Here is a 57,671-nt window from a genome sequence, read left to right on the forward strand (position 1 = left end):
TGTGCGGTGCGGCAGAAGACAGAGGCGCAGCTTCCCATGTCATCCGAGAGTGCGATCACCGCGGCGGAAGCGCCGGCGGCAAATGGCCATGGCGAGGCGCATTCCACCGCCACCTTCAAGGCGCTGATGCTCGGCAGCATCGGTGTCGTCTACGGCGACATCGGCACCAGCCCGCTCTACGCGCTGCGCGAAGCCATTGTCGCGGCCAGCGGCGGTGAGGGCGGCGTGACGGCGCATGCGGTGCTCGGCGTGCTCTCGCTGATCCTGTGGGCGCTGGTCGTGGTCGTGACGCTGAAATACGTCGTGATCCTGCTCCGCGCCGACAACAATGGCGAGGGCGGGACGCTGGCGCTAATGGCGCTGGCGCAGCGCGCCGTGACCAAGGGCGCCGGCGCGATCGTACTGCTCGGCATCATCAGCGGCGCGCTGTTCTATGGCGACGCCGTCATCACGCCGGCGCTGACGGTGCTGTCGGCGATCGAAGGCATCAAGCTCGCGACCGCGACGTTCGATCCGTATGTCGTCCCGATCACCGTGGTCATCCTGCTGTTCCTGTTCTCGGTGCAGTCGCGGGGCACCGCGCGCGTCGCCGCTTTCTTCGGACCCGTGATGTGCGTGTGGTTCGCCGTGATCGCGATCGCAGCGCTGCCGCACATCGCGCGGCATCCCGAGGTGCTGTACGCACTCAATCCGCTCCTTGCGGTGTCGTTCATGCTGCATCACGGCGTGATCGGCTTCATCACGCTCGGTGCGGTCTTCCTCGCGGTGACCGGCGCGGAGGCGCTCTATGCCGATCTCGGTCATTTCGGCAAACGCCCGATCCAGGCCGCCTGGCTGTCCATCGTGCTGCCGTCACTGGCGCTGAACTATCTCGGGCAGGGCGCGCTGCTGATCGCCGATCCCAAGGCCGTCGAGAACCCGTTCTTCCTGATGTTCCCGGACTGGGCGCTGATCCCGATGGTCGCGCTTGCCACCGCGGCGAGCGTGATCGCCAGCCAGGCCGTCATCACCGGTGCCTATTCGCTGACCCGGCAGGCGATCCAGCTCGGCCTGATGCCGCGGTTCGAGATCCGCCACACTTCGGAAGCGCATTCCGGGCAGATCTACATGCCGCGCATCAACCGCTTCCTGTTCATTGCGGTGATCGTGCTGGTGCTGATGTTCCGTTCGTCGAGCGCGCTGGCATCGGCCTACGGCATCTCCGTGACCGGCACCATGGTGGTGACGGCGATGATGGGCTTTGTGGTGATCTGGCGGGTCTGGAAATGGTCACCGATCGCCGCCGCCGCGCTGGTTGCGCCGTTCCTGTTCCTCGACATCACCTTCCTTGCCGCCAACCTGCTCAAGGTGTTCGAGGGCGGCTGGGTGCCGCTCGCGCTTGGTGGGGCCATGATCCTGGTGATGTACACCTGGCGGCGCGGCAGCCGGCTGCTGTTCGAGAAATCGCGCAAGCTGGAATTCCCGCTCGACGATCTCGTCAAAATGCTGGAGAAGCGGCCGCCGCAGCGGGTCTCCGGCACCGCGGTGTTCCTGACCAGCGACCCTGTCAGCGCGCCGACCGCGCTGATGCACAGCCTCAAGCACTACAAGGTGCTGCACGAGAAGAACGTCATCCTGACCATCGAGACCGCGCCGACGCCGCGGATCGATCCGTCCGAGCGGGTGCGGATGGAGCAGCTGAGCGAGACCTTCTCCAAGGTGACGCTGAAGTTCGGCTTCATGGAACAGCCGAACGTGCCGAAGACGCTGGCGATCGCCCGCAAGCTCGGCTGGCAGTTCGACATCATGTCGACCTCGTTCTTCCTGTCCCGCCGTGCGCTGAAGCCGGCGGCGCATTCGGGCATGCCGAGCTGGCAGGATCATCTGTTCATTGCACTGAGCCGTTCGTCGAACGACGCCACCGACTATTTCCAGATCCCGACCGGGCGGGTGGTCGAGGTCGGCACACAAGTCACGATCTAGGGTCCACGATCCAGCGTTTCTGCGCAGCATCTAACCCGTTTCGGACGCTTGATTTTCTCCGCGCAAGAGGCGACTTTGCGGCCCGGACCGGCGAGCCGCGCGACGCTCGCCAACTGATGTCGGGAGGATATTTCCGTGGCGGACCACAAGGTGGAAGATTTGTTTCCGGACGAGGTGTCAAAGGGCATAGCGGAAGGCCGCTATCTCCTGGTCGACGTCCGCGAGCCCAATGAGGTTGCTGTCGAGGCCTATCCCGATGGCGTCGTGGTGGCGCTGTCGACCTTCGATCCGGCAGCGATTCCCGATCCGCAGGGCAAGCAGGTGGTGTTCGCCTGCCGCTCCGGCAAGCGCTCGGTGACGGCCTCGCTGGCCGCCCAGGCCGCGGGCTTGCCTTACGACAAGCATCTGGCGGGCGGCATCATCGGCTGGAAGGCGGCGGGACTGCCGACCAAGACGGGCGGCTGATCCCTGACATGACCTCCATGAACAAGGTCTTCGCAGACCTTCCCGTCACGATCTTCGAGGCGATGTCGCAGGCTGCGCGCGACAACAACGCCATCAATCTCGGCCAGGGCTTTCCCGACGATCCCGGACCGGAGGACATCCGCCGCGCCGCCGCGGATGCTTCCGTCAACGGCTACAACCAGTATCCGTCGATGATGGGCATCCCGGAGCTTCGTCAGGCGATCGCATCGCATTACGGTCATTGGCACGGGCTCAAGCTCGATCCGATGACCGAGGTGATGGTCACCTCCGGCGGCACCGAGGCGCTGACATCCTCGATCCTCGCGGTGGTCGAGCCGGGCGACGAAGTGGTCTGCTTCCAGCCGGTCTATGATTCCTATTTGCCGATCATCCGCCAGGCCGGCGGCATTCCGCGGCTGTTGCGGCTCGAGCCGCCGGAATGGCGGCTCAACGAGGAGATGCTGCGCAGCGTCTTCAACCACAAGACCAAGGCGGTGCTGTTCAACAATCCGCTCAACCCGGCCGCCGTGGTCTATCCGCGCGAGGACCTCGAGCTGCTGGCGCGGTTCTGCCAGGAGTTCGACGTGGTCGCGATCTGCGACGAGGTCTGGGAGCATGTCGTGTTCGACGGCCGCGAGCATATCCCGTTGATCACGATCCCGGGCATGCGCGACCGCACCATCAAGGTCGGCAGCGCCGGCAAGATCTTCTCGCTGACCGGATGGAAGATCGGCTTTGTCTGCGCCGCGCCGCCGCTGCTACGGGTTGCCGCCAAGGTGCACCAGTTCCTCACCTTCACGACAGCGCCCAACCTGCAAGCGGCTGTTGCGTATGGCCTCGGCAAGCCGGACGATTACTTCCTCGACATGCGCAAGGACATGGCGCGGAGTCGTGACCGCCTCACCAAGGGGTTGGAGAGCATCGGCTTTCCGGTGCTGAAGTCGCAGGGGACCTACTTCCTCACCGTCGATCTGTCGCCGCTTGGGCTCAACGAGACCGACGCCGAGTTCTGCTGGCGAATTGTGCAGGATTACAAGGTCGCGGCTATTCCAGTGTCGGCGTTTTACGAACAGGATGCGGTGACGTCGGTCGTGCGTTTCTGTTTCGCCAAGAAGGACTCGACGCTCGACACCGCGCTGGAGCGGTTGTCCGACGCGGTGCATCGTCGCAAGAGGTAGACCAGAATGCACAAGCAGAACCGTCGTCTCGTCAGCCTCGTCGGTACGGTCGCCGCGGTTCTGTTGTTCGCTGCCTCTGCAAGTGCGGAGGAGCGCACGGTCAACTTCTACAACTGGTCGAACTACATGGCGCCGGGAGTCCTTGAGGACTTCACCAAGGAAACCGGCATCAAGGTCGTCTACGATACGTTCGACGCCAATGAGACGCTGGAGACGCGGCTGCTCGCCGGCAAGTCGGGCTACGACGTCGTGGTGCCGACCGGGTATTTCCTGCAGCGCCAGATCACCGCAAAAGTGTTCCTGAAGCTCGAGAAGTCGAAGCTGCCGAACCTCGCCAATGCGTGGCCGGTGGTGACCGGTGAGCTCGCCACCTACGATCCCGGCAACAATTACGGTGCCAACTACATGTGGGGCACCACCGGCATCGGCTACAACGTCAAGATGGCGGAGAAGATTCTCGGGCCTGATGCGAAGATCGACAGCTGGGACATGGTGTTCAAGCCGGAGAACCTCGCCAAGTTCAAGGATTGCGGCATCCACATGCTGGATTCCGCCGACGATATCCTGCCGGCGGCGTTGAGCTATCTTGGCCTCGATCCGAACTCGACCAAGCAGGCCGACCTCGACAAGGCCGCCGATCTCGTCATCAAGATCCGGCCCTATGTTCGCAAATTCCATTCGTCCGAATATCTCAGCGCGCTGGCCTCGGGCGAGATCTGCTTCGTGGTTGGATGGTCGGGCGACATCATGCAGGCGCGCAGCCGGGCGGCGGAAGCCAACACCGGCGTCGAGATCGGCTACACGATCCCGAAGGAGGGCGCGCAGATGTTCTTCGACAATCTCGCGATCCCCGCCGATGCCAAGAATGTCACTGAGGCCTATGAGCTGATCAACTACCTCTACCGACCCGAGGTCGCGGCGAAGAACTCGAACTTCCTGTCCTACGCCAACGGCAATCTGGCGAGCCAGAAGCTGATCGATCCGAAGATCTTCAACGACAAGAACATCTATCCCGACGAGGCGATGCAGAAGAAGCTGTTCGTGATCACGGCGCGCGATCCGGCGACGCAGCGGATCATCAACCGGCTGTGGACCCGGGTGAAGACCGGACGCTAGGGCCGGGTGCGCGCGCCAAGGCAATCATGTGCTATGCGCCCGACGTACTGAGATATTTCAGACGTTCACAAGTTAAATCGAGCAGTTACAACAGCTGATTGGACACCAGTGTACGTGTGTGTCCGATAGCCATCGATGTTCGTTGCGATTCCCGCAGAAGCAAAGATGCCCAGTCAGCTGATTCATTTTGTCCGTGACGATCTCGAGTTTATTGCGGGCCGAGCGCTGGAGACTCCGATACGATCTTGCGCCGCGTTGGACGCGGCGACTGGGCGAACAATCTTCATCAAAGACGAGACCGTTCAGTATGGCGGTTCGTTCAAGTTTCGAGGAGCAATTCTCGGAACGAGAAACGCTGCGCGAGGAGTTGTCGCCGCAGGATCTGGAAATTTTCCGATTGCAGTTGGCCTGGCCGCTCAGGCTCTGGACAAGCCTGCTTGTTTGATCATGCCCGCGGACGTAGCGGCCTTCAAAAGGAGCAGGCTCGAGAAACCGGAGCTGAGATAAAAATCGTCGAGCGATCGGAGTTGGTCGATTGTGCGCGAATGGACGCCCGTCAACGCGGTTGGCGTAACCTGCACGCTTTCGAAGACGTCGAGATGATTGCCGGAAGCTATACCGTGGGTTCGGAGATCGCAGCTGCCATTCAAGCAAATGGCCCAGCGTCCGATGCAGTGATCGTTGCCTGTGGCGGTGGCGGGCTGGCCGCCGGTGTTGCCCTTGCTTTGCGTTCTTGGTCCATTCCGGCAGCAATCTATGTTGCCGAACCGGAGACCCACCAACGCTACGCGCGCGCCCGCGAGATTGGAATGCCGGTCCGGATTGATCCTCCCGGAGAGACGCTATGTGACGCCCTGCGCTCCCGCCAGATCGGAGCGCGGGCCTTCGAAATTCTGCAACGATCGAATGTTCAGGTGTGCGCCGTGAACGACGAATCTGTGCAACGCGCTGCCGGGCTGCTTCTTGGAACATGCGGTATCCGGGTCGAGCCCAGCGGCGCCTTGGCGATGGCGGCAGTCTTGGGAGGCGTCGTCGACAGCGAGTTATCGCGTGTATGGGTAGTCGCTTGCGGAGGGAACGTACCGTCGCCTGGACGCGAAGGTCTGTCACGCCAATAGCGGACCGCTACCGCCAGCGCCGGTGCAGCCAGAGCCACTGATCCGGATACTCGCGGACCCAGCCCTCGACGACGTCGGTGATCGCCTGCATCGTGCCCTGGATATCGATCTCGCCGGATGCGTCGAACACCGGCTTCACTTCCTCGGAGACTTCGCCGCGGAAACGGCCGTCGGGCAGGCGAATGATCCGCGTGCCGTGGATCGGGCAGTCGATCTGCCGGCGCAGGCGCGCCAGCAGCGGGTTCGCCGTGGTCTTGCGGCCGAAGAAAGTGACGGGGACGCCGTTGGTCAAATACTGGTCGACCAGCATCGCAACGTGCTGGCCGTCTTGCAGGGCCTTTGCCAGCTTGAGCGGCGCGTCCCGGCCGGCCGGGACCAGCGTGCCCAAATTGACGGCTCGGATCCGTTCGATGGCGCGGTCGGCGGCTTCGATGTTCGGTCGCCGGAACAAGACGACGGCTTCGAGCCCGTGCGCCGCGGCAGCGAGCGGAGACAGCTCCCAGTTGCCGAGATGCGCGGCAAAGAACAGCGCCGGTTTGCCGTCGTCCCGCAGCTGATCGAACAATTGCTTGCTGCGTCCGGAGAATTCGACCCGGCCGGGCTTGTCGGGATGCGCGGGGTCGTGGTCCCAGATGCGATCGAGATGCGCAAATTCGGCACCGATGCGGCCGAGATTGTGCCAGACCCCCGTGAGAATTGTCTCGATCTCTTCCGGTGACTTCTCGGGGAAGGCCGCCTTGAGGTTCTCGCGGCCGATGCGATCCTCGCGCAGCCGGCGGCCGATGAAATGCGCGGCCTGACCGAAGAAATTTGCGGTCTTGTCCGGATCGAAATAGCGGGTGGTTCGCAACAGGCCGGTCGTCAGCGCGCCGATCGCAACGCCGGCCACGGGCTTGGCGGCATCGCGGAGGCGCGCCCTGGTACGAAGGAGCAGGCGTTTCATCTGATGAGGCGAGGGCGCTAAGCCGGCTCGCGCGTCAGGATCAGCGAGGCGTTCTGCCCGCCAAACCCGAACGAGTTCGACATCACGGCGGTCACCTTGGCGTCGCGCGCCTTGTTGCCGACCACGTCGAACGGGATCGCGGGGTCGGGCACCCCGTAATTGATCGTCGGCGGAATCCGCTGATGCTCGAGCGTCAGCAGCGAGAAGATCGCCTCGACCGCGCCGGCGGCCGAGATGGTGTGGCCAACCATGGATTTGTTCGACGACACCGGAATGTTCGGCGTGTGCTCGCCGAACACGGCTGCGGTCGCCAGATATTCCATCTTGTCGTTTTCCGGCGTCGAGGTGCCGTGCGCATTGATGTGGTCGATCTGGTGCGGCTCCATGCCCGCATCAGCAAGCGTCTTGCGCACGCAGCCGATCGCCGGCTTGCCGTCGGGGGCCGAGCGGGTGCGGTGGAAGGAGTCGGTCAGCTCGCCGCAGCCGGCGACGACGCCCAGGATGCGCGCGCCGCGCGCCATCGCGGCCTCATAGCTCTCCAGCACCAGGGCGCCGGCGCCTTCGGCCATCACGAAGCCGTCGCGGTTCTTCGAGAACGGTTTTGAGGCGCCCTGGGGCGGATCGTTCTGGGTCGAGAGCGCCGAGAGCAGCGAGAAACGCACCATGGCTTCCGGATTCACCGAGCCGTCGGTCGCAATGCACAGCGTCGCATCGGCTTCGCCGCGGCGGATCGCCTCGACGCCGAGCTGGATCGCGGTCGCGCCGGACGCGCAAGCCGTCGAGAGCGAGATCGGCGAGCCCTTGGTGCCGAAGGTCTCGGCGAGGTTGAGCGCGACGGAGCCGAAGGTGAACCGGCGATGGAAATGCGCAAACTTGCCGCCGCTGCAGGTCGCCAGATAGTCGATGATTCCAAAGTCTTTGGTCGGGACGGAGCGCGCGACCTCGAGCCGCTGCGGCCACTCGGTCTCGATCGGCGCGACTGCCAGAAACAGCGGGCCGGGGAAGTCGCCCTTGCTGCCGATGCCGGATTGCTCCAGCGCTTCCTCGGTCGCAACCTCGGCCAGACGCTGCGACAGGCTGGTCGAGGAGAACGGGTCGACGGTGACGAAATCGACGGCGCCGGCCATCGTCGTCTTCAGGCTGTCGATCGGGAAGCGCGTCACGGTCCTGATGCCGGACTCGCCCGCGGTGAGACGCTTCCAATTGTCGGTCTTGCCGCCGCCGAGCGACGTCACGATTCCCATGCCGGTCACGACAACGATCGGTCGGCCGAATTTATCGCGTGGTGCTGTCATGGTTTCCCCGTCGGTACTTGCGCCGGACTTAAAGCGCGATGAGCCTCATCGCGCTTTAGCTATTTGTTTGAGCATGATCTCCGCGCAAACGCTACGCGTTTGTCGCGAGGGAAAACCGCTTCACACTTTTCCGGACCATGCCCTAACTGACGGCCTCGACCAGTGCCATGCCTTCGCCCTGCCAGTGGCCGACCCCCAACACGACAATCTGGGTTGGCGCTTCGGTCTTTTCAACCTCCAGCCCGGTCGGATCGTTGGCCGGATAGAGCGCGCCGCGCGAGATCGACAACGCTGCCAGCGCCAGCCCGAGCGGGAACTGCGCCTCCATGGTGTGCCCAAAGGTCGTTCCGGTGGCGCGCACGGCGAGACCGGGGTGCTGACCGAGGAATGCGCGCTCCTCAGTGGTCGCGGGCTCGGCGCCGGTCGCGCCCGTGATCAGCATGGCGTTGTCGTCGCTGACGCCGAGCTTCGGCCACATCGCTTGTAGCGATTTCGTCACGGCGCCGGGCTCCTTGCGCTTGGCAAGATCGGCGACCACCCTGGTCAGCCTGGCGTAGGGCTTGGCGCCGCGGGCCTCGGCGTGCTCGCGCGACTCCATCACCAGGAAAGCGCCGGCAGAGCCGATCGCGAAGCCCGGGTTGTTCCTGCGGGCCCATACCGCGCTATGCCGATCCTTGAGGGCGAAGTCGCCAAACGTGTAGAGCATCAAGAGGTCGCCGCGATCGCCATTATGCGCCGCGCCGACCAGCGCGATGTCGCTCTGTCCGGCGCCGATGCGCGCGACTGCGATCCGCGCAGCGTCGATGCTTGAGGCTTCCTCGCCCATGAAGGTGCGCGATGTCCCGCACACGCCGTGAACGATCGCGATGTTGCCGGCAAGCAGATTGGAGAGCTGCGCAAGGAACAGCGTCGGGCGCAGTTCGTTCATCAGCTTTTCGTTGAGGAGGGCAGGCGGCAGCTTGCCCTGCGCATCGGCGTTCATGATCGCCAGGTCGACATTGAGGTCACGCTCGCCGCCACCGGCTGCGATGATCATGTCCATCCGCGACAGGATTTCCTGATTGCCTTTGACGCCGGCGGAATCGAGCGCCAGCCCGGCGGCATAGGTGCCGATGCGCTGCCACATCTCCATCTGGCGCTGGTCGCCCTTCTTCGGGATCTGGGCGTCGAAGCTGACCGGGGCGATCGGATGGATCACGTAGGGCGCGAGACGCTTCTCGTCGGCATTGACGCGCCGTTCGCCAAGCGCCTGCCAATGCGCGTCCAGCCCTTCGCCGAGCGAGGAGAGCAGGCCGACGCCGGTGATCCAGACTTCCTTCTCAGCCATTGGTCATTGCCTGCATCGGAAAGCCGATCTTGTTGGCCATCGCATCCATGTGCACACGCAAGTCCGGGTGAGGGAAGGGGATGTGGCGGAAGGTCAGCTCGGCATTGCACTTGAGCTCTTTGCCGACGCGAACCTTCGCCGAGGTCACGGCGAAGCCTGAACCTTCGTGTTCGATCTTGGCTTCGATCCTCAGGACCGAGCCGGGGCTGACGAAGCCGCGCATCTTGGCTTCCTTGACCATGGCGAGGAAAGGCATGCGCTCGAACTTGGTCAGACCGAGGATCAGCCAGCCCGAGCTCTGGGCCATTGCCTCGGTCAGCAACACGCCGGGCATGATCGGGTACCCCGGGAAGTGCCCCGCGAACACCGAGTGGCTCTCGGGCGGCACATCCGCCTCGACGACAATGGTTCTTGCGTCGAGGTCGAGGTCGACGATCCGGTCGATCAGCTGAAAAATTTCGAGCTGCATGATGGGCGATTACGAGCCCGTGCCCGTGCCCGCATTCTTGGCCGCAACCAACTCGTCGATGCGGTCGGCGAGATTCTTCAGCACGAAGTACTGCTCCGTCGTTGCCTTGCCGTCGTTGACCTCCTGGGTCCACTTCTCGAGCGGCATCTTGATGCCAAAGGCCTTGTCGATGGCAAAGGCGATGTCGAGGAAGTCGAGGCTGTCGATTCCCAGATCGTCGATCGCGTGGCTCTCCGGCTTGATCGTGTCGCGCGGGATGTCGCAGGTCTCCGCGATAATGTTGGCGATCTGCTCGAATGTGGAGGACATCATTAAGCCTTTGATATATTGAAGGTAATTCCGGGACTCTCGGAGGAGGCGGGCGCGTTGCCCCGGAATGCCCTTATTGCTGCTGCCGGAGTCGTGTGCCCGTATATCGGAGCAGGGCCGTTAGTTCAATGGAGCTTGGCCGGCCTGGCAAGGGCGGTTTTTGGGCAGGGTTCCGGCCAGCCTAGTTGCGCGGCATCACCGTAATCTTCGCGCAATCGCGGCGGCCCATCAGCACGCAGTCCTGGGTCTTGCGCAAATCGGCGATGCTCATGGCCAGCCAGATACCGATTGCGGTGAGCGCCACGGTGAAGGCGAAGGCGGCGATATTGGCGAGCATGCGCTGGCGGAAATCGTCCGGCTCCTCGCGCGGCTTCTCATAGCGAGAGAGATCGTTGGCAACGGAAGCGGGACGGGGCGATCGGATCGGCTGCTCGCGCTTGCCGGGCGGCTGCGCCGAGGTGCGCGGCCGGAATTTGAGCACCACGTGCTCGTCATCCGAGGAAATTGGCCGCTGCGTCTTCACTGTTGTCAGTCCGGTCGCGTCGCCGCTTATCTCTAGCATGTTCGCCGCGCTTCACATCTAAAATCTTGGTGCGCGCAGAGGTGGTATTCATCCTTCGATCGTCTCGTGGAACCGACTGTAATCGATCCTGAGACGGCCGTCGTCGGTCGCGCGCAAAATTTCCGCATAGCGATGGCCGAAGCGGATGTCGGAATGTTCGTACGATTTTCGCGCATGCACAGTTTGCGCTGCAACGTCGTCATAGCCGGATACGATGAGGCCGAGCCCGGCATTGACGGCTTCCAGGTCCGCGGCGCCGAGGCCGTGGAGCGGGCTGTCCTGGTCGATGACATGAAACAGGGTCCAGCTCAGCGCCAGCGCCGGGCTTTCGCTGCGCACCAATGGCAGCTCGTAGAACCGGCGATAGGCCATGCCTTCCTTGCTGACGCCGCTCTTGAACAGCCACAGCCGCGCGGTGGCATTGGCGATGATGTTGTGCCGCTCATTGGCGAGACGGATCATCAGCGTCAGCTGTCCCTCATGGTTTGAGATCACGGGACTGTCGGCGAACAGCAGCCGCGCGCTCGGCCGCGAGAAGCGGGCGAAGATCAGCCCGGTCATCAGCGACATCGAGAAGATGCCGGTGAAGAGTTCGATGGTGGCGATGAAGTGCCCGTAATGCGTCTGCGGGTGCATGTCGCCGTAGCCGGCGGTCGAAAGCGTTTCGATGCTGAAATAGAGGTAGTCGATGTATTGGCCGTTGGGCACGTTAGCGATCGGATGATCGCCGAGCCAATAGAACAAGGCGAACACGGCGTTGAATACGACGAACACCAATGCTGCACCGCCGATAAAGGCGGGCCAGGATGCCGTCATGCAGCGATGACTTATGTCTGCCCAGAAACTGAGCTCCAACCCCTCGGTCACGACCTCGCGGTTGCCGAAGCGGACCGTGCGGGCCTTCACGCGATCGTTTGCTCTCAAAGCCATCCGCCGAACCGGCTCTTTCACCTGTCTGCGACATCATGACATAATGGAACCTATTCCGGAGTGCCGGTCAAACGGGAGCACACATCATGGCCCATACGCGCGAGCCCTACGTCAAACCGGTCCCGATCATGTCGCTGCGACCGACCCAGATGACGGTCGGCATGCATGAGGTAAAGGAGAAGCGGAAGCGCTGGCGCGAGCACAAGTCCGACAAGAAGCGTGCCGAGCTTCTGGGCAAGCACATGATCCCGGTCGTCCATGGTCCCGACGATCGCTATTACGTGGTCGATCACCATCACATGGCGCGGGCGCTGCACGAGGAGGGCGTCAAGGACATCCTGGTCACCGTGATCGGCGATCTCACGATGGTCGAGCGTGACGTGTTCTGGGGCGTGATGGACAACAAGCGCTGGGTCTACCCTTACGACTCCAGGGGCGAGCGCCGGCACTTCAGGGACATTCCGAAATCGATCAAGGATCTCAAGGACGATCCGTTCCGCAGCCTTGCCGGCGAGATGCGCCGGGCCGGCGGTTTCGCCAAGGACACGACGCCGTTCAGCGAATTCCTGTGGGCCGATTTCCTGCGCCGTCACATCCCGCGCAAGACGGTGGAGAACAATTTCGCCAAGGCGCTGGAGAAGGGGCTGGCGCTCGGCCGCAGCGGGGGAGCGGTCTATCTGCCCGGCTGGTGCGGCCCGGCGTCTGACGACTGACCGGGCGCGGCCTCCGGCTTGTGCTGGTCCTCCTTGCCGCCGAGCGCGTGGTGCAGCCAGCGCTCGGTGCGCTTGCCGAAGGTGAGCAGCAGGAATGCCAGCACGAGTGCGGTTGCAACGATCGGCCAATGTCCGGCGCCGCAGACGATCCCGATGCATGCGGCAAAGAATGCACATGCGGCGCTGGTCAGGCCGCGGACCTGAAAGCGGTCGCCCTGCCGCACGATGACGCCGGCGCCGAGAAACCCAATTCCCGTCAGCACGCCCTGGATCACGCGGCTCACCGCATCGGTGAACTGGCCGGGCGCGGCGGCTTGCAAGGCCAGCAGCACGACCGTGGCGGTCGAGAGGCTGACGAGACCCAGCGTCTTCAGGCCGATCGGCTTGCCGCGCAGGTCGCGGTCGAGCCCGATCGCGCTGCCGGCAAGGGTCGCCACGCCGAGGCGCAGGATGATCTCGCTCCAGTCCGTCACCGCGCCCTCTATTTCGGCTGCCGGCCGAGCATGTAGAATTCGGCGTTCGGCCGCATGCCGGTGACGTTCGCGAGCCGGTTCGACAGCGCGAAGAAGGCCGCAACCGCGGCGATGTCCCAGACGTCGTCGTCGCTGAAGCCGTGGGCGGCGAGCGCCGCGAAGTCGGTCTCCGCGACCTCCTCGGCCGTGCGGCTCACCTTCATGGCAAAGTCGAGCATCGCGCGCTGCCGCGGCGTGATGTCGGACTTGCGGTAGTTGACCGCGATCTGGTCGGCGATCTCAGGATTCTTGGCGCGGATGCGCAGGATCGCGCCGTGGGCGATCACGCAATACTGGCACTGGTTGGCGGCGCTGGTCGCCACCACGATCATCTCGCGCTCGGCCTTGGAGAGGCCGGAGTCCTTCTCCATCAGCGCGTCGTGATAAGCAAAGAACGCGCGAAACTCGTCGGGGCGATAGGCCAGGGTGAGGAATACGTTCGGCACGAAGCCGGACTTCTCCTGCACCGCCAGGATGCGGGTGCGGATATCCTCGGGGAGCTTGTCGAGAGCGGGCGTCGGGAAGCGCTTTGCGGTCGGCTGCGTCATGAGATGGTTCCGGCATGCCGCGGGAACGCGGCGTCAGGCGAAACCATAGTGGATGACGGGTCCGGCGCAAGGCGCATCGGCGCCTTGCGCGATCCCGCTAGCGCAGCGGCTTCTTCAGCAGCGAGAAGCGATCCGGATCGAGGCCCAGCGAAGGCTGCAGCATCGGCGCCTCGGCCGGCGCCATCGTGCGCGGCGGCGCAGGCGAGGTGAGGCTGGAGTTGAGGCCGGGGTCGTTCGGCGCGGTATCGCGATGCGAGGTGGCGCCGCGCCAGCGTTCCAGCACGGCGCTGACGAAATGCAAATCATGCCCGGCGGTGACCGACGGCACGGTTGCGATGGTGGCCTCGCCGCGCGGCAGCTGGTGCGGCGGCACCTCCTTGAAGCGCAGCCGGGTCGGCAACGCCACGCCTTCGCCGAACGCCAGCACTTCGCGGGTGCCGAGCGAGGGCACGAACGACAGCAGATTGGCGGCCGCGTCCGAGACCGCGGAGCGCAGCAGCGCCTGGTCGCGGTCGTTGGCAAGGCGCATCGTGAACAGCGTGTTGCACTGGGAGATGATGGTCGCGTCGAGCTCGGCCGGACGCTGCGTGATCAGGCCGAGATAGACGCCGTACTTGCGGCCTTCCTTGGCGATGCGCGACACCGCCTTGCGGGTCGGCCCGAACCCGATATTGCGGTCGGCGGAGGCGTAGCGGTGCGCTTCCTCGCAGACGAACAGCATCGGCGACACGCCGTCGCTCCACAGCCCGAAATCGAACGCCATGCGGCACAACACCGACACCACGGAATCGACGACCTCGGCGGGGAAGCCCGCGAGCTGCATGATGGTCATCGGCTTGCCGTTGGCGGGCAGGCGGAACAGATGGCTGATCACCTCGGCCATGGTGTCGCCGCCGACGTTGGCATTGTCGAACATGAAGGCGTAGCGCGGATCGTTGCGCACCGCGTCGATGCGCGAGATCAGCTTGTGATAGATGATGCGCGAGGAGCGGTTCTCCAGCTTGCCCATGCGCTCGTCGATCAGCGAGATCAGGTCGACCAGGCGATAGGGCACCGGCGTATCGACGGTGTAGCCGACCTGCTTGGGGTCGACGCGCTTCAGCCCGAGACCGACCCGGTCGGAGTTCTGGTACTGGGTGTAGAGGCCCTTCGCCATCGGAATCACTTCGGCGAGGATGTCGAGCTCTTCAGCCACGCCGGGGCGGCCGCCGAACAACACGTCGACGATCTCCTCGAAGTTGAACAGCCAGAACGGCAGCTTGAGGTTTCGCGGGTTCAGCACCTGGGCGCGCTCGCCGAAGCAGCGGCCGTATTCATTGTGCACGTCGAGCAGGAAGATGCGCAGGTTCGGCCGCGATTTCAGGATCTCGTTGAGCAGCAGCGAGACGCCGGTGGATTTGCCGACGCCGGTCGAGCCGAGCACCGCGAAGTGCTTCGAGAGCATTTCCTCGACGTCGACATAGGCGATGACCGAACGATCCTGCTGCAGCGTGCCGACATTGATCTGGTCCGAGCCGCTCGGCGCATAGACCGTGCGCAGCTCCTGGTTCGTGATCAGGTCGGTGCTGTCGCCGATGGTCGGATAGTGGGTGACGCCGCGCTGGTATTTCGGGCGGTCGCCGCCAAGGATTTCGCCGAGCAGGTCGACGGAAGCGGTCGCCATGTACTGGTCGGACGGCGGCAGGTGCTCGCACGACACTTCGGTGATCATGGCGACGATGACCGAGCTCGCGCAGCGGATGCTGACGAACCGGCCGACGGTCGCGCGCATTTCTGAAAGTTGCATCTGGCCGCCGGCCAAAAGCCCAACCCGGGCCTGCGAGCCGCGCACAGAGATCACACGTCCGAAGGATGTCACAGTTCTCGCCTGGCTCGTTCTCGAAATCTAAATGTCCGGACCAATATGCCAGCCCGGGGCTGGAAAAACCGTTAAGTCGCCGGGGGTTCGTATCGGCTAAATCTACACCTTCCCGGTGACGATTTGTTTCTGTCGTGTCGTGAGATCGCGCCCTGTTGCGCGCTCCGGCGGCGAAATCGTCGCTTTCCGGCACAGCCGCGATTGTTTCGCGGTTTTGCCGTTAACGCCGCATTCACCATCTCCGAGGAGTGAGCGGCGGCTCCGTAGGTTTACGGAGACTGCGGTGCGATTGGCCGCGCGCCGTGTCATGGTATCGTGTAACCGATTGCTAACTGCGACTTGTAACGTCCTTTCCATTTGTGCCGCGTAACGATGCCGCGCTCGGGGAGAGATCAGCGTGCGCATCGAACACCGCAATTCATCGTCAGGGAATGTCGACGACGGCTCGACCAAGGGGCTGGCGTTCTGTGCCGGCATGCTCGTGGGCAGCCTGCTCGGAAGCGCGACCGCGCAGTGGAGCGAGCGCGAAGGCCTGTTGATGGCGGCATTTGCGATCATGGCCGTGATCGTCTTCCTGTTGCTGAAGCGGCACCAGGTCTCGGACGACCGGCTCGCCGCGGAACGGCGCAATCTCACGACCGCCGTGAACAACATTCCGCAGGGGCTCGTGCTCTACGATGCGTCGGCGCGCATCATCATCTGCAACCGTCCCTATATCGAGATGTTCGGGCTCTCGCCCGATATCGCGAAGCCGGGCTGCACCATGCAGCGGCTGATCGCGCACCGTCAGGAGACCGGCTCGTTCGATGGCGACGTCGAGGATTTCTGCGATACCATCATCGGCAACGTGAAGCTTGGCCGGGCCACGCGTCAGCTCACGCGCGCGCCGGGCGGGCGCGCGATCGAGATCGTCAACAAGCCGCTGCCGGAAGGCGGTTGGGTGGCGACCATCGAGGATGTCACGGAGCGCACGCGCACCGAGAACAGGATCGCCTACATGGCGCATTATGATGCGCTGACCGATCTGCCGAACCGTGTGCTGTTCCGCGAGCGCCTGGAGCGGGCGCTGAAAGCGCTCCGGCCCGACGAGCAGCTCGCGGTCATGTACATCGACGTCGACGAGTTCAAGAGCGTCAACGACGCGCTCGGCCATCAGATCGGCGACGAACTGCTCAGGGCGATCGCCGATCGCCTGCGTTCCTGTCTCGCGGAGGGCGATGTCGCGGCGCGGCTCGGCGGCGACGAGTTTGCCGTCATCCAGACCGCCATCCGCGACCAGACCCAGACCATGCAGCTGCTGGCCGCCATCTATCAGGCGATCCGCCAGCCGGTCGACTGCAGCGGGCATCTGATCACCACCGATGCGAGCATCGGCATCGCGGTCGCGCCCGCCGATGGCCTCGACCTCGATCAATTGCTGCGCAACGCCGACCTCGCGCTCTATGGCGCGAAGAGCGACGGCCGCCGCACCTACCGGTTCTTCGAGACCGGCATGGATGCGCGCGCCAAGGCGCGGCGCAGTCTTGAGCTCGAGCTGCGCCAGGCGATCGCCGACGGCAACTTCGAGCTGCATTATCAGCCGCTGCTCCATCTCGAGGACAGCCGGGTCAGCTGCTGCGAGGCGCTGCTGCGCTGGCGTCATCCCGAACGCGGCATGATCTCGCCGGCGGATTTCATCCCGGTCGCCGAGGATACCGGTCTGATCAACGACATTGGCCACTGGGTGCTCAACACCGCGTGCCGGGAAGCGGTGAACTGGCCGGAACATATCCACGTCGCCGTCAACGTGTCTCCGATCCAGTTCAAGAGCCAGACGCTGGCGCTGAACGTCGCCGCCGCGCTGGCGGCGTCCGGGCTCGCGCCCTCGCGGCTCGAACTCGAAATCACCGAGGCCGTGCTGATCCGCGACGACGAGGCCGCGCTCGATATCCTGCATCAGCTGCGTGAGCTCGGCGTCCGCATCGCGCTCGACGATTTCGGCACCGGCTATTCGTCGCTGAGCTACCTGCAGCGCTTCCCCTTCGACAAGATCAAGATCGATCGTGCGTTCATCAAGGATCTCGCCGGGGCCGGCGCGTCGTCCACGATCGTCCAGGCCGTCGTGAACATTGCCGCCGCCAGCGACATGACCACGACCGCGGAGGGCGTCGAGACCGAGCAGCAGCGCAACATGCTGCGCATCCTCGGCTGCACCGAGATGCAGGGCTATCTGTTCAGCCGGCCGGTGCCGGCCGCTGACGTCCGCAAGCTGCTGTCGTCGCATCGCGAGAAGGCCGTTTCGGTCGCCTGACCGCCGGCCTCGATCGCTTTCACTGGTGTGATTCCGGCCGCGGACTGCCGCGCGGGCGCCGGCCATCGCGTCGATATGCACGCCGAATAATTTGTTGACGAGACCTAATCCTTTGTACACTAGTACAAATCGACGCGCCGCCGCCCGCCCGAGCGAAAAGACGTCGATCCGGCCGTCGCGGAAGGAGACCGCCCCATGCAGCCGGAACCGATCTTCGATCTCGCTCATCTCGGGCACATGGAGCTGCTGACGCCGAAGCCAGACGAGAGCCTGAAATTCTTCGTCGACGTGATGGGCATGACGGTCAGCGGCCGCAACGGCGAGTCGGTCTATCTGCGCGGCTGGGATGACTATGAGCGCTATTCGCTGAAGCTCACCGCGTCGAACAATTCGGGGATGGAGCACATGGCGCTGCGGGCCCGCAGTCCGCAGGCGTTGGAGCGCCGCGTCGCCGCGCTGAAAGGCTCGGGCTTCGATATCGGCTGGATCGATGGCGACATGGGGCAGGGACCGGCGTTCCGCTGCCGCGATCCCGACGGCCACGTCATCGAGATCTATTACGAGACCGAGTGGTACGAGGCGCCGGCCGAGCTGAAGCCCGCGTTGAAGAACCAGGCGCAGCGCTTTCCGGCGCGCGGCGTCAATGTCCGACGGCTCGACCATCTCAATTGTCTTGCGGTCGATATCAAGGCCAACCGCCTGTTCTTCGAGAACTACCTGGGATGCCGCACCACCGAGCAGATCGTGCTCAACGACGGCACCGAAGCCGCGATGTGGATGACGATGTCGAACAAGAGCTACGACTTCGCCTACACGCGCGACCACTACGGCAAGCGCGGCCGGTTCCACCATGTCACCTACGCGCTCGACAGCCGCGAGGAGATCCTGCGCGCTGCCGACATCTTCCTCGAACACGGCGTGCATATCGAGACCGGGCCGCACAAGCACGCGATCCAGCAGACCTTCTTCCTCTATGTCTATGAACCCGGCGGCAACCGCGTCGAAGTCGCCAACGCCGGAGCGCGCCTGATCCTCGCGCCGGACTGGAAGCCGATCGTGTGGACCGAGGAGGAGCGCAAGAAGGGACAGGCGTGGGGGTTGAAGACGATCGAGTCGTTCCACACCCACGGCACACCACCGGTGAAAGATTAGAGCGCGCGTTCGCCCGGCCGCCGCGCAATCGGCACGCTTGGCACAGTGCATCTCATTGCGGAATGCAGCACTGCGCATTGCAGCCTTGCCTCGCCTCGGCCGTTTGGTGTTAGGCTGCACCTCGTAACGTCAGAGGAAAACGTCGATGAGCGAACACACGACGGACAAGCGCGCGCGAGAGGCGTCTCGCAGGCAATTCCTTCAGGCGGGTGCAGCACTGGCCGGTGGCTCCGCGATGGCGGGAGTTGCCGGTTCTACCGCGCTTGCCGAACAGGGGAATAATCTTCCGCCCAATGTGCCGGAATGGATGAAAGCGCCCGGCGAGGCGATGGGAAGCCAGCCCTATGGCACGCCGTCGGTTCACGAGAAGGGCGTCGTCAAGAACATCTCGAAGACGCTGCCGCAATATATCTCCGCCTCGGGCCGCACGCCGTTGCAGGAGCTCGACGGCATCATCACGCCGAACGGCCTGTTCTACGAACGCCACCATGGCGGCGTGCCGACGATCGATCCGGCCGAGCACCGGCTGATGCTGCACGGTATGGTCGACCGCCCGCTGCTGTTCACGATGGAGGACATCCGCCGCTTTCCGTCGCAGTCGCGCATCCACTTCATCGAATGCTCCGGCAATCCGGTCTACACCAAGCCCTACGGCAAGACGGCCTCTGACCTTGTCGGCCTCGTGAGCTGCGCGGAATGGACCGGCGTGCCGCTCAAGACGGTGCTCGACGAAGCGGGGCTGCAGGCCGGCGCCAAATGGATCGTGGCTGAAGGCGCCGACGCGGCCGCATTGACGCGCTCGATCCCGATCGAGAAATGCCTCGACGACGCCATGCTGGTCTACAGCCAGAACGGCGAGCGACTGCGCCCGCAGCAGGGCTATCCGTTGCGGCTGTTGCTGCCCGGCTTCGAAGGCAACATGAACGTGAAATGGTTGCGCCGGCTCAAGGTGGTCGCCGAGCCGGCTTATTCGCGTGAGGAGACCTCGAAATACACCGACCCGATGCCGGACGGCACGTCGCGCGAATTCACCTTCTATATGGAAGCCAAATCGATCATCACGCGGCCGTCCGGCGGCCAGAAGCTGACCACGCAAGGCTTTCACGAGATCACCGGGCTTGCCTGGAGCGGTCACGGCAAGATCAAAAGCGTGGAGGTCTCGCTCGACGAGGGCAAGAGTTGGCAGCAGGCCGAACTCCAGGAGCCGGTGCTGACGCGCGCGCTCACGCGCTTCCGGCTGCCCTGGCACTGGGACGGCAGCCCCGCGGTGATCCAAAGCCGCGCCATCGATGAGACCGGCTACGCGCAGCCGACGTTGGCCGAATTGGTTGCGGTGCGTGGTCTCAACTCCTTCTACCACAACAACGCGATCTGGCCCTGGCGCATCGCTGCAAATGGCGAGGTGAGCAATGGCCAGGCGTAATGTAAAGGTCGCCGCTTGGGTGAGCGCGATCGCGATGTTCGGCATCGCCGCGCATGCCGAGGAGCGCTACGGCATCGGCCGGGCGGCGACGCCGGCGGAGATCGCCGGCTGGAACATCGATATCGGCCGCGACGGCGCGGCGTTGCCGCCAGGCAGCGGCAGCGTCGAGCGCGGCCGCATCGTGTTCAGCGAGCAATGCGCGGCCTGCCATGGCGACAACGGGCAGGGCGGCGTCGGCGATCGCCTGGTCGGCGGGCAGGGCACGCTGGCGAGCCCCAAGCCGATCCGCACGGTCGGCAGCTATTGGCCCTATGCCTCGACCTTGTTCGACTACATCCGCCGCGCGATGCCGCAGAACGCGCCGCAGTCGCTGAGCAATGAGGACGTCTACGCGGTGTCCGCCTACATCCTCAGCCTCAACGGCGTCGTCCCCGCTAACGCCGTGCTCGACGCGAAATCGCTCGCCGCCGTCAAGATGCCGAACCGCGACGGGTTCGTCTCCGACCCGCGGCCTGACGTGCATAACCGCTGAAGCGCGGGGCGGACGTCCCTCGCGAACCGCGGTTGGCGTGCCGCGCAGACGGCTGCCTCGCGGCATCGTGACTTGCTGGTCCCTGTGCCCGGACGGTGGTCGTCACCACATCGATCGCGGGCACAGGGACGGCGCTGCCGTCCTTGCACAGTCTCTTGGACTATTTTCAATCGATGCATCGGAGAGATCGTATGGCCGGACTCAAGGCCGTTGCAGCCGCTGTGCTGCTGGTGGGAATGACGTTCACGCCGGTCTTGGCCCAGATGTCGGAGCCGGCACTTTTCGACGCGCAGAATCCTGGGCGTAGCGCGATCAACGGCGGCGCCCTGACGCCGTGGGGCGAGGCTCAGCTGGCGGCGCAACAGGGCGGCAACCCGGCCAACGCCTATGGAGCGATACCGGCGGCGCCGTCCGCCTCCTGCGCCCGCTACCGTTCGTTCGACCCTGCGTCCGGCACCTTCCTTGGCCGGGACGGCCGCCGCCATCCCTGCCAATAAGGCCCCGCACACGCTTGGCGTAGTTCTTGGCCGTCGTTCTTGGCGGTGGATAAGCGCGCCGGCTGTCGCCTGGCGCCCGAACGACTGCGGGTCGGGCGCGTTATAGTCTGCCGATCGTGTCGGGTCCGCCGGACCCGAGCGGCGGAGGCACCTGACGTGACCGACACCCTGGCCGGTTTCTGGGACCGAAAGTCGACCTCGGACCTGTTGCGCGAGGCGGCGCGCGCGGACGGCGACGCCGAGACGCCGATCTTCAAGCGCTCGCTCTCGGCGCTGCAGCTGGTCACGCTCGGCATCGGCGGCATCATCGGCGCCGGCATCTTCGTGCTGACGGGCCACGCGGCCGCCGCCAATGCCGGTCCCGCGGTCACGCTCTCCTTCATGCTTGGCGCCGTCGCCTGCGCGTTCGCCGGCCTGTGCTATGCGGAGATGTCGTCGACCGTGCCGATCTGCGGCAGCGCGTACACCTATGCTTACGCGACGCTCGGCGAACTGATCGCCTGGATCATCGGCTGGGACCTGATCCTCGAATACGCGGTCGGTGCGATCGCGGTCTCGGTCGGATGGTCCGGCTATTTCGTCAGCTTCATGCGCGATTTCGGCATCAACCTGCCGCAGCAATTCACCTCGGCGCCGCTCGCCTACGACGTCAACAGCGGTGCGTGGTCGGCGACCGGCGCGGTCATCAACATCCCGGCGATGGCGATCATCGCCTTCGTCACCGCGCTGCTGGTGGTCGGCATTCGCGAGTCCGCGCGCTTCACCGGCTTCGTCGTGGTGGTGAAGCTCGTCGTGATCGCGTTGTTTCTCGCGACCGCCGCATCCTCGGTGTCGCTGGCGAACTGGGTGACGGCGGGCAATCCGGACGGCGCGCTGATCCCGCCGAATGCCGGCCCTGGCGCATTCGGCTGGTCCGGTGTGATCCGCGGCGCGGCGGTGGTGTTCTTCGCCTATATCGGCTTCGACGCGGTCTCGACTGCGGCGCAGGAGGCGAAGACGCCGGAGCGCGACATGCCGATTGGCATTCTCGGCTCGCTTGTGATCTGCGCCGCGCTCTATGTCGCGGTCGGCTTCGTGCTGACCGGCATCGGCTGGCTCGGTCCGTTCATCAAGCTCGGCATCCTGTTCGGGCTGACATCGGTGATCCTGATCATGCTGCTGGCGCAGCCGCGGATCTTTCGTGCCATGGCGCATGACGGGTTGCTGCCGGGCTTTGCCGCCAAGATCCATCCGCGCTTCCGGACCCCCTATGTCTCGACCATCTTCTCCGGCACCGTCGCCGCTGTTCTCGGTGGGCTGCTGCCGATCGGGCTGGTCGGCGAACTCGTCTCGATCGGCACGCTGTTCGCATTCACCGTGGTTTCGATCGGCACGCTGGTGCTGCGGCTGCGCGATCCGGAATTGCCACGCCCATTCAGGGCGCCGGCGATCTGGCTGGTGGCCCCGGCTGCCGCTGGGACGTCGCTGTTCCTGATGTTCGGCCTGCCGCTCGACACCTGGATCAGGCTCGCAGTGTGGCTCGTGATCGGGCTGCTGATCTATGCCGCCTATGGTCGTCGCCATAGCCGGCTGCGGGCGAGGGGTGGGGTGTAGATTGGCCGCAGCGAGGATTCGCTTTGTTCGCGACTTTGCGAGCCCGTTTCCGCGAAGAGATAGTCGTCCCTGCGAAAGCACTTGCCCCGTCATCCTGAGGTGCGAGCCTCTTCGGCGAGCCTCGAAGGATCGACGGCCACCAGCCGGGCCGTGCATCCTTCGAGGCTCGCTCCGCTCGCACCTCAGGATGACGGGTAAGTCTCGCGCACTGTCAAAGAGCATTGAGGACGTGGATCCGCATTCTCGCGACACGATCTGCCCGAGCTTTGCATCGCTTCGCCGACTGCCCGAACTGGCCACGCGAGCGAGGCGCAAGTTGCGTCCGATCCGTGGCCGGTCGAGTTCGGCCGGGGCTCAGCCGATCGCGTGCAGCGCGCGGCGGATCGCTGCGAAGATCGCCTCGATCTGGTCCTCGGTGATGATCAGGGGCGGTGAGATCATCAATGTATCGGCGGCGGCGCGGATCAAGATGCCGTCGTCATCGTAGCATCGCCTAGCGCATTCGGTGCCGCGCGCGCCGGCCGCGCCGTCGCGCGGCTTCAGATCGATCGCAGCCAGCAGGCCGATGTTCCTGACATCGATGACGTGGGGCACATCCTGCAATGCGTGCGCCGCCGCCTCCCAGGCCGGCGCGATGCGCCTGGCGCGGTCGAACAGGCCGAGGTCCTGATAGACGTCGAGCGCGGCCAACCCTGCCGCGCAGGCAAGCGGATGCGCCGAGTAGGTGTAGCCGTGGAACAGCTCGACGGTATTTTCCGGTCCGTTCATCAAAGCGGAATAGACTTTGTCGCTGACGATGACGCCGCCCATCGGCACGGCGGCATTGGTCATGCCCTTGGCGCAGGTGATGAGGTCAGGCGTCACGCCGAGCGCGTTGGCCGCGAACGGCGCGCCGAGCCGCCCGAAGCCGGTGATCACCTCGTCGAAGATCAGCAGGATGCCGTGCTGGTCGCAGATCTTGCGTAGCCGCTCGAGATAGCCTGATGGAGGCGGGTAGACGCCGCCCGAACCGGTCACGGGTTCGACGATCACGGCCGCGACGGTCGAGGGATCGTGGATCAGCAAGAGCTTGTCCAGCTCATCGGCGAAATGCGCGCCCCATGCCGGTTGCCCGCGCGAGAATGCGGTGTGCTCGGGATCATGGGGGAGCGACAGATGGTCGACCTCGGGCAGCAGCGGGCCGAAATCGCGACGGTGACGGTAGAGGCCGCTCACCGACAATCCGCCCCAGCCCATGCCGTGATAGGCCTTGGCGCGCGAGATGAAGCGGATGCGGCTGGCTTCGCCGCGGGCGCGGTGATAGCCGCGGGCGATCTTGAGCGCGGTATCGACCGACTCTGAGCCCGAATTGGTGAAGAATACGTGGTCGAGGCCTTCAGGCGTGATCTCGGTGATGCGTCCGGCGAGCTCGAATGCGGCCGGGTGGCTCATCTGGAACGAGGACACGAAATCGAGCTTCGCGGCCTGCGCCTGGATCGCCTCGACGATCCGCTTCTGGCCGTGCCCGGCGTTGACGCACCAGAGCCCCGCCATGCCGTCGAGAATGCGCCGGCCGTCCTGCGTGATGTAGTGCATGCCCTCGGCGCCGGTGAACAGCCGCGGGTTGGATTTGAACTGGCGATTGGGCGTCATCGGCATCCAGAACGGCTCCATCGCCTCGCGGGTGAGGGGCGTGTTCGTTGCCGCGGCGTGCGGTGAATGCATGGAGGCCTCCTGTTACTTGCTGTTGTTGATGCGGCGGCCGTTGGCCGGATCGTCGGTGACGCGTTTGACCTTTGAGGCGCCTTCGAGATGGCTGCGCATCAGCGCGGCCGCGGCCTCGCGCTCGCCGGCCTCGAGCCGGTCGAGGATCGCAAGATGCTCGCGGCAGTTCACCAGCACGCGCTGATAGCCAAAGGTCCAGTCGTAGTTCGCGAAGCTGCGCAGCCGGTTCTGCTGCTGCACGGCGACCAGCAGGAAGCGGTTGTCGGACGCGGCCGCCAGTCCTTCGTGGAAGGCTGCGTTCATCTCGAAGAAGGCGATGCTCGCGGTCTCATTCCAGGTTTGCCTGGTCGCGTCCTGATGACGCCGGCGCATCTCGGCGGCCCAGCCTGGGTCGAGCTGAAAGCCCGGCTCCAGCAGGGCGGCCGGCTCGATCAGCATCCGGTAGCGATAGCTTTCGGCGCGCGCCTGCGCGTCGGCGATGATCGGCTGAAATCGCCAGCCATGCCCGGGCTTGCGCTGCACCGCCGCGACCTCTGCAAGCTTGGCCAGCACCCGCTGCACCACCGGACGCGACGCGCCGTAGCGCTGCATCAGGTCGCGCTCGGAGACGTCGACCGGAAGACGGCCGCTGCGCCGGTCGCGCGCGATCGCAACGAACAGCCGGTCGGTATCTGCTGGCGCGGGCTTGCCTGGTGTCTTCGGCGCTGGCGGTGCCGTGTCCGTCACGAAGTAGCCGCGGCTTGCACCGACCCGTACGAGGCGGCGGCCTGCCAATAATTTCAGCGCCGCGCGCACCGGCGTGCGTGAAACCTGCAGCCGCTCCGCCAGCGCCACCTCGGCAAGTCGCGTGCCGGGCGCGAGTTTTTCCGCCCGGATCAGCTCCAGGATGCCCGCGGACAGTTCGCGCTGCAGGCGGCTCGGGGCTGCCTTCGCAATAGGCGCAGATTTTTGTTTCATGTACTCACAAAATACATTAGCCTTTGTGGAAACGCAAAAGGAAGTTGGCGCAAACGATGGTCGAACCCTTTCCCCTGATCGAGATTTCCGGTCCGCCTCATGAGCGTGGCAAGCAGTACGGCCGCCAGGCGGCCGATCGCATCCGCAAGGGCACCTCGCACTACTTCTCCCAACTCAAGGAGCTTTCGCTCGACGCCGCCGGCGTGGCCGAGCTGGTGCGCGACTATCTTCCGGTGATCGAGGCGTTCGAGCCTGATTATATCGAGGAGATGCACGGCATCGCCGAGGGCGTCGGCGTTCCGTTCGAGGATATCGTGCTGCTCAATGCCCGCACCGAGATCCTCAAGCTCGCCGAGCCCTCGGTTCGGGCGCGGCTGAAGACGCCCGACGAGCCCGACGGCTGCACCGGCGTCGTCGTGCTGCCGCAGGCGAGCGCGTCGGGGCGGCTGATCCACGCCCAGAACTGGGACTGGAAGCGCGAATGCGCAGAGACCGCCGTCGTGCTGAAGGTGCGCCGCGACGATGGTCCTGATCTGATGACCTTCACCGAGGCCGGCGCGCTCGGCCGCTGCGGCTTCAACGCGGTTGGTATCGCCATCACCGCGAATTATCTGCAGTGCGACCGCGACTATCGTCAAATCGGCGCGCCGCTGGCGCTGATCCGGCGCAAGGTGCTGGAGAGCGAGCATGTCGCGCTGTCGATGCGCACGGTCTATTGCACCAAGAAATCCGCCGCCAACAACATGATTGTCAGTCACCGCGACGGTGTTGCGATCGACTTCGAATGTGCGCCGGACGAGACCTTCCAGGTGCATCCCGATCGCGGGCTGCTGGTGCATGCCAACCATTTCGTCAGCCCGGTCGCGCTCGGCAAGCTCAAGGACACCGGCATCGCCAGCACGCCGGACAGCCTCTATCGCGACATCCGGGTCCGCGATTTGTTGCAGCCGCATCTCGGCGCCATCAGCTTCGAGACCGTGAAGTCGGCGCTGTTCGACGATTTCGCCTATCCATGGTCGGTGTGCCGGCCGCCGCGCCGCAACCTCGGCAACAATCTCAGCGCCACGGTCGCGATGATCCTGATGGAGCCGGCCAGCGGGCTGATGGAGGTCGCGCCGCTGCCGGCGCTGAACCGGCAGTTCACCAGCTACCGGCTCGAGGTGGCGGCCAGCCCGCGCAATGAGGCGGAGCCATCAGCGATCGCGAGGGCGTCCTGATGAACCTGTGTCGGCCATCGCGTGCGATGATGGTCGGCCTGATGGCGCTCGCCGCGGTGGTCGCGGCGCAGCCGTCGCGCGCCGGCGCCGAGACCCTGTTGCGGGCGCGGCTCAACGCCGACATCCGCTCCACCGATCCCGGCACCAACCGCGACGCCAACACCGACGGCGTGATGGCGCATATCGTCGAGGGCCTGGTCGCGTTTCGCGACGATACCTCGATCGGTCCGATGCTGGCGGATAGCTGGACCACCTCGAACGACGGCAAGACCTACACGTTCCATCTGCGCCAGGGCGTCAAATTCCAAAACGGCGCGATCATGACGGCCGCCGACGTGGTGTGGTCGTTGAAACGCTGGCTCGATCCCGCCACGCAATGGCGCTGCCTGTCCGAGTTCAGCGCAACCGGCATCGCCCGGATCGAGGCCATCGAGACGCCTGATACGCAGACCGTCGCGATCAACCTCGACCGTCCGACGGCGCTGTTCCTGTCGACATTGGCGCGGCCCGATTGCGGGCAGACCGCCATCATCCATCGCGACTCGGTCGGGGCGGACGGCAAGTGGATCGCGCCTGTCGGCACCGGGCCGTTCAAGCTCGGCGAATGGAAGCGCGGCCAGTACGTCGATCTGGTGCGCTTCGACGGCTACGCCGCGCGCAGCGAGCCGCGCACCGGCTATACCGGCGCCAAGATCGCGGAAGTCGACCGGATCAGGTTCAACGTCGTTCCCGACGGCTCGGCGGCCAAGGCGGGCCTGTTGTCCGGCTCGCTCGATGCAATCGGCAATCTTGCGATCCCTGATGTCGAGGACCTCAAGGGGCGGCCGGACGTGCAGCTCAGCATCACGCCCGCGCTCGGTCTCACCGGCATCCTGTTCCAGACCCGCGATCCGCTGCTCAAGGACGTGCGGATCCGGCGGGCGATCGCGCTCAGTCTCGACACGCCGCAGATCATCGACGCGGTGATGGAGGGCATCGCGCGCGCCAACAATTCGGCGCTGCCGATCGGAAGCCCGTTCTACGGCGAGGTGGAGACCCACGGCTACACCCAGGACATCGCCGAGGCCAAGAAGCTGCTGGCGCAGGCCGGCTATCACGGCCAGCCGATCAGGATGATCGCCAACAAGCGCTACAGCTATGTGTTCGATTCCGCCGTGCTGGTGCAGGCGATGGCGCAGGCCGCCGGCATCAATATCGAGATCGAGGTGCTGGATTGGGCCGCGCAGCTCGACCGCTACAACCGCGGCGATTATCAGTCGATGGCCTTCGTCTACTCGCCGCGGCTCGACCCGTCGCTCTCTTTCGAGATGCTGATGGGTCCGAAGGCGACCCAGCCGCGCAAGGTCTGGGACAATCCGGAGGCGCAGCGGATGCTGCAGGAGTCGATGATGATCGACGACAAGGCGAAACGCCAGCTTCTGTTCGACGAGCTGCACCGCCGCTTCATCGACGATGTGCCGATGATCGTCCTGTTCAACGGCGCCGAGATCGCCGCCCTGCGCAACAACGTCAAGGGATTTTCCGGCTGGCTGTTCGGGCAACCGCGCTTCTGGGGCGTGAGCGTGCAGTAGGGGGGATCGCGGCGATGCTGGGCTACCTCGCACGACGGCTGGCCATGACGATCCCGACGCTGCTCCTGGTGGCGGTCGCGGTGTTCACGCTGGTGCGTCTGATCCCGGGTGATCCGGTTCAGGTGATGCTCGGCGACAACGCCGATCCGGCGCAGGCCGCGCAATTGCGCGCGCAGCTCGGCCTCGATCAGCCGGTGCCGCTGCAATTCCTGTACTGGCTCGGCAAGCTTGCGACCGGCGACCTCGGTCATTCCATCACCAACAATCTTCCGGTGCTGCCGCTGATCCTGGAGCGCTTCCAGGTCTCGGCCGTGATCGTGCTGGTGGCGGTCGGCCTTGCCGCCTGCATCGCGGTGGTGGCGGGCCTGATCGCGGCCTGGAAGCAGAACAGCGCACTTGATCTTGCGATCGTCGGCGGTGCCACGCTGTTGCTGTCGATCCCGAGCTTCTGGCTCGGCCTTCTGCTGCTTTTGCTGTTCGGTTTGAAGCTGAAATGGCTGCCGGTGATCGGCTACGTGCCGTTCTCGGAGAATGTCTGGCAGGCGACGATGTTCATGGTGCTGCCGATCGTGACGCTGACCGCCGTCGAGATCGGCGTGCTGACGCGGATGGCGCGTGCGGCCTCGATCGAGGTGCTGCGGCTCGAATATGTCACGCATGCGCGCGCCAAGGGCGTTCCGGAATGGCTGGTGCTCGGCCGCCATGTGCTGCCGAACGCCTTCGCGCCGACCTGGACGCTGATCGGGCTGGTGCTCGGCCATCTGCTCGGCGGCATCGCCGTGATCGAAACCGTGTTCACGCTGCCGGGGCTTGGTCGGCTGCTGGTCGATTCGATCTTCGCGCGCGACTATCCGGTGGTGCAGGGCTGCTTGCTGTTCACGGCGGTGATCTATGTCGTCGTCAATTTGATCGTCGATCTCTGTTATCCGCTGTTCGACCCAAGGGTGGCGGTGGCATGAAATGGGTGGCCGTGGCATGAAATGGCGCGTCAACACCATGATCGGCGGCATGCTGATCGCGCTGCTGCTTGGCACCGCCGTAACAGCCGCAATCTGGACGCCGTTCGATCCGCTGCGGATCAATTTGAAGGCGCGGCTGCAGGCGCCCTCCGCGCTGCACTGGTTCGGCACCGATGAATTCGGCCGCGACGTGCTGAGCCGGCTGATGACGGGAGCCGCCGCCAGCGTGGTGGTGGCGCTCGCCACCGTCCTGATCGCCGTCAGCATCGGCGTGCTGGTCGGCGGCGTCGCGGGCTATCTGCGCGGCTGGACCGACCGCGTCATCATGGCGGTCAACGACGCGCTGCTGGCGTTTCCCGGCATCCTGCTGGCGCTTGCGGTGATGATCGTGATCGGCGCCAACAAGTCCGGCCTCGTGCTGGCGCTGGGGCTTGCCTATATCCCCTCGGTCGCGCGCGTGGTCCGCGGCACCGTGCTGTCGATCCGCGAGAAGGAATACATCGAGGCCTCGCGCGTGATCGGCAACTCCGAACTCTATTCGATGCTCCGCCACGTCTTGCCCAATGCGATCGCGCCGGTGGCGGTGCTCGCGACCAGCATGTTCGGCTGGGTGCTGCTGGCCGAGAGCGCGTTGAGCTTCCTCGGTCTCGGCGTACCGCCGCCGGCGCCGACCTGGGGCAACATGCTGGCGGCGAGCCGTCCCTATATGGAAACCGCGGCCTGGCTCAGCGTTGCACCGGGGCTGTGCATCGCGCTGACGCTGCTCGGGATAATCTGCTCGGCGATTCCCTGCGCGATCGCCTCGATCCCCGGATGGCGCACGGATGACCGCGCCGCTGCTCACCGTCGATCATCTGCGCATCGAAGCCGCCAGGACCGGCGCTGTCGTCGTCGATGATGTGTCGTTTGCGATCGAGCGCGGCGAATTCCTCGCCGTGGTCGGCGAGTCCGGCAGCGGCAAGACCGCGGCGGCGCGTGCCATTCTCGGCCTGCTGCCGCCGGGCCTGCGGCGGGTCGGCGGCGCGATCCGGCTCGATGGCGAGGATCTCGCTGATATCGCGCCACAGCGCATGCGCGCCCTGCGCGGCCGCTCGGTCGGCATGGTGTTCCAGGAGCCGATGGTGTCGCTCAATCCGGCGATCAGCGTCGGCGCGCAGATGGCCGAGGGCCTCGCCCTGCATGAGAAGCTCACGCGGGGCGAGATCAGGCAGCGCTGTCTTGACATGCTGGCGCGGGTGCAGATCCGCGATCCCGAGCGGACCTTCGATGCCTATCCGCATGAATTCTCCGGCGGGATGCGGCAGCGGATCATGCTGGCCTCGGTGATGCTGTTGAAGCCGAAGCTGCTGTTGGCCGACGAACCGACCACCGCGCTCGACACGCTGAGCCAGCGCGAGGTGCTCGACCTGATGGTCGAACTGGCGCGCGATCACGGCACCTCGGTGATGCTGATCACCCACAATCTCGGCCTGGTGTCGCGCTATGCGCAGCGCGCGGTCGTGCTGCGGCAGGGCAAGCTGGTGGAGACCGGCAGCGTCCGGCAGATCCTCTCTGCGCCGCGCGAGGCCTACACACGTCAACTGGTCGATGCGCTGCCGCGGCGGCGCGCCGCGACCGGGCGCCGCGCGGCCGGCGAGCCGCTGATCAGCGTGCGCGGCTTGAAGGTCTCGTTCGGCGGGCGGCAGCGCCTGTTCCGCAGGGATGCCGATGTTGCGGCGGTCAATGGTGTCGATCTCGAGATCGGCGCCGGCGAAACCGTCGCCGTGGTCGGCGGCAGCGGCTCGGGCAAGACCACGCTTGGCCGCGCCATGCTGCGGCTGATCCCGGCCGCAGGCGGCGAGATCCGCTTTCAGGGCAGGGACGTGATCGCGACGCGCGACCGCACGTTTCGCCTGGCCTCGCAGCTCGTGTTCCAGGATCCGTATTCGTCGCTCGACCCGCGCATGCGGGTCGGCGAGATTGTCGCCGAGCCGCTGCGGCATGTCCCGGCGCTTTCGTCCGCCGAGCGCGATCGGCGCGTCGCTGATATGCTCGACGAGGTCGGGCTTGCCGGCTTCGCGCAGCGCTGGCCGCATGAACTCTCAGGCGGTCAGCGCCAGCGCATCGCGATCGCACGCGCAATCGTGCGACATCCGTCCTTCGTGGTCGCCGACGAGCCCGTCTCCGCGCTCGACATGACGATCCAGGCCCAGGTGCTGAAGCTGTTCGAACGGCTGCAGGCGCAATACGGCTTTGCCTGTCTCTTCATCAGCCATGACCTCGCCGCAGTCGAGCAGGTCGCCGACCGCGTGGTGGTGATGCAGGGCGGCCGTATCGTCGAGCAGGGTTCGCGCGACGACGTGTTCGACCGTCCGCAGCATGCGTACACAAAGGCGCTGCTCGCCGCGACGCCGGTGTTGGATTTTTCCGGGCAAGCCGCGGCGCGCGCGTCGGGCTGATGGAACTCCAACGCTGACGCTGCGCGCGACGACCCCATAGTCCGCGGGCGCGCGGCCTGCTACACTTGCTCGCTCCGATAGAAGGAACACACGCCGCACCCAGACGGCGGCAATCGGGGGAACTCCCAATGCGGAATCCACGAACGGGCACGCGATGGATGATCGCGGCCATTGTCGCGATCGGCCTCACAGCTTCAGTCCCTGGCCGCGCCGCGTCGGTTGCGCCGGTCGCTGCCGAGAACGGCATGGTGGTCTCGGCGCAGCATCTCGCGACCCAGGTCGGCATCGAGGTGCTGAAGCGGGGCGGCAATGCGGTCGATGCCGCGGTCGCGGTCGGCTACGCGCTTGCGGTGGTCTATCCCGCCGCCGGCAATCTTGGCGGCGGCGGCTTCATGACCATCCAGTTCGCCGACGGCCGCAAGACCTTCCTGGATTTCCGCGAGACCGCGCCGAAGGGCGCCACCGCCAACATGTATCGCGACAAGGACGGCAAGGTCGTCAACGGCCTCTCCACCAAGGGGCATCTTGCCGTCGGCGTGCCGGGCTCGGTGTCAGGCATGGAATATGCGCGCGAGAAATACGGCACCATGAAGCGCGCGGACGTGATCGCGCCGGCGCTGCAACTCGCCGAGGACGGGTTTGTGCTCGACCGTGGCGACATCGATATGTTGAACTCCGCGGTCGACGATCTTCTCGAGGATCCGGCTTCGGCCGCGATCTTTCTCAACAACGGAAAGCCGTTCCAGGTCGGTGAGCGGCTGGCGCAGCACGAACTCGCCGAGACGCTGCGTGAGATCAGCAAGCGCGGCACCGACGGCTTCTACAAGGGCTGGGTCGGGGCCGCGATCGTGGCCGCGAGCCAGGCCGGCAAGGGCCTGCTCACGCAGGAGGATCTCGACAATTACAGGGTTCGTGAGCTCGCGCCGGTCGAATGCGACTATCGCGGTTACCACGTGGTCTCCGCGCCGCCGCCAAGCTCGGGTGGCGTGGTGATCTGCGAGATCCTGAACATTCTGGAAGGCTATCCGCTCAAGGAGCTGGGCTACCATTCCGCGCAGGCGGTGCACTACCAGATCGAGGCGATGCGTCACGCCTATGTCGATCGCAACAGCTATCTCGGCGACCCCGACTTCGTGAAGAATCCGCTCGCGCGTCTGCTCGACAAGGATTACGCGGCGAAGATCCGCGCCGTGATCGATTCGGCCAGGGCGGGCGTGTCCAAGGACATCAAGCCTGGCGTTCCGCCGCATGAGGGCAGCAACACCACGCATTATTCGATCGCCGACAAGGACGGCAACGCAGTGTCGGTCACCTATACGCTGAACGATTGGTTCGGCGCCAAGGTGACGGCGGCCAAGACCGGCGTGCTGCTGAACGACGAGATGGACGACTTCACGGCCAAGGTCGGCGTGCCGAACCTCTATGGCCTAGTGCAGGGGGAGGCCAATGCGATCGCCCCCGGCAAGCGTCCGCTATCATCGATGAGCCCGACCATCGTTTCCAAGGACGGCAAGCCGGTCATGGTGGTGGGCACGCCGGGTGGCAGCCGCATCATCACGGCCGTGCTGCTGACGATGATCAACGCCATCGACTATGACATGAACGCGCAGGAGGCCGTGGACATGCCGCGCTTCCACCAGCAATGGCTACCGGAGGCGACCAATGTCGAGGATTTTGCGCTGTCGCCGGACACGCGGAAAATCCTGGAAGGCATGGGCCACAAATTCGGCCCGCCGCAGCCGGCCAACCATCTCGCGGTCATCATCGTCGGCGCGCCGTCGCTCGGCGGCAAGCCGGTCGGCAACAACCGCTTCTATGGCGCGAACGATCCGCGCCGCAATTCGGGGCTCGCCGCCGGCTATTGATTGTCGCTGTGCGATTGCGTGGTGGCGGCCGGGCAGGGCCCCGGCGCTTGCGAGATGGATCTCGCGTCAGGCGACCGCCGTCGACCTGCCGTCGCCGTCCTGGCCGCCGATAAGCAGCAAGCGCCGGCGGATCGCGTCCTCGACCAGCGCCAGCGATTGCCGGGCTTCACGCGCCTCGGCCTCGGCGGCCTGAGCGCGGAATTCGGCGGCGTCGATCTGCTCCTGCTGGGACTCGATGCGCCGTCGGGCCTCCTCGAGCGCCCGGGAGGCGTCCCCCAGCTTGCGCTCTGTGGCAGCGATGATTTCGAGCTGCGCCTGTTCGGCGGCCTCGGCGCGCGCCTCGCCGGCGCGGGCCCGGTCCTCGATGCTGCGGAACAAATCCGCCGCCTGATAGACGAGGTCCAGGGCTTCCGTGCCCACAGCCGATGTGGGTGGTCTTGGAAATCCAAGAACGGTTGAATCGGTTGTAAAAGGCCGTCTAAGTCCGCGCAGTGCCATCGGAAATCAGCCCGCCGCGAGTAACGTGAATGGCAGCAGCTTGCGGTAGTTATAGTTAACAAATCTTTAATCCAGCCGACCCGGCGGTACTGTCCACCGATTTCTGATATCGCACCACCCTCAACGGCAGCGGGGTAGTGCAAGCGATGGGGCGGGCCCGCGTTTTTTTCGCAACGCGCGCTCTGCGCAAGCGCAGCGGTTGGAGAACGGCGGGCAATTCGGTGAGGTGCGCGCGAATCGCAGTGCCGTGTATCGGAGATCGATGCAGCACCGTGGCGCATCGCCCGGTCGGGACGTCCGCTGATTTGGCTTGAGCGCGCGAGCCGGGCTCTATGGCATAAGTTTGACGCCTGGCCTGGTTTAATTCTCCAGCGTCGAATTGCAGGTCGTTGGGGCGACCGATATACCGGGCAACCTATGTGGCACGCAGCGCGCTCAGAACGAGCGACGCACTCGCCACGGAAAATCTGGTCGATGAAATTTCTGTTGCGGTTCTTCGGGTTCCTGTTCACTGCAGGAACCATCCTGTTCCTGGCTGGTCTGGCCGCGGTCGCAGGGCTGTTCTGGCATTTTTCCAAGGACCTGCCCGACTATTCGCAGCTGCAGAACTACGAGCCGCCGGTGATGACCCGCGTGCACGCGGCCGATGGCTCGCTGCTCGGTGAGTTTGCCAAGGAGCGCCGGCTTTATCTGCCGATCCAGGCGGTGCCGAAGCTCGTGATCAACGCGTTCCTCGCCGCCGAGGACAAGAATTTCTATGAGCACGGCGGCATCGACTATACCGGCATGGCACGTGCCGGCGTCTCCTATGTCCAGAACTTCGGTTCCAACCGCCGTCCGCAGGGCGCCTCCACGATCACCCAGCAGGTCGCCAAGAACTTCCTTCTGACCAACGAGGTCTCGTTCAGCCGCAAGATCAAGGAAGCCCTGCTGGCGATGCGAATCGAGCGGGCCTATTCCAAGGACAAGATCCTCGAGCTGTATCTCAACGAGATCTATCTCGGGCTCGGCGCCTATGGCATCGCGGCGGCCTCGCTGGTCTATTTCGACAAGTCGGTGAACGAGCTCACGGTCGCCGAAGCGGCCTATCTGGCGGCGCTGCCGAAAATGCCGGCCAGCCTGCATCCGGTGCGCAACCGCGCGCGCGCCATCGAGCGGCGCAACTACGTGATCGACCGCCTGCAGGAGAACGGCTGGATCACCACCGCCGACGCCGACAAGGCGCGCAAGGACCCGCTCGTCGTCACCAGCCGTTCCAATGGCGCGCACACCTTCGCCGGCGAATATTTCTCGGAAGAGGTCCGCCGCGACATCTTCGAGCGCTACGGCGAGAAGAAGCTCTATGAGGGCGGCCTGTCGGTGCGCACCACGCTCGACCCCAAGGTCCAGGTGATGGCGCGCAAGGCCATGGTGGCGGGGCTCGTGAACTATGACGAGCAGCAGGGCTATCGCGGCGCGATTCAGAAGCTCGATCTGACCAGCGACTGGGGCGTGCCGCTCGCCGAAATCAAATCGCTCTCCGACATCTCGCCGTGGCGGATGGCCGTGGTGCTGGAGAGCAACGACCAGTCGGCGCGGATCGGCTTCCAGCCGGGCCGTGAGCTCGGCGGCGCCGTCAGCAAGCAGCGTGAGACCGGCATCGTCACGATGGACGGCGTGCGCTGGGCCAAGAGCAAGGGCAAGACGCCGACCTCGGTGGCGCAGGTGCTGCAGCCCGGCGACGTGATCTACGCCGACCCGCTGTTCAAGGACGGCCGCGCCGTCGAAGGCCAGTACCGGCTGCGCCAGATCCCCGAACTGTCGGGCGCGATGGTGGCGATGGACCCGCACACCGGGCGCGTGCTCGCGATGGTCGGCGGCTTCTCGTTCGACCAGAGCCAGTTCAACCGCGCGACCCAAGCCTATCGGCAGCCCGGCTCGACCTTCAAGCCGATCGTTTATTCGACGGCGCTCGACAATGGCTATACCGGGTCGACCGTGATGATCGACGCGCCGATCGAGATCGATCAGGGGCAGGGCAATGTCTGGCGGCCGGAGAACTTCTCCACCGGCAAGTATCAGGGCCAGGTGACGCTACGCAACGCGCTCCGGCTGTCGCTCAACACCGTGACGGTGCGGCTGGCGCAGGAAATCGGCATGCCTGTGATCGGCGAGTATGCCAAGCGCTTCGGTGTCTATGACGAGCTGCCGAACTATCTCGCCTATGCGCTCGGCGCCGGCGAGACCACGGTGATGCGGATGGCCACGGCCTATTCGATGATCGCCAATGGCGGCGTCCGCGTGAAGCCGACCCTGATCGACCGCATCCAGGACCGCTACGGCCACACCATCTTCAGGCACGACCAGCGTGAATGCCGCGGCTGCGACGCCCCGGAGGGCTGGAAGAACCAGGCGGAGCCGCAGCTCGTCGACCGCCGCGAGCGGGTGCTCGACGCGATGACCGCCTACCAGATCACCTCGCTGATGGAGGGCGTGATTCAGGCCGGTACCGGCACCGCGCTGAAGGAGGTCGGCAAGCCGATCGCCGGCAAGACCGGCACCTCCAACGAGGCCAAGGACCTCTGGTTCGTCGGCTTCTCGCCGGACCTCGTGGTCGGCCTCTATGTCGGCTACGACAAGCCGCGCTCGCTCGGCCGCAACGCGCAGGCCGGCCACACCGCGGCGCCGATCGCGCGCGACTTCATGAAGCTCGCGCTGGCCGACAAGCCCGCCACGCCGTTCAAGCAGCCGGTCGGCATCAGGCTGGTGCTGGTCGATTCCAAGACCGGCCTGCGCGCCTCGTCCGGTCAGAACAGGGGCGTGGTGCTCGAAGCCTTCAAGCCGGGCCAGGCGCCGCCGTTCTATGATCCGACGATGGTCGCCGGTACCGATGTGATCGACGGGACCCAGCAGCCGATCTCACCTGACGCGGGCCGTGCGGTGATGCAGTCCAGCCCGAGCGGGCTGTATTGAGGGCGATTTTCACGCCCATTCCCCGCCAACAATGCTTGCCAAGCGTGGGACCAAGCAGGTAGAAGGTCGCACTCGCGCGGGCGCTGATTTGGCAAGCGAAGGCGCTGCACCGAGATGTCCAGTCATCCAGCTAAGCTGTTGATACCACGGACAATTCTTGGGGAATGGTGTAACGGTAGCACAACAGACTCTGACTCTGTTTGTCTTGGTTCGAATCCAGGTTCCCCAGCCAATCTGCCTTGATGGCGCGAGCAACCCTCAAAATCCCGACACGACTGCGCGGCGCAGCCTGCTCCTGATGCAGGACCGGTCGTCACCCAGCGTGCCCTCACGGCATCGAGGGTGGATTAGCCCGGCGCAATCCACCATGGTCGCGCGCGGCTCCGGCCGCTGCAATGTTGCGACAGAGGTATAGGTGATGGACGAAATTCTTTATGCCCGCGAGCCGTCGATCGGCATCGACGAGTTCATCGAGGTGCTGCGCCAGTCGAGCCTCGGCGAGCGGCGTCCGCTGACGGATACCGAGCGGATGGAGCGCATGATCGCCAATGCCAATCTGATCGTGACTGCGCGGAAGGGGCACACGCTGATCGGCGTCTCGCGCGCGCTGACAGATTTCGCCTATTGCTGCTACCTGGCCGATCTTGCGGTCGATCGTCGGCACCAGGGGCACGGCATCGGCAAGCGGCTGATCGCGGAAACGCGACGCTACGCCGGACCTGAATCGATGTGCCTGCTGTTGTCGGCGCCTGACTCGATCGGGTTCTACAAGTCGATCGGCATGCCGCAACCGGACAACGCGTTTCTCTACAAGCGGGAGCGATAGAGCGGGCGGCTGCCTGCGCTGCCCTACTTGATCTTCTCGTACACCGTCGCGAAGTCTGCGAGCGGCATCGGGATGCTGATGGTTTCCTTGGCGAGATTCTGGAACGACACCTTGAGCTGCTTGCCCGATTTCAGCTGGCTCAGCACATCGGCCGCGATCGGCGCGTTGATGTAGCAGCCGCGCGCTTCGCAGGTCTGGATCGGCACGTCGACGGCCTTGCCGTCGTCGACCTGCAGCTTGGCGCCGACGGGCAGGTTCAGCCCGAGCGGAAGCTGGATCAGCGCGGCCGGCGTGCGGGTGTCGCCGGGAACGCGGATGTTGACCAGCACGATGAGCTGGCCGGTCTTGGTGAGCACCGCGGTCTGCTCCATCGCGCATTCGAGCGGGGCGTCGCGGCTTGCGCTGGTGCAGCGCGCGACCCAGCCGGTGTTATTGCCCGATGCGGCGTCGCCTTGCGGAGCTGCGGGAGCGGCTGCCTGAGCCGGCGTGGGGGCATTCTTGGCCTTGGGCGTCTGAGCGTGGCCGAGGCCGGCCATGCCGAACGCGGTCAACAGGACGACAAGCGACTTTGCGACAATCTGCACGGTACCGGCTCCGAAACGAACATCTTTCGGATGTGCCGGTATGAGGGCAAAGTCAAGTCACTCGGCGGCCTGCTTGACCGATCCGTCCTCGCCGTCGTCGGCGTCGTGATCGGCGCGCGGCGAGCGGCCCCAATTCGCGAACGCGTTGGAGAGCTTGTCGAGATAGAGATAGACGACGGGCGTCGTGAACAGCGTCAGCGCCTGGCTGACGATCAGTCCGCCGACCATGGCATAGCCGAGCGGCTGGCGGATTTCCGAGCCGGTGCCGGTACCGAGCATCAGCGGCACGCCGCCGAGCAATGCCGCCATCGTCGTCATCATGATCGGGCGGAAGCGGAGCAGGGCGGCCTGACGGATCGCCGCCTCCGGCTCCATATGCTGGTCGCGTTCGGCGGCGATCGCGAAGTCGACCATCATGATGCCGTTCTTCTTCACGATGCCGATCAGCAGGATGATGCCGATCAGTGCGATCAGCGAGAAGTCGAAACCGGCCGCCATCAGGATCGCCAGCGCGCCGACGCCAGCCGAAGGCAGCGTCGACAGAATGGTGATCGGGTGGATGTAGCTCTCGTAGAGAATGCCGAGGATCAGGTAGACCACCACGAGCGCGGCCAGGATCAGCAGCGGCACGGTCGACAGTGATTGCTGGAACGCCTGCGCGGTGCCCTGGAAGCTCGAGCTCAGGGTCGCTGGCGCGCCGAGGTCGACCATCGACTTCTGCACCGCCTCTGTCGCCTGGCCGAGTGCTGTACCCTGCGCCAGGTTGAAGGAGATCGTGATCGCCGGGAACTGGCCCTGATGGCTGATCGAGAGCGGTCGCACCGGCACGCTGGTCCATTTCGCAATGGTCGAGATAGGCACCTGCTCGCCGGTCAGCGGCGACTTGATGTAGATGTTGTTCAGCGTGTCGATCGCGCCCTGCAGCTCGGGCAGGACCTCGAGGATCACGTGGTAGCTGTTGAGCTGGGTGAAGTACTGCGTCACCTGGCGCTGGCCGAACGCGTCATAGAGCGTGTCGTCGATCAGCTGCGGCTGGATGCCATAGCGCGAGGCGGTGTCGCGGTTGATCTTCAGCTCGACCGTGGTGCCGTTGGTCTGCTGGTCGGTGGCGACGTCGCGCAGCTGCGGCAGCGTCTGCATCTTGCTGAGGATCTTCGGCGCCCACTGGTTCAGTTCGCTGAGGTCGGCATCCTGCAGCGTGAATTCGAACTGGGTGCGGGTCGGGCGGCCGCCGAGGCGGACGTCCTGCGCTGCCTGCATGAACAGCCGGGCACCCTCGATCTTCTCCAGCTTCGGACGCAGCCGGGCGATCACCTGCTGCGCGTTGGCGTCGCGATCCCTGAGCGGCTTGAGCGTGATGTACATCGCGCCGTTGTTGCCGGCGCGGCCGCTGCCGCCGATCGCCATCGCCACCGTCGCGACGGCCGGATCAGTCATCACGATCTTGCCGAGCTCCTCCTGCCTCCGCTTCATATCCGCGAAGGAGATGTCCTGGCTGGCTTCCGACGTTGCCGTGATCAGGCCGACGTCCTGCTGCGGGAAGAAGCCCTTCGGAATGACGACGAACAGGTAGACCGACAGCGCCAGCGTCCCGAAGAAGATCATCAGCGTCGTGAACTTCCAGCGCAGCGCGAGATCGAGCCCGGACTGATAGCCGCGCAGCATTGCGTCGAAGCCGCGCTCGCTGAGCTGATAGAAGCGGCCGTGCCGCTCCTCATTATGGGCGCGCAGGAAGCGCGAGGCCATCATCGGGGTCAGCGTCAGCGACACGAACATCGAGACGAAGATCGTCATCGCCAGCACGACCGCGAATTCGCGGAACAGGCGGCCGATGATGCCGCCCATCAACAGCAGCGGGATCAGCACCGCGACCAGCGAGATGCTGATCGAAACGATGGTGAAGCCGATTTCCTGCGAACCCTTGAAGGCGGCCGCCATCGGCTTTTCGCCCTCTTCGATGTAGCGGCTGATGTTCTCCAGCATCACGATGGCGTCGTCGACCACGAAGCCGACCGCGATCGTGAGCGCCATCAGCGACAGATTGTCGAGCGTGTAGCCGAACACCCACATCAGCGCGCAGGCGCCGAGCAGCGCCAATGGCACCGTGACGGTCGGGATCACGGTGGCCCAGAAACTGCGCAGGAAGACGAAGATCACCATCACGACCAGGAAGATGGTCAGGAGCAGGGTGAACTGGACGTCCTCCACCGCGGCGCGGATCGTGGTGGTGCGGTCGGAGATGACATCGATCTTGATCGCCGGCGGGATCGCGGCGACCAACCGGGGCAGCGTCGCCTTGATCTTGTCGACGGTGTCGATGACGTTGGCGCCGGGCTGCTTGAAGATGACGAGGAACACGCCGCGCTTGCCGTTGGCCCAGGCGGCCTGCTTGGCGTCCTCCGGGCCGGTGACCGCCCGGCCGATGTCGCGAATGCGCAGCGGCCCGCCATTGCGGTAGGCGATGATGACGTCGTTCCACGGATCGGCCGTGAGCAGCTGGTCGTTGGCATAGATGGTGTAGGCGCGGGTGGCGCCGTCGATATTGCCCTTCGGGCTGTCGACAGTGGCGATGTTGATCGCGGCGCGGACGTCTTCCAGCGACAGGCCCTTGGCGACCAGCTTGGCCGGATCGATCTGGACGCGAACCGACGGCTTCTGCTGACCGCCGATGATGACCTGCGCGACGCCGGAGATCTGGCTGATCTGCTGGGCAAGTTGCGCATCGACGGCATCGCTGACCGTGGTCAGCGGCAGCGTGTCTGACGTCGCCGACAGCAGCATGATCGGCGAGTCGGCCGGGTTGACCTTGCGATAGGTCGGCGGCGAGGGAAGGGTCTTCGGCAGCTGGCCGCTTGCCGCGTTGATGGCGGCCTGCACGTCGTTGGCGGCGCCGTCGATTGAGCGGTTGAGATCGAACTGGATGGTGACCGCCGCGGTGCCCAGATAGCTCGTCGAGGTCATCTGCGCGATGCCGGGGATCTGCGCGAACTGGCGTTCCAGCGGCTGAGCGACCGAAGTCGCCATCGTCTCCGGGCTTCCGCCCGGCAGCGTCGCGGTGATCTGGATGGTCGGAAAGTCGACCTGCGGCAGCGGCGCCACCGGCAGCAGCGGATAGGCGACGAGACCTATGAACAGGATGCCCGCCATCAGCAGCGAGGTGCCGATGGGGAAGCGGATGAATGGTGCGGAAATTCCGGCGCTCATTCCTGCGTGACCTTCGACTGGGATTGATCCGAGCTCGCCACCGCCGTCGTCACCAGGGTCCCCGGCGAGACCTTGTACTGGCCCGCGGTGATCACCTGCTGTCCCGGCGACAGGCCTTCCTCGATCACCGACTTGCCGTCGATCGACTGGCTGACCTTGATCTTGCGAAGCTCGGCCTTGTTCTCCTGATTGACTGAATACGCGTAGAGGCCTTCGGTGCCATGCTGCACCGCGTCATCCGGGACGACGGTGGCATCCTTCAAGGTCCTGACCAAGAGCCGGGTCGAGACCGACTGGCCTGGCCACAGCGCATGGTCCTTGTTGTCAAACACCGCCTTCAGCCGGACAGTCCCGCTTGACGTGTCGACCTGATTGTTGATCAGCGCCAGGGTTCCGGTGGACAGCACCCGCTTGCCGTCGGTGGTCAGGGCAATGGTCTTGGGCGGCGCCACGGCCAGCGCCGCCTTGATGTCGGGCAGCTGGTCTTCGGGTGCGGTGAAGATCACCGTGATCGGCTCGATTTGGGTGATCGTCACAATGCCGGTCTGGGCCGAGGCGTTGACGATGTTGCCGATATCGACCAGTCGCAGGCCGACGATGCCGTCGATCGGCGACTTCACGGTGGTGTAGTCGACCTGGGTCTGGGCGTTGAAGATGGCGGCCTCGTCGGCGGCGATCTGGGCCGTGAGCTGGGCCACGGTGGAACGCTGGGTGTCGAGCTGCTGGCGCGTCGCGAACTCGCCGAGCTTGGTGTAGCGCTGCAGGTCGAGATTGGCGTTGGCGATATTGGCCTCGTCCTGCGCCTTCTTGGCCTTGGCCTGGTCGAGCGTTGCCTGATAGGGCCGCGGATCGATCTCGACCAGCGTGTCGCCGGCCTTGACGAACTGGCCTTCCTTGAAGGCGATCCTGGTGATCTGGCCGTCGACCCGGGTGCGGACCTGGACGGTGTTGAAGGCCTGCACCGTGCCGAGACCGGTGAGATAGACCGGGAAGTCAGCCTTCTCGACCGGAGAGATCTTGACCGGAACGGCCGGGCGCTGGGCAGCCCGCTTCTGCGCAGCCGCGATCGCCTGCTGGTTGTCGGTGTATTTCTGCCAGCCGAAATAGCCGGCCGCGCCGACCGCCGCGATCACTAAAACCCAACCGATGGTGCGTGACTTTGACATGCGGACTCTTGGGCTCGACGTAACAATAAAGGGTGATCGAAACGCTTCACAGAGCTTGCGGATATAATATGCGTGCACTTAATGTGTAAACACACCAAGGCTTGAGAATCCTAAACATTTGGAAAGGTTTAGGTCAGAAACGAGCAGAAACATTCCGTCTGGGAAACGCACCGAGGACCCCTATGTCGCTCGATCTCAAACGCCAGTTCATTGCGCAACTCGTGGAGAGTTCCAGGCTGCTGCGCAATTATATCGATCATCGCGCCAAGGCGCGAGGCACCACGCGTGCACAATGGATTGTGCTGTTCCGCCTGCGCGAGCAGGAGGGACTGTCCCAGGTCGATCTCGCCGACGTGCTCGAACTGCAGCCGATCTCGCTGGTGCGGCTGCTTGATCGCCTTGTTGAGCACGGCCTGCTCGAACGCCGGCCTGACCCCAGGGATCGCCGCGCCAATCGCCTGTTCCTGACCAGGACCGGGCGCCGCCTCGTCGACGACCTCGACAGTCTGCGCGATGCGATCGCCGGCGACGTGCTGCGCGACGTGTCGGACAGGCATGTCGAAAGCGGCCTCAACACGCTTCGCGAGGTCAAGGATCGCATCAAGGCGCTCGGCGAGGAGGCCGAGCACATCGCCGCGAAATAGCGCGCATCTCGTCGCGCGCAGATCTGCTTTCTTGTCCGTTCACCTGCTGCAGCTTGCGCGACGTGGTTGAAACGCCGCGTGATGTCGTTCATACGCGAGCGACGATGCGAGCGGATGAGGGCAGCGATGGATGAGTTGAACGGGCGCATGATGGCATGCCAGATTCTGGTCACCGGATTGATCGCGCGCGTCGCCAACGAGCAGCGCGACCCGCTGCGCTTCCTCACCGACTTCCGCGACGAGATCAAAGCTGTCGTCAACGGCGTCAATATCACGGGCCTGGAGAACAGCGACAGCGTGCGGCAGGTCGCGCAGCGAACCATCGACGAGCTGTTTTCGCTGATGAAGCCACCGAGCGCCGAGTGATCGGGACGACGTACAGACCAGCGCCTTGCAGGGCGGTGGCCGCTGACGCTTGGGTGTCACTTTAGAACAGTTATTAGAACGCTTAAAAACTAGAGTTTAGAACGATTTCAAAGCGCAGATTAGAATCGCTTTGAATTGGGGCGATTCAAGCCGATTGTGGCGCTGATCGCATTGATAAAAAAACTCACGCTCGATAACCGATGAAGACAGTTCGTCGCAGCTTCATTTCGCGAACGAACTGGATTTATCTGGGGCACGCAAAAAATGAGCAATGTGAAGGCGCCGAGATCGTTGCGCTTCGATGCAGCGAACGGTTCGGCTGATGATACGGGCTATTCCGCCACGAAGGTTTCCGCGGTCGCTGGTCTGATCGCGGTGGCGTCGTTTTCGGGGGCGGAAGCGCAGCAAACCAACCTTCCGCCGGTGAATATCGATGCGCCGGTCGCGCGGCCCAAGCCCGTCACATCAAAGCCGACCTCGGACCAGGTGCGCGCCCGCAATGCGCTACGTCGTGCCGCGCGCCGCAACAACCAGCAGGCGCAGCAGGCACCGGTGCCGTTTCCCAACGCCGGCGGTCTTGCCGCCGACCGCGACCCCTACGCGGATCCGGCCGCGCCGTACAAGGGCGACCGCTTGCAAGCATCCGGCAAGTATCCCGAGCCGATCCTGAACACGCCGAGGTCAGTTACCGTGCTGACCAAGGACGTGCTCGAAGACAAGAATGCGACCTCGCTGAAATCGGCGATCCTGTCGACGGCCGGCGTCACGCTCGGCACGGGCGAGGGCGGCAACGCCTTCGGCGACCGCTTCTTCATCCGCGGCTTCGATGCGCGCAATGACATCTTCATCGACGGCGTCCGCGACGCCGGCGTCAGCGTCCGCGAGAACTTCTTCACCGAGCAGGTCGAGATCCTGCGCGGTCCGGGCTCGTCCTTTGCGGGACGCGGCACCACCGGCGGTGCGATCAACATCGTCACCAAGCAGGCGACGACGGAGAAGAGCTTCTACAACATGGACACGACGTTCGGCACCGACCGCACCAAGCGGGTGACGCTCGATGTCAACCAGGTGATCAGCCCGACGCTGGCGATCCGCGCCGGCGGCCTGTTCCAGGATGCCGGCGTTGCCGGCCGCGGCTATGTCACCGACAATCGCGATGGCGGCTTCGTCGCAGCGACCTGGAAACCGGTCGACGCGGTCAAGATCACCGGCAACTACATCCATACCGAACTCACCGGTATCCCGGATTTCGGCGTGCCGTACTACCGGCCGAGCACGGCGAGCACGGCCGGTGGCCCGTTCCCGGACTTCGGCGTCAACCGCAACAATTTCTACGGCTTCGTCAACCGCGACTTCTTCAGGACCGGGCAGGACATCGGCACGATCAATGCCGAGGTCCAGATCACGCCGGACCTCATGATCAGCAACAAGATCCGGGAATCGCGTTCGACCCAGAAATACATCGGCACGCTCCCTGAATCGCCGACGCTCGCCGCTGGCGCGCCGTTCACGGCGTATACGCTGAGCGCCAATCCGCAGAGCCGTTTCCAGGTCACCGACGTGTTCGCCAACCAGACCGAGGCGACCTACAAGTCGGTCGACGGGCTCGGCTTCAAGCACACGACGACGGCCGGCGTCGAATACGACAACGAGCGGTCTTCGATTGACAGCTTCACCGGCCTGAGCTCCGAAATCACCACCGGCACATCGTCGTTCACGGGGAGCGGTTCGCTCTCCGGCGTCAGCGTCTTCAACCCGCAATTCACAAATCAGCCGTTCGGGATACCGTCGCTCCTGGGAAGGCCGACCAAGATCGGTATCGACACCGTGAGCGGATACGTCATGGATTCCGCCAACTACAACGACTTCGTCATCCTCAATGGCGGCGTCCGTTACGACGACTACAAGATCAACACGTCCGCATTCGCGACCAACGGCACCCTCGGCCAGCAGTCGGCCGAGTTCGGGATGCCGAACTTCAACCTTGGCCTCACCTTGAAGCCGCTGCCGAACGGCAGCGTCTATGCAGCCTACGCGACCTCGTCCAACCCTGTCGGCGCCGAGTTCGACGGCACCAGCACCGCCTATGGCGGCATCAATCCCAACCTTCCCGGCGGCAACACCCAGATCTTCGGGCCGGAAAAGAACAAGGCCATCGAGGTCGGCACCAAGTGGGAGCTGTTTGATCGCCACTTGCTGGTGACGGCGGCGCTGTTCCAGACCGAGAAGGAAAACGCGCGCGAAGCGCAGAATGTCAACAACGCAACCGCGGCTTCAGCGCTTGGATGCACCTACCCAGCCGGAACGACCGGCAACATCTCCTGTATCACGGCGGGCGCCGCCTACCGTATCCGCGGTATCGATCTCGGCGTCGGCGGCAAGATCACCGACAAGTGGAGCGTGTTCGGCGGACTGGTGCTGATGCAGTCGGTCGTGACGAAGTCGCTGGCGCCGCCGGCCAACACGATCCTGTACTCCAGCAACGTTGGATTGCCGCTCGCCAACGTCGCGCCTCAGTCGTTCAGCATGCTGACGAAGTACCAACTCACCGACATGTGGGAGCTCGGCGGGCAGGCGGTGTACCGCTCGAAGGTGTATGGCGGCACGTTGCTCGCGGCGAACCAGGGCACGTCGATCCCGAGCTACTGGCGCTTCGACGCCTTCGCCGAGGCGAAGATCGACAAGAACTGGACCATGAAGCTGTTCGTCAACAACATCTTCGACAAGCGCTACTACGACGCGTTGTACCAGAGCGCAGCGCCGTTCGTGCTCGAAGCACCCGGACGCGCCGCGTATCTGGTTGTTTCTGCGCGTTACTGAAGGAGGCTTCGCGGCGGACGATGCTGGTCTGTGTTCCCAACGTATTGAGCAAGGCTGATGTGGCGGACTTCCGCCGCATCATGGATGCCAGCGGATGGGAGGACGGCCGCTCGACCGCCGGTGCTGCTTCCGCGCTGGTCAAGCGCAACGAGCAGCTGCCGCCCGACAGCGAGGTCGCGCGGCAGCTTGGCAACCGGATCCTGAGCGCGCTGTCGGCAAGCCCGCGCTTCATCTCGGCGGCGATTCCGCTTAGAATCTTTCCACCCTTGTTCAACCGCTATGCCGCAAGCGACGGGCACCATTTCGGCCTGCATGTCGACAATGCGGTGCGCGGCGACAAGCTGACGGGCCTGCGGATCCGCACCGATCTCTCGGTCACGCTGTTTTTATCGGAGCCGGAGGACTACGATGGCGGCGAGCTTGTGATCGAGGATCTCTACGGATCCCATGAAATCAAGCTGCCGGCGGGCGATCTGGTAGTTTATCCTGCTTCCAGCTTGCATCTGGTCACGCCGGTCACCCGGGGCACCCGGGTTGCGTCTTTTTTCTGGCTGCAGAGCATGGTACGGGATGCACACGCGCGCAGCCTGATCTTTGATCTCGATACGGCGATCCAGGCTCTGGTGGAGCGGCTGGGGCGCGATGACCCTGAAACGGTCAAATTGACCGGCATCTATCACAACCTGATCCGTCACTGGGCTGAAGTGTAACTGATGATGACATTCAAGTTCCCCGCTGCATCCGCCGTGATCGCCTCGCTGGCGATGCTGATGCTGGCCGCGCCGTCTTCGGCGCAGCAGCAAACGGCGCCTGCCGCGAAACCAGCGCCCGTGACCCAGTCTCAATTGCCGACGGCCCAACAGGCGCCGGCGGCCCCATCCCCAGTCGCTGCGCCGGTGGCCCCGGCGGCACCGCAAGCCCAGGCCGCCCCGGTACCTGCCGCGGCGGCTCCGGCACCGACCGCGATCGATGCGTCGTCGGCCGCGCCCGCAGGCGGCGATGGCAAGTCGCTGAAGTCGACCGGCACCGGGCTGCGCGAATTGTCGCCGTGGAATATGTTCCTGAACGCCGACATCATCGTGAAGGCGGTGATGCTCGGCCTTGCCTTCGCGTCGCTCGTCACCTGGACGGTGTTCATCGCCAAGATGGTCGAGCTGACCGTGGCGCAGAGCAGGCTGCGTGGCGCGCTGGCCAAGATCGCTGAATCGCGCTCGCTGGCGGAAGCCCAATTCGCGCTCGGCGCCAAGGGCAGCGTGCTGTCGTCGTTTATCGCGGCCGCGATGCGCGAGGGACGTCTGTCGGCGGGGATCTCCAGCGACAGCGGCATCAAGGAGCGCGCCGCGTCGAGCTTTGCCGAGATCGTGCGCGCCGAAGCCCGCAAGATCCGCATCGGCATGGGCCTGCTCGCGACCATCGGCGCAACGTCGCCCTTCGTCGGCCTGTTCGGCACCGTCTGGGGCATCATGAACAGCTTCATCGGCATTTCGAAGTCGCAGACCACGAATCTTGCCGTGGTGGCGCCGGGCATCGCGGAGGCGCTGCTGGCAACCGCGATCGGCCTCGTCGCGGCGATCCCCGCCGTGATCATCTACAACCATTTCTCGCGCGTCACGAAGGTCTACCTCGAACTCGTCAACCGCGCCTCGGGTGCGGCCGGACGTCTGTTGTCGCGCGATCTCGATCGCACCCATGGCAGCGTTCCGCTCGGCACGCATGCGCGCGCCGCGGCGGCGGAGTAGGCGATGGCAGTCTCGATCTCCGAGAACGATGGCGACGACGATTTCGCGGAATCCCACGAGATCAACGTCACGCCGTTCATCGACGTGATGCTGGTGCTGCTGATTATCTTCATGGTGGCGGCGCCGCTCTCGACCGTCGACCTGCCGATCGATCTGCCGACCTCCAGCGCGACGCCGCAGAAGAAGCCGGACAAGCCGACCTATGTCAGCATCAAGCCGGACTTGACGTTGGCGATCGGGGAGAATTCGGTGAAGCGCGCCGACCTGGCCAATGCGCTGGATGCGGTGCCGGAGATGAGCCGGGACAAGTATGTGTTCCTGCGCGCCGACCGCGTCGTGCCCTACGGCGAATTGATGGGCGTGATGGAGTTGCTGCGCGCCGGCGGCTACACGCGGGTCAAGCTGGTCACGCTCGAGGGCGTTCCGGGAGCGCCCGCGGCACCGCAGGCCGAGCCGGCCAAACCCTGACGGCGAACAACGATGTCCATCAACCCCGATCTCGATCTGCGGGCGTCCAAGCGGCTCTGGGTGATCGCCGCGGTGACGGCGGTCGGGCTGCATCTGGGCGGCGCGGCGCTGGCGCTGACCAATTTGCGCGGCGACCACGGCGACGAGGGCCTTGGCGCTGCCGGCGCGGAATATGCCGTCGAGCTCGCCTCTCCGGATGTGCCTGAGGAAGCCGCACCGCCCGGAGCGCCGGCCGATGAGCAGCAGGCCGTGCAGGAGATGACCCAGCAGAAAGCGGAGGTCAAGGATACCGACCTGCCGCAGGCCCAGCCGATGGAGGCCGACGACCCCGATCGCATCGTCACCGAGGACAACAGCAAGAAGCAGAAGGAGGAGGAGGCCAAGGTCGCCAAGGTCGAGACCAACGCGCAGGAGGCTCAGCAGGCTTCGGAGGCGGCGGCGCCGACCAAGCTGGAAGACGCTTCGCGCCAGTCGGAGACCACCAAGGCCCCCAATCCCGGCATCGGCAAGGACAAGCTCGCGCTGACCGCCAAATGGGGCAAGAAGATCAGCGCCTATCTCGACCTGCACAAGAAATTCCCGGAGAACAAGATCAAGGATGCCAAGGTCAAGGTGGCCCTTGTGCTCAACCGCGTCGGCAAGGTGCTGTCGGTCGCTGTGATGGAATCGTCGGGTGACGCCGCCTATGACGACGCGGCGGTCTCGATGGTGCACCGTTCCGATCCGGTGCCGGCGCCCCCGGCCGACCTGACCGACGATCAGTTCTCCTTCAGCCTCGACGTCAAGTTCAACAAGCCGAAGAAGTAGGCGGAAAGACTCGCGATACGATCGCAAGTCTTCGTCATTCCGGGGCGCGACGAAGTCGCGAGCCCGGAATCCATTTCACCATTGAATACGCTGCCAAGTCGCGTAGGGCGGGTTAGCGAACAGCGTAACCCGCCATTCTTTTTCGACGAGCGGTGGATTACGCTCCCGCCTTCGCTCGTCGAGCTACGGCGGACGAGTCGCTAATCCCCCTACACAGCTGCAGCGCTCAGCTTTTCTTCACCAATGGGCAGACGCTCTTCTCGAGCGGCAAAAAGGCTTCATCGGCGGGGATGGTGGCGACCAGCTTGTAATAGTCCCACGGATACTTTGACTCCTGTGGCTTCTTCACCTCGAACAGATAAGCGGGGTGGATCTTGCGGCCGTCGATGCGGATCGAACCCTTGCCGAACAGCGGATCGTCGGTCGGCAATTCCTTCATCTTGGCGACCACGGCGCGGCCGTCATGCGGATTGCCGCCGAGCGCCTCCAGCGCCTTGAAATAATGGATCAGCGACGAATACACGCCGGCCTGCACCATGGTCGGCGGGTTCTTCTTGAAGCGCTCCATGAACCGCTTGGTGAAGGCGCGGGTTTGGTCGTTCAGGTCCCAGTAGAACGTCTCGGTGAAGTTCAGGCCCTGCGCGACGTTGAGGCCGAGCGCGTTGACGTCGGTCAGGAACATCAGCATGCCCGCCAGCTTCTGGCCGCCGGCGACGATGCCGAACTCGGCCGCCTGCTTGATCGCATTGGTGGTGTCGCCGCCGGCATTGGCCAGGCCGACGATCTTGGCCTTCGAGCTCTGCGCCTGCAGCAGGAAGGACGAGAAGTCGGCGTTGTTGAGCGGATGCTTGACGCTGCCGAGCACTTTGCCGCCATTCGCGGTGACGACCGCCGCGGTGTCGCGCTCGAGCGCCTGGCCGAACGCGTAGTCCGCGGTGAGGAAGAACCATGTGTCGCCGCCGGACTTCACCAGCGCCTTGCCGGTGCCGTTGGCCAGCATGTAGGTATCGTAGACCCAGTGCACCGTGTTCGGCGAGCATTGCGCGCCGGTGAGGTCGGAGGATGCCGAGCCCGAGTTCAGGTTGACGACGTTCTTCTCCTTGGCGAGGTTGGCAATCGCGAGCCCGACGCCCGAGCTTGCGAGGTCGACGAACACGTCGACCTTCTCGACGTCGATCCACTGCTTGCCGATGTTGACGCCGACGTCGGGCTTGTTCTGGTGATCGGCCGAGATCACATCGATCTTCCAGCCCTTGGCGAGCAGCCCGGAATCCTCGATCGCCATCTGCGCCGCAACCGTCGAGCCGGGTCCGCCGATATCCTGATAAAGACCGGACTGATCGCCGAGGCTGCCGACCCGGACAACCTTGTCCATCGTCTGCGCCGACACGCTGCCTGCGAGCACGAGGCTCGTGGTCATGACCAGGGCTGCAATGGAACGCTTCATCTTCCCTCCAGTATGATTTTGTTTTTTGAGTTCCACATTATGCCCGGCATCAGGCGTATCGCCTAGGGCACTGGCGCGATCGGTCGCACGCGTTATTCCACGCTGCGGCGATATGAGTGGCCGGTGACGCGACGGGATGCCGCGGCGTCCGCGCGTCGACATCAAAACAGGGAAGGGTTGAAGCGCGGACTGCGCTATTTGAAGTAGTAGCGGATCGCGACGTAGACCACGACAAGACAGGCGAAGATCAGCGCCACCGGCATCGGGCGCTTCGCGTTCGCGTCGGAGGCGTTCGCCTTCTTCGCAGGCAGGCGGCGGAACGTGGTGACGTTGCCGGTGTCGGCGACCGGTTCGCGCGAGCGCGCTGGGACCTCCGGTGCCTTGCCGGCGCCGCCCATCTCCGCATAGTAGGTGCGGTACATCTGCTGGATGGTTGCCTCGCCGGCATCGGCTTCGCTCATCTGGTCCACAAGCTTCTTGTAGATGGCGAGGAAATTCTGCGCCTCGGGCGGCAACGCGGAGGCGCCGTTCAGCTTGGCCATCATCTTCCAGGTCGCAAAGTCAGCCCGCGCGCGGGTGTCGGCGCGTCGTGCAATCAGCATATCGGCAGCTTTGATCACCATGGCCTCGAAGCGTTCCCGTTCCCGCGCATGACCCGGACAAATGGACGCCGGTTTTCCGATCAGGTCATGCCTAAAGCAAGGCTATGTGTTTCCGGTAATGAGGAGAAGGGCATTGATCACATAGCCGGTCAGAGTTCGCAGTATCGTTGAAATAACATCAAGATTTAGGCCGATCTGCCGGCCGACCACCGGCAGCAGGATCAACAGCCCGATCAGGATCAGCATGCCGTAGGGCTCGAGCCTGGAGAGCGGGATCGCCAGCGGCCGCGGCAACAGCCCGACCGCGACCCGGCCGCCGTCCAGCGGCGGAATCGGCATCATGTTGAAGATTGCGAGCACGATATTGATCAGGAAGGCGTTTTTCAGGTTGTCCGCGGTCCATTTTGCGGCATCGGCCGGCACCAAGGGCAGCGCGTGGAATGCCAGCGCTGCCGCGGTCGCCAGGATGATGTTGGTCACCGGGCCGGCCAGCGCCACCCACACCATGTCGAGCTTGGGATGGTTGAGCTTGCGGAAGTTCACCGGAACCGGCTTGGCGTAGCCGAACAGAAACGGCGAATGCGCGAACAGCAGCATGGCCGGCAGGATCAGCGTGCCGAACGGGTCGATGTGCTTCAGCGGGTTGAAGCTGACACGGCCGAGCTGCCAGGCGGTGTCGTCGCCGAGCCGGTGCGCGACGAAGCCGTGCGCGGCTTCGTGGAAGGTGATGGCGATGACCAGCGGCAGCACCCAGACGGAGACGTCGTAGAGGGAAATATTCAAATGCGTGCCGCCTCGGGTTTGCTTGTCGGGTTTGCTTGGACCGGACCGTTAGGCTAGCACGGATTCGCCAAAGACCTGGCTGGCGGGGCGTTTGCCGCAGGTCAGCGCGCGTCAGGTGCGACGGCGGGCCCGATTGCGTGCGCCTGTTGCGTCTGGGTGGTGGCGATCCAGATGCCGGCGAACACGGTGACGATGCCGGCGATCAGATTCCAACTCAGCGGCTCGCCGAGCAGGACTGCGCCGACCAGCGAGGCCGCGATCGGGTTGACGGTGACTGATATCGCGACCCGGGTCGGCGTCGTCCGCTCCAGCGCAAAGGCCCAGAGATAGAAGGTGAGCGCTGCGCCGAAGGCGCCGAGATAGATCGCGCCGAACCATTGCGGTGCGCCGAAATCGGTAACCGGCGCAAAGCTGCCACGCACAAGGGAGGCCGTTATGAGGACCGCGGCTCCGGCCGCCATGGCGAGCGTGGTGAAGGGGATCGGGCCGGAACGGCGGATGAAGGGTTTCGACCAGATGCTGTAGAGCGCCATGCACAGCGCGGCCGCGACCATCAACAGGTCGCCGCGCCAGGCGCCCACGGGCGCCGTGGCGAGGCCGGAGAGCAGCGCCAGCGAGACGCCCAGGATCGTGACCAGCACGCCTGTGGTCTTGCGCGCGGTCAGCGGCTCGGCACCGAGGGCAGCGCCGACCAGCATCGTCAGCAGCGGCAGCGTCGAGAGCGCGAGTGCGCCGCGCGCGGCGGTCGTGAAGATCAGCGAAGCGTTGAACAGGATCGGAAACGCCGCAAAGAACAACAGGCCGAGGCCAGCGACGCCGGGCCAGTCACGCCGCGGCGGCCAGCTTCGACGCTGCAACAGCGCCAGCGGCAGCAACGGCAAGACGCCGATGCCGAAGCGGAATGAGCCGATGGCCAGCGGATCGATGGCGCCGACCAGATACCGCGTCGCCCCGATCGAGGTGCCGCCGAGCGCACTCGACAGCACCGCCGCCAACACCCCAGAGATCTCGCCCATGCCGTTCGCCCCCGGTTTCGCTTGCGCAATCTAGGAAAGAGGCGATAATCAGGAAATGGAATAGATTTGATCAATCAAATCACGATTCGTTATGACTGTTCCTGTCTTGGACCCGGATCTGCTCCAAGCCTTCGTCGCGGTGGCCGACCATCGCTCCTTCACCCGCGCCGCCTCGGCGCTGAACCGGACCCAATCGGCCGTCAGCATGCAGGTGAAGCGGCTGGAAGAGCGGTTGCAGGCCGAGCTGTTCCACCGCAGCACGACCAATGTCGATCTGAGCGCCGCCGGCGAAGGGCTGCTTGGTTACGCCCGCCGCATTCTGAGCCTCAATGCGGAAGCAGTCGGCCGGGTGCGCGAGCGTGGCACGGATGGGCGGGTGCGCCTTGGCGTGATGGACGACTACGGCACGTTGATCGTGCCGCCGCTGCTCAAGGACTTCATCGCCAACTATCCGCTGATCCATATCGAGATGGAGACCGGACTGACCTCGTCGATGACGGACCGGCTCGGCGAAGCCTATGACCTCGTGATCGCGATGCACCCCGAGGGACGCGGCGAGGGCGAGCTGCTGCGCACCGAGCAGGCGGTGTGGGCCGCGAGCGCCGCGCATCGCGTCGAGCAGCTCGATCCGCTGCCGGTCGCGCTCTATCCGCAGGGATGCCTGTTCCGGAGCTGGGCGATGCAGGCGCTCGACGAGGCCAACCGGCCGTGGCGGCTCGCCTTTGTCAGCCACAGCCTGTCCGCCGTCGAGGCGATCGCGGCGCAGGGCCTTGCCGTGACCGTCGTCAAGTCGGGCACCTTTCCGCCAACCTTGCGGCGCCTGACCGCGCGTGACGGCATGCCGCGACTGCCGCGTGCGGAGATCCGCCTGCACCGCGCGCAAAATCTTTCGCGCGCCGCGGCATTGCTGGCCGATCATCTCGTCACGGCGCTGCGGCAGCCAGCCAGACGAGGCGCAGCTTAATACGTCGCCCGGCCGCCGGAGATGTCGAATACCGCGCCGGTCGAGAAGGCGCAGTCCTCCGACGCCAGCCACGCCACCATCGAAGCGAGCTCCTCGACCTGCACGAAGCGGGCCTTCGGAATCTTCGACAGCATGAAGTCGATATGCGCTTTCGTCATCTGGTCGAAGATCGCGGTCTTCGCCGCGGCCGGCGTCACCGCGTTGACCAGGATGTCGTGCTGGGCGAGCTCCTTGCCCAGCGATTTCGTCAGCGCGATCAGGCCGGCCTTCGACGACGAATAATGCGCGGCGTTCGGGTTGCCTTCCTTGCCGGCGATCGAGGCGATGTTGACGATGCGGCCGTACTTCTGGCCGATCATGGTCGGCACGATCGCCTTGCAGCAGATGAAGGGACCCTCGAGATTGATGCGCATCACCCTGCGCCAGTCGTCGAGATCGGTTTCCCACACAGGCTTGTTGGCCCCGGTGATGCCGGCGTTATTGACGAGGATGTCGATCTTGCCGAACGCCCGCAGCGTCTGATCGCGCGCGGCGTCGACCGCGGCGGGGTCGGTGACATCGGTCTTGATCGCGATGACGTTCTCGCCGATCGCCCGCGCGGTCTTCTCGGCCAGCGGCTGGTCGAAATCCCAGATCGCGACCTTGGCGCCGGACGCGACAAAGCGCTCGGTGATGGCGCGGCCGAAGCCTTGCGCGCCGCCGGTGACGACGGCACAGCGGCCGTTGAGATCGATCTTGTTCATGCAAAATGCCTTTGATCGCGTGGAGGTCAGAGCATGAAGCCGCCGTCGACGACCATGTCGACGCCGGTGGTGAATGCGGCCTCGTCGCTCGCAAGATAGACCGCCATGGCCGCGATCTCCTCTGCGGTGCCGAGCCGGCCCATCTTCTGGCGAGCGACGAATTTCTCGCGTCCATCCGGGCCGGCGGCGGCCGCGCGATCGAGCATCGAGGGCGTCTCCACGGTGCCCGGGCAGATCGCATTGCAGCGGATGCCCTGGGTGATGAAGTCGAGCGCGACCGCGCGCGTCAGCAGCGAAACCGCTGCTTTCGACGCGCTGTAGACATAGCGATTGGCCGGCGGCCGCAATGCCGCGCAAGACGAAATGTTGACGATGCTGCCGCCTCCGCCCGCCAGCATCGCAGGCAGGAACGCCTTGATGGTCCGGTGCATGGATTTGACGTTGAGGTCGAACGAGAAGTCGAAATCCTCGTCCGAGCACTCCAGAATCGTGCCGTGATGCACGAAGCCCGCCGCATTGAGCAGGATGTCGATCTTGCCAACGCGCTTGGCGAAGCTGTTGACCTCAGCGCTGCTGCGAACGTCGAGCCGGGCGGTCTCGGCGACGCCTTCCTTGCCCAGCGTGGCGATGCCGCTCTCATTGATGTCGGTGGCGATCACGGTTGCGCCTTCACGCGCGAATGCGATGGCGCATGCACGCCCGATGCCTGCCGCGGCAGCGGTGACAATTGCGCGCTTTCCCTTCAGTCGGTCTGACATGACTTTCTCTCCCGGTTTCCTCGGGTCATTCCGGGACGCGCGCAGCGCGGGCCCGGAAACCATACTCCCGATGGTGGTTATGGATTCCGGGCTCGGCCCTGCGGGCCGTCCCGGAATGACGGTGATGGTCTAGTGATTATCCCGCGCCACGCCGACCTTGCCGGCGATGTCGTGGTAACGGGTCGCGAGCTCGAGGCAGGCGCCGGTCGCGTGCTGGCCGACGGTCTGGCGGTAGAGCTCCTGCCACGGCGTCTGGTTGGCCGGGTGCGGGAAGCCGCCCTTTGCCTTCAGCTCGGCGCGGCGGGTGCGCAGCTCATCCTCCGAGATCAGGATGTTGGCGCTGCCCTTGTTGAGGTCGATGCGGACCTTGTCGCCGGTCTTCAGGACCGCGAGCCCGCCATCGGCGGCGGCTTCCGGCGAGGCGTTGAGGATCGACGGCGAGCCCGAGGTGCCCGACTGCCTTCCGTCGCCGATGCAGGGCAGGGACAGGATGCCGCGCTTGATCAGCGCCGCCGGCGGCTGCATGTTCACCACTTCGGCGCCGCCGGGATAGCCGATCGGGCCGGTGCCGCGGACGAACAGCACGCAGTGCTCGTCGATCTCGAGCGCCGGGTCCTCGATCCGGGCGTGATAGTCCTCCGGGCCCTCGAACACGATGGCGCGGCCCTCGAAGGCGTTGAGGTCTTTCGGGTTGGACAGATAGCGGTCTCGGAACTCCTTCGAGATCACGCTGGTCTTCATGATCGCGGAATCGAACAGATTGCCGCGCAGCACGAGGAAGCCGGCATCCTTCACCAGCGGCTTGTCGTAGCCCCAGATCACGTCGCCGTCCGGCTTCGGCGCTTCCTTGCAATTCTCGCCCATGGTGCGGCCGTTGACGGTGAGGGCGCCTTCATGGATGCGCTTGTGCTTGATGAGCTCGCGCACCACCGAGGGTACGCCGCCGGCGCGGTGATATTCCTCGCCGAGATAGAATCCGGCCGGCTGCATGTTCACCAAGAGGGGCACGTCATGGCCGTATTTCTGCCAGTCGTCGATCGAGAGCTCGACGCCGACATGGCGGGCCAGCGCGTTGATGTGGATCGGCGCATTGGTCGAGCCGCCGATCGCGGAGTTGACCACGATGCAGTTCTCGAACGCCTCGCGGGTCAGGAAGTCCGACGGTTTCAGATCCTCCCAGACCATGTCGACGATGCGCTTTCCGGTCTCGTAAGCGATCTGGCCGCGCTCGCGATAGGGCGCCGGGATCGCCGCGCAGCCCGGCAGCGAGAAGCCGAGCGCTTCCGCAAGCGAGTTCATCGTCGAAGCGGTGCCCATGGTGTTGCAGTGGCCGACCGAAGGCGCCGAGGAGGCGACGATCTCGATGAACTGCTCATAGTCGATCTCGCCGGCGGCGAGCCGCTCGCGCGCCTTCCACACCACGGTGCCGGAGCCGGTGCGCTGCCCCTCGTGCCAGCCGTTCAGCATCGGGCCGCCCGACAGCACGATCGCCGGCAGGTTGACGGTCGCCGCCGCCATCATGCAGGCCGGCGTGGTCTTGTCGCAGCCGGTGGTCAGCACCACGCCATCGAGCGGATAGCCGAACAGGATCTCGACCAGGCCGAGATAGGCGAGGTTGCGGTCGAGCGCCGCGGTCGGGCGCTTGCCGGTCTCCTGGATCGGATGGGTCGGAAATTCCATCGCGATGCCGCCGGCGGCACGGATGCCCTCGCGGACGCGGTGCGCAAGCTCCAGGTGGTGCCGGTTGCAGGGCGACAGATCGTTGCCGGTCTGGGCGATGC

49 protein-coding genes, 1 tRNA gene and 2 pseudogenes (1 of these 52 cut by a window edge) are annotated in these 57,671 nt (G+C 64.9%); 29 read left to right on the plus strand and 23 right to left on the minus strand.

The features are described from left to right. Positions 1-36: 36 nt before the first annotated feature. From WDM24_RS16555 to WDM24_RS16580, 5 genes and pseudogenes are all read left to right on the plus strand, one after another. Positions 37-1,962, plus strand: a complete 1,926-nt coding sequence (locus WDM24_RS16555) for a potassium transporter Kup (protein ID WP_166296788.1) — start codon at positions 37-39, stop codon at positions 1,960-1,962. Positions 1,963-2,097: 135 nt separating this feature from the next. Next, entirely contained in the window at positions 2,098-2,427 is a 330-nt protein-coding gene (locus WDM24_RS16560) for a rhodanese-like domain-containing protein (RefSeq protein WP_166204233.1), read from the plus strand. A gap of 8 nt (positions 2,428-2,435) precedes the next feature. Continuing rightward, positions 2,436-3,605, plus strand: coding sequence for an aminotransferase (locus WDM24_RS16565; RefSeq protein WP_029078593.1), 1,170 nt, complete (start codon positions 2,436-2,438; stop codon positions 3,603-3,605). 6 nt (positions 3,606-3,611) lie between these two features. After that, positions 3,612-4,721, plus strand: a complete 1,110-nt coding sequence (locus WDM24_RS16570; protein WP_338831824.1) for a polyamine ABC transporter substrate-binding protein — start codon at positions 3,612-3,614, stop codon at positions 4,719-4,721. Positions 4,722-4,886: 165 nt separating this feature from the next. Then, a pseudogene (locus tag WDM24_RS16580) lies at positions 4,887-5,839 on the plus strand (pyridoxal-phosphate dependent enzyme). Positions 5,840-5,846: 7 nt separating this feature from the next. Here WDM24_RS16580 and WDM24_RS16585 read toward each other — a convergent pair. The 7 genes from WDM24_RS16585 to WDM24_RS16615 form a co-directional block, all read right to left on the minus strand. Continuing rightward, positions 5,847-6,782, minus strand: coding sequence for a lipid A biosynthesis lauroyl acyltransferase (locus WDM24_RS16585; RefSeq protein ID WP_338699600.1), 936 nt, complete (start codon positions 6,780-6,782; stop codon positions 5,847-5,849). Positions 6,783-6,799: 17 nt separating this feature from the next. After that, a complete protein-coding gene (locus WDM24_RS16590; protein WP_338831825.1) occupies positions 6,800-8,077 on the minus strand; it encodes a beta-ketoacyl-ACP synthase in 1,278 nt (425 codons plus the stop codon). 142 nt (positions 8,078-8,219) lie between these two features. After that, complete coding sequence (locus tag WDM24_RS16595; RefSeq protein WP_166296778.1) at positions 8,220-9,404, minus strand: beta-ketoacyl-ACP synthase; 1,185 nt, start codon at positions 9,402-9,404, stop codon at positions 8,220-8,222. After that, positions 9,397-9,873: a 3-hydroxyacyl-ACP dehydratase FabZ family protein gene (locus WDM24_RS16600; RefSeq protein WP_166296776.1), complete on the minus strand. Its 477-nt coding sequence runs from the start codon at positions 9,871-9,873 to the stop codon at positions 9,397-9,399. Before WDM24_RS16600 ends, WDM24_RS16595 begins: the two co-directional genes overlap by 8 nt. A 9-nt stretch (positions 9,874-9,882) precedes the next feature. Further along, a complete protein-coding gene (locus WDM24_RS16605; RefSeq protein ID WP_024582229.1) occupies positions 9,883-10,182 on the minus strand; it encodes an acyl carrier protein in 300 nt (99 codons plus the stop codon). A gap of 181 nt (positions 10,183-10,363) precedes the next feature. Continuing rightward, entirely contained in the window at positions 10,364-10,705 is a 342-nt protein-coding gene (locus tag WDM24_RS16610; RefSeq protein WP_166306905.1) for a hypothetical protein, read from the minus strand. Positions 10,706-10,792: 87 nt separating this feature from the next. Beyond that, positions 10,793-11,674, minus strand: a complete 882-nt coding sequence (locus WDM24_RS16615; RefSeq protein ID WP_338699601.1) for an ion channel — start codon at positions 11,672-11,674, stop codon at positions 10,793-10,795. An 86-nt stretch (positions 11,675-11,760) separates the two neighbouring features. Here WDM24_RS16615 and WDM24_RS16620 point away from each other — a divergent pair, with 86 nt between their 5' ends. Then, positions 11,761-12,387: a ParB-like protein gene (locus tag WDM24_RS16620; protein ID WP_338699602.1), complete on the plus strand. Its 627-nt coding sequence runs from the start codon at positions 11,761-11,763 to the stop codon at positions 12,385-12,387. Here the strand turns inward: WDM24_RS16620 and WDM24_RS16625 are convergent. The 3 genes from WDM24_RS16625 to WDM24_RS16635 form a co-directional block, all read right to left on the minus strand. Then, positions 12,348-12,860: an MgtC/SapB family protein gene (locus tag WDM24_RS16625; protein WP_029078602.1), complete on the minus strand. Its 513-nt coding sequence runs from the start codon at positions 12,858-12,860 to the stop codon at positions 12,348-12,350. The genes WDM24_RS16620 and WDM24_RS16625 overlap by 40 nt on opposite strands. A gap of 8 nt (positions 12,861-12,868) precedes the next feature. Continuing rightward, positions 12,869-13,447: a peroxidase-related enzyme gene (locus WDM24_RS16630; RefSeq protein ID WP_338699603.1), complete on the minus strand. Its 579-nt coding sequence runs from the start codon at positions 13,445-13,447 to the stop codon at positions 12,869-12,871. 97 nt (positions 13,448-13,544) lie between these two features. Next, positions 13,545-15,305 (minus strand): ATP-binding protein, encoded by a 1,761-nt coding sequence (locus WDM24_RS16635; RefSeq protein ID WP_338831827.1) that lies wholly within the window; start codon positions 15,303-15,305, stop codon positions 13,545-13,547. 397 nt (positions 15,306-15,702) lie between these two features. Between WDM24_RS16635 and WDM24_RS16640 the strand changes: the two genes are divergently transcribed. The 6 genes from WDM24_RS16640 to WDM24_RS16665 all read left to right on the plus strand — a co-directional run bounded on the left by WDM24_RS16640 (position 15,703) and on the right by WDM24_RS16665 (position 22,792). After that, positions 15,703-17,595 carry a putative bifunctional diguanylate cyclase/phosphodiesterase gene (locus WDM24_RS16640; RefSeq protein WP_414645731.1) on the plus strand — a complete coding sequence of 631 codons (1,893 nt, stop codon included), beginning with the start codon at positions 15,703-15,705 and terminating at the stop codon, positions 17,593-17,595. A 195-nt stretch (positions 17,596-17,790) separates the two neighbouring features. Further along, positions 17,791-18,747 (plus strand): catechol 2,3-dioxygenase, encoded by a 957-nt coding sequence (locus WDM24_RS16645; RefSeq protein WP_338699607.1) that lies wholly within the window; start codon positions 17,791-17,793, stop codon positions 18,745-18,747. Positions 18,748-18,892: 145 nt separating this feature from the next. After that, positions 18,893-20,170, plus strand: coding sequence for a sulfite dehydrogenase (gene soxC, locus WDM24_RS16650; RefSeq protein WP_338699609.1), 1,278 nt, complete (start codon positions 18,893-18,895; stop codon positions 20,168-20,170). 34 nt (positions 20,171-20,204) lie between these two features. Then, on the plus strand, positions 20,205-20,702 hold the full coding sequence (locus WDM24_RS16655) for a cytochrome c (protein WP_338701273.1): 498 nt from the start codon (positions 20,205-20,207) through the stop codon (positions 20,700-20,702). A gap of 191 nt (positions 20,703-20,893) precedes the next feature. Then, on the plus strand, positions 20,894-21,199 hold the full coding sequence (locus tag WDM24_RS16660) for a BA14K family protein (RefSeq protein ID WP_338699611.1): 306 nt from the start codon (positions 20,894-20,896) through the stop codon (positions 21,197-21,199). Positions 21,200-21,367: 168 nt separating this feature from the next. Continuing rightward, positions 21,368-22,792 carry an amino acid permease gene (locus tag WDM24_RS16665; RefSeq protein WP_414645756.1) on the plus strand — a complete coding sequence of 475 codons (1,425 nt, stop codon included), beginning with the start codon at positions 21,368-21,370 and terminating at the stop codon, positions 22,790-22,792. Positions 22,793-23,146: 354 nt separating this feature from the next. On the opposite strand, the gene WDM24_RS16670 is transcribed toward WDM24_RS16665, so the two are convergent. Together WDM24_RS16670 and WDM24_RS16675 are read right to left on the minus strand one after the other, a co-directional pair. After that, the gene (locus WDM24_RS16670) at positions 23,147-24,496 is read right to left on the minus strand and encodes an aminotransferase class III-fold pyridoxal phosphate-dependent enzyme (RefSeq protein WP_338699615.1); all 1,350 of its coding nucleotides are present in this window, start codon (positions 24,494-24,496) and stop codon (positions 23,147-23,149) included. A 12-nt stretch (positions 24,497-24,508) separates the two neighbouring features. After that, positions 24,509-25,453, minus strand: coding sequence for a GntR family transcriptional regulator (locus WDM24_RS16675; RefSeq protein WP_338831829.1), 945 nt, complete (start codon positions 25,451-25,453; stop codon positions 24,509-24,511). 56 nt (positions 25,454-25,509) lie between these two features. Here WDM24_RS16675 and WDM24_RS16680 point away from each other — a divergent pair, with 56 nt between their 5' ends. From WDM24_RS16680 to ggt, 6 genes and pseudogenes are all read left to right on the plus strand, one after another. Next, positions 25,510-26,670, plus strand: coding sequence for a C45 family peptidase (locus WDM24_RS16680; protein WP_338831830.1), 1,161 nt, complete (start codon positions 25,510-25,512; stop codon positions 26,668-26,670). After that, positions 26,670-28,241 (plus strand): ABC transporter substrate-binding protein, encoded by a 1,572-nt coding sequence (locus WDM24_RS16685; protein WP_338699621.1) that lies wholly within the window; start codon positions 26,670-26,672, stop codon positions 28,239-28,241. Before WDM24_RS16680 ends, WDM24_RS16685 begins: the two co-directional genes overlap by 1 nt. A gap of 14 nt (positions 28,242-28,255) precedes the next feature. Continuing rightward, complete coding sequence (locus WDM24_RS16690) at positions 28,256-29,200, plus strand: ABC transporter permease (protein ID WP_338831831.1); 945 nt, start codon at positions 28,256-28,258, stop codon at positions 29,198-29,200. Positions 29,201-29,216: 16 nt separating this feature from the next. Beyond that, a pseudogene (locus tag WDM24_RS16695) lies at positions 29,217-30,028 on the plus strand (ABC transporter permease). After that, positions 30,025-31,638 carry an ABC transporter ATP-binding protein gene (locus WDM24_RS16700; protein ID WP_338831832.1) on the plus strand — a complete coding sequence of 538 codons (1,614 nt, stop codon included), beginning with the start codon at positions 30,025-30,027 and terminating at the stop codon, positions 31,636-31,638. Before WDM24_RS16695 ends, WDM24_RS16700 begins: the two are co-directional and overlap by 4 nt. A 128-nt stretch (positions 31,639-31,766) precedes the next feature. Next, positions 31,767-33,503: a gamma-glutamyltransferase gene (gene ggt, locus WDM24_RS16705; protein ID WP_338699627.1), complete on the plus strand. Its 1,737-nt coding sequence runs from the start codon at positions 31,767-31,769 to the stop codon at positions 33,501-33,503. Positions 33,504-33,569: 66 nt separating this feature from the next. On the opposite strand, the gene WDM24_RS16710 is transcribed toward ggt, so the two are convergent. Then, the gene (locus tag WDM24_RS16710) at positions 33,570-33,923 is read right to left on the minus strand and encodes a hypothetical protein (RefSeq protein ID WP_166296742.1); all 354 of its coding nucleotides are present in this window, start codon (positions 33,921-33,923) and stop codon (positions 33,570-33,572) included. Between the two features lie 552 nt (positions 33,924-34,475). On the opposite strand from WDM24_RS16710, the gene WDM24_RS16715 reads away from it, so the two are divergent. From WDM24_RS16715 to WDM24_RS16725, 3 genes are all read left to right on the plus strand, one after another. Next, positions 34,476-36,953: a penicillin-binding protein 1A gene (locus WDM24_RS16715; protein WP_338699631.1), complete on the plus strand. Its 2,478-nt coding sequence runs from the start codon at positions 34,476-34,478 to the stop codon at positions 36,951-36,953. Between the two features lie 158 nt (positions 36,954-37,111). Next, positions 37,112-37,185 (plus strand) — tRNA-Gln (locus WDM24_RS16720). A 186-nt stretch (positions 37,186-37,371) separates the two neighbouring features. Then, positions 37,372-37,779, plus strand: coding sequence for a GNAT family N-acetyltransferase (locus tag WDM24_RS16725; protein WP_338699633.1), 408 nt, complete (start codon positions 37,372-37,374; stop codon positions 37,777-37,779). 23 nt (positions 37,780-37,802) lie between these two features. Here the strand turns inward: WDM24_RS16725 and WDM24_RS16730 are convergent, their stop codons facing one another. The 3 genes from WDM24_RS16730 to WDM24_RS16740 form a co-directional block, all read right to left on the minus strand. Further along, entirely contained in the window at positions 37,803-38,315 is a 513-nt protein-coding gene (locus tag WDM24_RS16730; protein ID WP_338701275.1) for an invasion associated locus B family protein, read from the minus strand. Between the two features lie 105 nt (positions 38,316-38,420). Next, positions 38,421-41,567 carry a multidrug efflux RND transporter permease subunit gene (locus WDM24_RS16735; RefSeq protein ID WP_338699635.1) on the minus strand — a complete coding sequence of 1,049 codons (3,147 nt, stop codon included), beginning with the start codon at positions 41,565-41,567 and terminating at the stop codon, positions 38,421-38,423. Continuing rightward, the gene (locus tag WDM24_RS16740; RefSeq protein ID WP_338699637.1) at positions 41,564-42,733 is read right to left on the minus strand and encodes an efflux RND transporter periplasmic adaptor subunit; all 1,170 of its coding nucleotides are present in this window, start codon (positions 42,731-42,733) and stop codon (positions 41,564-41,566) included. The genes WDM24_RS16735 and WDM24_RS16740 overlap by 4 nt, the downstream gene beginning before the upstream one ends. Positions 42,734-42,915: 182 nt before the next feature. Between WDM24_RS16740 and WDM24_RS16745 the strand changes: the two genes are divergently transcribed. The 7 genes from WDM24_RS16745 to WDM24_RS16775 all read left to right on the plus strand — a co-directional run bounded on the left by WDM24_RS16745 (position 42,916) and on the right by WDM24_RS16775 (position 49,577). Continuing rightward, entirely contained in the window at positions 42,916-43,377 is a 462-nt protein-coding gene (locus tag WDM24_RS16745) for a MarR family winged helix-turn-helix transcriptional regulator (protein ID WP_338699639.1), read from the plus strand. A 126-nt stretch (positions 43,378-43,503) separates the two neighbouring features. Further along, the gene (locus tag WDM24_RS16750; protein ID WP_166204262.1) at positions 43,504-43,743 is read left to right on the plus strand and encodes a hypothetical protein; all 240 of its coding nucleotides are present in this window, start codon (positions 43,504-43,506) and stop codon (positions 43,741-43,743) included. A 264-nt stretch (positions 43,744-44,007) separates the two neighbouring features. Next, a complete protein-coding gene (locus tag WDM24_RS16755; protein ID WP_338699644.1) occupies positions 44,008-46,563 on the plus strand; it encodes a TonB-dependent receptor in 2,556 nt (851 codons plus the stop codon). A gap of 20 nt (positions 46,564-46,583) precedes the next feature. Beyond that, positions 46,584-47,273, plus strand: a complete 690-nt coding sequence (locus tag WDM24_RS16760; RefSeq protein WP_338699646.1) for a Fe2+-dependent dioxygenase — start codon at positions 46,584-46,586, stop codon at positions 47,271-47,273. A gap of 3 nt (positions 47,274-47,276) precedes the next feature. Continuing rightward, the gene (gene exbB, locus WDM24_RS16765) at positions 47,277-48,302 is read left to right on the plus strand and encodes a tonB-system energizer ExbB (protein ID WP_338699648.1); all 1,026 of its coding nucleotides are present in this window, start codon (positions 47,277-47,279) and stop codon (positions 48,300-48,302) included. A 3-nt stretch (positions 48,303-48,305) separates the two neighbouring features. After that, positions 48,306-48,770 (plus strand): TonB system transport protein ExbD, encoded by a 465-nt coding sequence (gene exbD, locus WDM24_RS16770; RefSeq protein ID WP_338699650.1) that lies wholly within the window; start codon positions 48,306-48,308, stop codon positions 48,768-48,770. Positions 48,771-48,782: 12 nt separating this feature from the next. Beyond that, on the plus strand, positions 48,783-49,577 hold the full coding sequence (locus WDM24_RS16775) for a TonB family protein (protein WP_338831833.1): 795 nt from the start codon (positions 48,783-48,785) through the stop codon (positions 49,575-49,577). A gap of 226 nt (positions 49,578-49,803) precedes the next feature. Here WDM24_RS16775 and WDM24_RS16780 read toward each other — a convergent pair whose 3' ends face one another. From WDM24_RS16780 to WDM24_RS16795, 4 genes are all read right to left on the minus strand, one after another. Next, on the minus strand, positions 49,804-51,024 hold the full coding sequence (locus tag WDM24_RS16780; RefSeq protein ID WP_338699654.1) for an ABC transporter substrate-binding protein: 1,221 nt from the start codon (positions 51,022-51,024) through the stop codon (positions 49,804-49,806). Between the two features lie 194 nt (positions 51,025-51,218). Beyond that, the gene (locus WDM24_RS16785) at positions 51,219-51,647 is read right to left on the minus strand and encodes a hypothetical protein (protein ID WP_338699656.1); all 429 of its coding nucleotides are present in this window, start codon (positions 51,645-51,647) and stop codon (positions 51,219-51,221) included. Between the two features lie 81 nt (positions 51,648-51,728). After that, positions 51,729-52,409, minus strand: a complete 681-nt coding sequence (locus WDM24_RS16790; protein ID WP_338699658.1) for a site-2 protease family protein — start codon at positions 52,407-52,409, stop codon at positions 51,729-51,731. Between the two features lie 101 nt (positions 52,410-52,510). Further along, on the minus strand, positions 52,511-53,425 hold the full coding sequence (locus tag WDM24_RS16795; protein ID WP_338699660.1) for a DMT family transporter: 915 nt from the start codon (positions 53,423-53,425) through the stop codon (positions 52,511-52,513). 91 nt (positions 53,426-53,516) lie between these two features. Between WDM24_RS16795 and WDM24_RS16800 the strand changes: the two genes are divergently transcribed. Continuing rightward, on the plus strand, positions 53,517-54,389 hold the full coding sequence (locus tag WDM24_RS16800) for a LysR substrate-binding domain-containing protein (RefSeq protein WP_338699662.1): 873 nt from the start codon (positions 53,517-53,519) through the stop codon (positions 54,387-54,389). Here the strand turns inward: WDM24_RS16800 and WDM24_RS16805 are convergent. From WDM24_RS16805 to WDM24_RS16815, 3 genes are all read right to left on the minus strand, one after another. Next, positions 54,386-55,132, minus strand: a complete 747-nt coding sequence (locus WDM24_RS16805; protein ID WP_338699664.1) for an SDR family NAD(P)-dependent oxidoreductase — start codon at positions 55,130-55,132, stop codon at positions 54,386-54,388. The two genes, WDM24_RS16800 and WDM24_RS16805, sit on opposite strands and share 4 nt — an antisense overlap. A 26-nt stretch (positions 55,133-55,158) precedes the next feature. Further along, entirely contained in the window at positions 55,159-55,890 is a 732-nt protein-coding gene (locus tag WDM24_RS16810; protein ID WP_338699666.1) for an SDR family oxidoreductase, read from the minus strand. Between the two features lie 129 nt (positions 55,891-56,019). Beyond that, on the minus strand, positions 56,020-57,671 hold the 3' portion of the coding sequence (locus tag WDM24_RS16815; protein WP_338699668.1) for an IlvD/Edd family dehydratase. 187 nt of this gene lie beyond the right edge of the window; 1,652 of the gene's 1,839 nt are visible here — the last part of the coding sequence; its start codon lies off the right edge, out of view; its stop codon occupies positions 56,020-56,022.

It is taken from the genome of Bradyrhizobium sp. 27S5 (assembly GCF_037217225.1).
GTDB lineage: Bacteria > Pseudomonadota > Alphaproteobacteria > Rhizobiales > Xanthobacteraceae > Bradyrhizobium > Bradyrhizobium septentrionale.

Excerpts from the sequence above, each read along its gene's own strand:
- WDM24_RS16615 (WP_338699601.1), bottom strand. The coding sequence starts at position 11,674 with ATGGCTTTGAGAGCAAACGATCGCGTGAAGGCCCGCACGGTCCGCTTC.
- WDM24_RS16740 (WP_338699637.1), bottom strand. The coding sequence starts at position 42,733 with ATGTCAAAGTCACGCACCATCGGTTGGGTTTTAGTGATCGCGGCGGTC.
- WDM24_RS16805 (WP_338699664.1), bottom strand. The coding sequence starts at position 55,132 with ATGAACAAGATCGATCTCAACGGCCGCTGTGCCGTCGTCACCGGCGGC.
- WDM24_RS16600 (WP_166296776.1), bottom strand. The coding sequence starts at position 9,873 with ATGCAGCTCGAAATTTTTCAGCTGATCGACCGGATCGTCGACCTCGAC.
- WDM24_RS16750 (WP_166204262.1), top strand. The coding sequence starts at position 43,504 with ATGGATGAGTTGAACGGGCGCATGATGGCATGCCAGATTCTGGTCACC.
- WDM24_RS16595 (WP_166296778.1), bottom strand. The coding sequence starts at position 9,404 with ATGGCTGAGAAGGAAGTCTGGATCACCGGCGTCGGCCTGCTCTCCTCG.
- WDM24_RS16775 (WP_338831833.1), top strand. The coding sequence starts at position 48,783 with ATGTCCATCAACCCCGATCTCGATCTGCGGGCGTCCAAGCGGCTCTGG.
- WDM24_RS16570 (WP_338831824.1), top strand. The coding sequence starts at position 3,612 with ATGCACAAGCAGAACCGTCGTCTCGTCAGCCTCGTCGGTACGGTCGCC.
- WDM24_RS16730 (WP_338701275.1), bottom strand. The coding sequence starts at position 38,315 with ATGGCCGGCCTCGGCCACGCTCAGACGCCCAAGGCCAAGAATGCCCCC.
- WDM24_RS16780 (WP_338699654.1), bottom strand. The coding sequence starts at position 51,024 with ATGAAGCGTTCCATTGCAGCCCTGGTCATGACCACGAGCCTCGTGCTC.
- WDM24_RS16670 (WP_338699615.1), bottom strand. The coding sequence starts at position 24,496 with ATGCATTCACCGCACGCCGCGGCAACGAACACGCCCCTCACCCGCGAG.
- WDM24_RS16685 (WP_338699621.1), top strand. The coding sequence starts at position 26,670 with ATGAACCTGTGTCGGCCATCGCGTGCGATGATGGTCGGCCTGATGGCG.
- WDM24_RS16760 (WP_338699646.1), top strand. The coding sequence starts at position 46,584 with ATGCTGGTCTGTGTTCCCAACGTATTGAGCAAGGCTGATGTGGCGGAC.
- WDM24_RS16690 (WP_338831831.1), top strand. The coding sequence starts at position 28,256 with ATGCTGGGCTACCTCGCACGACGGCTGGCCATGACGATCCCGACGCTG.
- WDM24_RS16745 (WP_338699639.1), top strand. The coding sequence starts at position 42,916 with ATGTCGCTCGATCTCAAACGCCAGTTCATTGCGCAACTCGTGGAGAGT.
- WDM24_RS16620 (WP_338699602.1), top strand. The coding sequence starts at position 11,761 with ATGGCCCATACGCGCGAGCCCTACGTCAAACCGGTCCCGATCATGTCG.
- WDM24_RS16795 (WP_338699660.1), bottom strand. The coding sequence starts at position 53,425 with ATGGGCGAGATCTCTGGGGTGTTGGCGGCGGTGCTGTCGAGTGCGCTC.
- exbB (WP_338699648.1), top strand. The coding sequence starts at position 47,277 with ATGATGACATTCAAGTTCCCCGCTGCATCCGCCGTGATCGCCTCGCTG.
- WDM24_RS16565 (WP_029078593.1), top strand. The coding sequence starts at position 2,436 with ATGACCTCCATGAACAAGGTCTTCGCAGACCTTCCCGTCACGATCTTC.
- WDM24_RS16590 (WP_338831825.1), bottom strand. The coding sequence starts at position 8,077 with ATGACAGCACCACGCGATAAATTCGGCCGACCGATCGTTGTCGTGACC.
- ggt (WP_338699627.1), top strand. The coding sequence starts at position 31,767 with ATGCGGAATCCACGAACGGGCACGCGATGGATGATCGCGGCCATTGTC.
- soxC (WP_338699609.1), top strand. The coding sequence starts at position 18,893 with ATGAGCGAACACACGACGGACAAGCGCGCGCGAGAGGCGTCTCGCAGG.
- WDM24_RS16800 (WP_338699662.1), top strand. The coding sequence starts at position 53,517 with ATGACTGTTCCTGTCTTGGACCCGGATCTGCTCCAAGCCTTCGTCGCG.
- WDM24_RS16680 (WP_338831830.1), top strand. The coding sequence starts at position 25,510 with ATGGTCGAACCCTTTCCCCTGATCGAGATTTCCGGTCCGCCTCATGAG.
- exbD (WP_338699650.1), top strand. The coding sequence starts at position 48,306 with ATGGCAGTCTCGATCTCCGAGAACGATGGCGACGACGATTTCGCGGAA.
- WDM24_RS16725 (WP_338699633.1), top strand. The coding sequence starts at position 37,372 with ATGGACGAAATTCTTTATGCCCGCGAGCCGTCGATCGGCATCGACGAG.
- WDM24_RS16735 (WP_338699635.1), bottom strand. The coding sequence starts at position 41,567 with ATGAGCGCCGGAATTTCCGCACCATTCATCCGCTTCCCCATCGGCACC.
- WDM24_RS16785 (WP_338699656.1), bottom strand. The coding sequence starts at position 51,647 with ATGGTGATCAAAGCTGCCGATATGCTGATTGCACGACGCGCCGACACC.
- WDM24_RS16605 (WP_024582229.1), bottom strand. The coding sequence starts at position 10,182 with ATGTCCTCCACATTCGAGCAGATCGCCAACATTATCGCGGAGACCTGC.
- WDM24_RS16660 (WP_338699611.1), top strand. The coding sequence starts at position 20,894 with ATGGCCGGACTCAAGGCCGTTGCAGCCGCTGTGCTGCTGGTGGGAATG.
- WDM24_RS16655 (WP_338701273.1), top strand. The coding sequence starts at position 20,205 with ATGTTCGGCATCGCCGCGCATGCCGAGGAGCGCTACGGCATCGGCCGG.
- WDM24_RS16555 (WP_166296788.1), top strand. The coding sequence starts at position 37 with ATGTCATCCGAGAGTGCGATCACCGCGGCGGAAGCGCCGGCGGCAAAT.
- WDM24_RS16810 (WP_338699666.1), bottom strand. The coding sequence starts at position 55,890 with ATGTCAGACCGACTGAAGGGAAAGCGCGCAATTGTCACCGCTGCCGCG.
- WDM24_RS16675 (WP_338831829.1), bottom strand. The coding sequence starts at position 25,453 with ATGAAACAAAAATCTGCGCCTATTGCGAAGGCAGCCCCGAGCCGCCTG.
- WDM24_RS16585 (WP_338699600.1), bottom strand. The coding sequence starts at position 6,782 with ATGAAACGCCTGCTCCTTCGTACCAGGGCGCGCCTCCGCGATGCCGCC.
- WDM24_RS16700 (WP_338831832.1), top strand. The coding sequence starts at position 30,025 with ATGACCGCGCCGCTGCTCACCGTCGATCATCTGCGCATCGAAGCCGCC.
- WDM24_RS16755 (WP_338699644.1), top strand. The coding sequence starts at position 44,008 with ATGAGCAATGTGAAGGCGCCGAGATCGTTGCGCTTCGATGCAGCGAAC.
- WDM24_RS16630 (WP_338699603.1), bottom strand. The coding sequence starts at position 13,447 with ATGACGCAGCCGACCGCAAAGCGCTTCCCGACGCCCGCTCTCGACAAG.
- WDM24_RS16715 (WP_338699631.1), top strand. The coding sequence starts at position 34,476 with ATGAAATTTCTGTTGCGGTTCTTCGGGTTCCTGTTCACTGCAGGAACC.
- WDM24_RS16645 (WP_338699607.1), top strand. The coding sequence starts at position 17,791 with ATGCAGCCGGAACCGATCTTCGATCTCGCTCATCTCGGGCACATGGAG.